The organism is Fructobacillus sp. ChS1-6f1-1-27, assembly GCF_059579415.1.
Window position 1 is genome coordinate 1 of record NZ_JCAOER010000009.1, and the last position, 57,085, is coordinate 57,085.

Here is a 57,085-nt window from a genome sequence, read left to right on the forward strand (position 1 = left end):
CACCGATTGAATATCGGCAACCAGCCGCTTAGCGAACTAGTAAATATTTACTTTAGTTTTTGGGGTATACGTCATCATCATGGATTGGTCTTTTTTGTTGGTCAATTTCACTTAAGCGTGCTTGGCCTTTTCCCGTAAGTCACGGGCATTTTCCAAAGCAGCTTCGGTCACTTGGTTACCTGATAACATCATCGCCACCGCCTCATCACGGCTTTCTTCTGGCAAATCAGTTACCTGGGTCAAGGTCCGGTCATTTTCATTGTACTTCTCAATTAAGAAGTGGTGGGTTGCGGCAGCTGCGACCTGTGGCAAGTGGGTAATCGCCAAAACCTGGGTCTTGTCGCTGATTGTTTGCATCTTGCTGGCAATGGCAAACCCAACCCGGCCAGAAACCCCCGTGTCAATTTCATCAAAGACAACTGTGGGCAATCCTTGTTGGGCAATAAAAATGGTTTTTAAGGCCAACATTAACCGGGAAGCTTCACCACCAGAGGCCGCCTTTTCAAGTGGCTTAGCCCCTTCGCCTTGGTTGGTTTGAACGAAGAAAGAAACGGCATCTGCGCCAGATGGCAAGTAGCCCTTGATTGGTTCGAAGTGAACTTCGAAGTAAGCCTGGGCCATTAGCAAGTCGGCCAATTCCTGGTTAACCGCCTTTTCCAAGCCCTTGGCGACTGCTTGTCGGCTCTCAGTTAAGGTTGTAGCCGCTGCTTGTATTTGACCGCGTAGGGTCTCTTTTTGCTTGGTCAAGCTTTCAAGGTCAAAGGACCCGCCGTCTAAGTCGGCCAATTCCTGGTCGACTTTTTGCTGGAAGGCTAAGATTTCATCGACAGTTTCGCCGTACTTCCGCTTCAACCCGTGAATCACCTGGAGGCGGTCGTCAATCTCAACTAAGGCCCCTTCATCAAAGGTCAAAGAAGAAACCGATTCATCTAAGTCTCGGCCAGCATCTTGGGCGGCGTAATAGGCTTCTGACAATGACTTAGCCAAGTTCTCATAGTCTTTGTCATAACTAGCCGCTTGTTCAATCGCTTGGTGGGCAGCAGCGAGCAAATCAATCGCACCACCATCCATGCCAGGGTTCAAGGCTTGTTGGGCCTCGTCCAAAGAATCGGCAATTTTTTTATGGTTAGCCAACTTAGCCCGGTTGTCCAGCAATTCATCTTCTTCACCTGGCTGCAAGTTGGCCGTCTTCAGCTCTTCTTGCTGGAAGGTCAGCAAGTCTAGTCGTTGGTTGGTGTCTTGTTGCTGGTTTTGCAACCGGTCAATTTTCTTAGTAACATCCCGGTACTGGTCAAAGACTTCCTGGTATTTCGCCTTGGCCTGCTTTAGGTCTTTTCCACCAAAATCGTCTAAGAGGCTCAGGTGGTGGTCCGGATTGAGAAGCAAGGACGTATCGTGTTGTCCCTGGATTTCAACTAATTGAGAGCCCAGGTTCGCCAAGACCTTAAGTGGCACAATCAGCCCATTAATTCGCACAACCGACCGGCCCTTTTGGTTAAATTCACGGTAAATCACGACCTGGTCGTCGTCTAAGTCCACGCCAGCATCAGCTAACTGGGCTTTTAAAGATTCAGCCTTATCACCAGTCACTGAAAAGACCGCCTGCAAGACAGCCTTGTCGGCGCCACGGCGGATCATTTCAGTACTAGCCCGACCACCAGTTACCATCGCCAAAGCATCGATAATAATCGACTTTCCAGCCCCAGTTTCACCGGTCAACACCGTTAACTCATCGTCAAAGGACAAGTCGACTTGGTCAATAATCGCAAAGTTTTTAATCGTTAATTGTTCAAGCATTGGCAAATCCTTTCTGCCAGAATAACTCTTACTCGGTCCCAGTCTGGTCTAACTGGTGGTGGGCCGCCAAAACGGTTTCATCAATTGAAACGCTTTCAGCCACCTGAGCACTATCGCTCTTTTCTAACCAGGCTAAGAATTCAATATTCCCTTGCCCACCCTTAATTGGTGAGAAGGTCAAACCCTTCACAGTAAAGCCGTTTTCTACCATCATTGGTAAAACTTGGTCTAAGACCTGGTGGTGGACCTTAGGGTCTTTAATAATCCCGTGCTTACCAACTGACTCTCGGCCGGCTTCAAATTGCGGCTTGATCAAGGCAGCCACCTGGCCACCATCCGTGATAATCTCAGCCAAAGTTGGCAAAATCAAGGACAACGAGATAAAGGAGACATCAATCGTTGCCCGGTCAGGTTGGCCATCTTCAAAATCAGCTAATTTGGCATAGCGAAAGTTGGTATTTTCCATGACCGTCACCCGGTCATCAATCCGTAGCTTCCAAGCCAACTGGTTGGTCCCAACGTCCAAAGCATAAACGTGCTTAGCACCATTTTGCAAAGAAACATCTGTAAAGCCACCGGTCGAAGAACCAATGTCTAAGACGGTTTTGCCGTCCATTTCTAGGCCAAAAGTTTCAATCGCCTTGACCAGCTTGTAGCCCCCGCGCGAAACAAAGGGCAGTGGCTCACCCTTAAAGTGTAATTCAGTTGTGACCGGAATTTTCTGCCCAGCCTTATCGAGCCGTTCTTCGTTAGTACCAAGAATTTGCCCAGCCATAATTGCCCGCTTGGCTTGTTCTCGGGACTGAAAAAGGCCCTGTTGGACGAGTAAGACGTCCACCCGTTCTTTTGCTACTGCTGCCACTTGCTATGCTCCAATTTGCCCTAAAAGGCTTTCTAATAGTGTCTTATCAAAGTCAAATTCGCGGTCAACCAAGTCCTTTAAGGCCTGGTCAGCCTGCTGTTTTAGCTGGCGAATTAAGTCCTTGGTTTGGTGAATCCCAACTAGGTGGACCAAAGACATCACGCCCTCTTCTTCATCTTGGTCAAAGTCATCCAAGTCGTCTTGGATTTGGAATAAGAGACCAAAGGCGCCCGCAAAGTCAGCTAAGTTTTTGAGACTTTCTGCCGACAAATCCAAGTAGTGCCCGCCCAGTAAGGCGGCCGCTTGCAACAAGTCGGCCGTCTTCTTTTGGTAAACCTGGTCCAAAACGGCGGCCAAGGGCACCTGGTCTTTTTGGTCGGTGTGGTTTTGCATATCCAAAACTTGGCCCAAAACCATGCCATTGACACCAGCTTTGCCTGCTAAAACCTGGACCATCTTGACTTTCTGGTCAGCAGAAATTGCCGTTGCACCAGCCAAAATCGAAAAAGCCCCGGATTGGAGGGCATCCCCCACCAAGACCGCACTAGCAGCCCCGTACTTGGCATGCAGGCTTAACTGACCGCGCCGGTAAGTATCATTATCCATCTCAGGCAAGTCATCGTGGACTAGTGAGTAGGAGTGAATCCACTCTAAGGCCGTAGCCGTTTTAATCGCATCGGCCGTCAGGTCCTTACCAAAAGATTGAACGACTGCCAAAAAAAGCAAGGGCCTGAGGCGCTTTCCTGGTGTTAGCAAGGCGTCCTTTAACATTTGTGGCCAAACCGCTGGAGCCTGGTCGCCAACCTGGCGGTCAACCTCTGCCGCTAAAGCCTGGTTGACCTTGGGCTGGTTTTCTTGTAAAAATGCTTTAAAATCAGTCATTATTAGTTAATTCCAAGTTCGTTAAACCACCGTCATCGTCCATCACCTTGGCCAAGGTCTTTTCAGCCTCTTGCAAAGTCTTTTGCAAGTCCTTAGCTAAGGTCACCCCGGTCTGGAAGTCCGTTAGGGCCGTTTCCAATGGGCGGTCACCCTTTTCCAGTGCTTGGACAATCGTTTCTAATTGCTGTAATTTTTCTTCAAAGGATTGCTTTTCAGTCATTTTCTTCTCCCGTGATTTGCGCTTTGACTTGGCCGTCAACGAAGGTCAAATCAACTTGGTCACCCGTCTTCAAATCCGTACTTTTTTTAATTACCTGCTGGTTGGGCCCGTGAACAATCGTGTAGCCTGAGGCTAAAATCTTTAATGGCGAGACCAAATCCAACTTGGTCGAGGTCAATGATAAGGCCTCTTGGTAAGGTCGCAAAACCTGTTTTTGCTGGGTTTTCAAACTCGCCACCGCCTGATCAAAACGGTACTGGCGCTGGTCTTTTTGCTGCTTAAAAGCTGAACTTAACCGCATGGCTAAGTTATCAACTTCTTGCTGGTAAGCTGCATACAACCGGTCTGGCTGTTGCATCATCGGCCGGTTGATCACTTGGTCAACCCGGTCCTTTTTGGACTGGACTGTCCGCCTTGCTGCCTGCACTAAGCGGGTGCTTAAATCATAGACTGTTGCAACCATATTTTCTTTGGTAACCGGCGTAGCTAATTCAGCTGCAGCCGTTGGCGTCGCCGCCCGGCGGTCGGCCACAAAGTCAACCAAAGTATTATCAGTTTCATGACCAACTGAAGAAATAATCGGGGTCTTTAAAGAAGCGACCTTGCGAACTAAGTCTTCGCTGTTAAAGGCCCAGAGGTCTTCAATCGAACCACCACCTCGGCCAATAATGGCCACATCAAAGTCCATTTGATCAACGCGGTCAAGCTGTTTCAACAAGGATGGGACGGCCCCCTCACCTTGGACTACGGCCGGTAACAAAATCACCTGGGCCTGTGGCAACCGCCGTTCAACAGTCTTGGCCACATCTTCAACCACCGCTCCTGTGGGCGAAGTGATTACTGCAATCTTCTTTGGTACCCAAGGCAAGTCTTTTTTGGCCTGGGTAAAGAGTCCTTCTTTGGCCAACTTTTCCTTTAACTGGGTCAAAGCCAGGTAGAGGTCACCGACACCGTCAGGGGTCATTTGGTCGAGGATAATCGAATAGGAACCAGATGGTTCATAGACTTGGACCCGACCGGTCGCAAAGACCTTCATCCCCTCTTCTGGTTGGAACTTCAACCGCGAAGCATAGGAAAACATGGTGGCTCGGATGACGGCCTTGCCATCAGGGTCTTTAATTGAAAAATATAGGTGACGACCCCGACGGTTTCCTAAATTGGAAATTTCGCCCGTCAAATAAACCTTACTGAGGTAAGGGTCATAGTCAAATTTCGCCTTCAAATAGCTGGTTAAAGCACCAACTGTCAAGTACTCCGTTTTTTCAACCATGGACGTCTCCTGGAATTGATTACTACTTTTTATTATACCAGAGAAAATGGCCAATAAAAAAGCAGCTAACTTTCGTTAGCTGCTTAGTTTGGCATGCCAGATTCGCTCTGACGGGCGTCCTAAGTAAAACTTAGGAAAGTCTACGTCACCTCAGTCAAAAACCGATAGTCATGGTGAGGTTAAGGCCTTCCACAAAGCCAAAACCACCTACGCCAAATCCGTGGCTGGAAACCTAATTCCGGTAGGCCGTATCAGCGCTTTAAAAAGCGCGTTCGACTCATCGCATACCTCTATTATGCCAGGTTTCGATGGCAATTGCAACTAGAGTTGCTTTGGGCAGGTTGGCAAGCCAAGCACAGTTCAGCCACTTTTCAGGCCAACAATTCTTTACACATGACCTCAAAACTTCTATAATACCCCTATGCTTTCACTCACGAAAATCACAACTAAAACGTTAGTTAACTTTGGACCAGCAGAAACCAAAGACTGGGAAGACTTAGCCCTGCCAGACACCGGTCAAAGTAAAAAAGACCTCTTAACAGAACTAGTCGAAGCCTACGACCTTGGCGAAATCACTGCCCAAGCCCACACTTCGAATCCCAAAGTCTTAAAGGCAACGGTGGAAAAAGATCAAACGGCCTACCACTTATCCGCCATGATTACTGTTGAATAAAAAAGACCAGACGAAATACTTCCGTCGGGTCTTAGTCATTGGAGCTGGCCAACTTGGCTAAGCTCTTTTTTATTTGTCAGAAGATTTGTTGTCTTCTGCGTCATCCCCCTGATCGCCAGCTTTTTGGTTTTCTTGGATAGCTTCTAGCTGGTCGTTAAACCAGGCGGCCGCCTTGGCAAAGACCGTATCAGCGTCATCCAGCAAGGCTTCTAAAGAAGCCAACTTAGCAATCTTCAATTGCGACTTCGATACATAGGGGTTGTCGACCACCATGTAAACATTCAAGTCATAGTCTTGGTCGGTGTAAACCAGCTTTTTTTCCTGGTTAGCATAGCGGAGGGGTAAGTTCACAACGTTTGCTTCAAGCGACATCGCTGTTCCGCCTGCTTCAATCCCACCGCCAACAGTGACATCCGCCAAGGCCAAGTCCTCTTTTTTGGCCAAAGCTAAGAAAGCTTCAAACAAGGCGTCCAAGTCGACGGTCGCCCCATCCTTTGCCTCTAAGTGGGTCTGACTAAAAGTTTGTTCTTCAATTTGAGCGACAACGGCTTGGCCATTAATTTGCATGGATGTCTTACTTCCTTTATTTCTAATAAAAAGAGTATAGCATAAGCTATACTCACAAAAAAGTCTTTTAAACTAATGGCAACCGGCGTTGCAGGGTATATTCGATTGATGGGAAGACGTAAATCAAGTCGTTTAATTGTTCCTTGGTCATCTTCATCGCGATATAAGGGACAATCGTGTTAATCGTATTATCCGCGTTGTTTGACTTTTCAGCCGCACCAACCAATTGGCCCGATTGCTTGTCAAAGATTAAAGACAAACCAGCACCCTGTTCGTTTTCAACCTGGCGGAACCAGTCGCCGTCATATGATGCTTGACTAACTTCGTACTGATTAGGCTTAGCCAAAGCTTCGTCCAAATGAAGGCCGACCTGAGCAATCCGTGGTGAAGTAAAGACTACTTCTGAAATGGCTGGGTACTCAATTGGCTGGTCGTTTTTACCCATAAACTTAGCCGCCAAGTACCGAGATTCAAATGCTGCCGTTGGGGTCAAGTTTGGTACCCCGTTATCAGCCGCATCCCCCGCCGCATAGATGTTCTCGACGTTAGTCTGCAAGTACTCGTTGACTTCAATCCCGTGGTTATTAGCCTTGACGCCAGCAGCTGCCAAATTCAACTGGTCGTGGTTTGGCACCCGACCGGTGGCGTCCAAAACATAGTCAGTCGTGACGGCGAATTGATTGTCACCGGTCAAAGTAATCTGACCATTTGCCTCTTCCTTGGCTTCCTTGATGTTCATATTTGGAATAAAGCGGACACCCTTGTCCTTTAAGTCCGCCTTAACTTCATCAACGTACTGGCTTGGGAACTGGCGCAAAATCCTATTTGACCGGGTGATCACATCGACCTTGGCACCAACAGCGTTGGCAATCGTGGCAAATTCAATGGCGACAAAGCCACCACCCAAAATTGTCACGTGTTCTGGCATATGGGGCAGTGACAAGAAGTCGGTTGAGTTAGCAAACAAGTCCTTGCCTGGTACGTCCAATTGGTGTGGGCGCAAACCAGTAGCAATCACAATTTTATCGGCCGTGTAGTTCTTGCCGTCGACCGTAACCGTGTGGGCATCGACAAATTCCGCATGACCAGTAATCGTCGTAATGCCAGCGTTATCCAACCGTTCCTTACCATGAGAATCTTGGGGCACAATCAATTCATGCTTGTGGGCCATCAAGTCTTCCCAGTTAACACTTGGAACGCCATCAAGGCCACGGCCTTGGAGGTCCTTAGCCCGTTCGATAATTTCCAAGGGCTTATCCAAGATGATCTTGGCATTGCAACCTTTATTGGAACAAACACCACCGTACTGACTTTCTTCGATTACGCCAATTTTGACCCCAGTTTTGGCAAGCGGAACTGCCCCGTTCCAAGTTGCCTGGCCACTACCGATGTAAAGTACTGAAAAATCCATTGCTAACCATCCTCTCTCAACTAATTCTCAAGCAGGCCAAACCCGCCTCGCGTCACTATTTGCATCACCATCATGGTAACACTTCACCAACACTTATGATTGGTATAGTTTATATTTATAAGTACATTATAAGCAAAATAAAAAGGATAGGCAAACCTATCCTTTTTAAATTTATTACTTTTTATGGGGCATCTTATCCCAAAAATTTTCTTTATTGGTCTGGCGACTACGGGCGATTCCCATTTGGTGGAAGTCGACATCGTCAGTAATTGTTGACCCAGCGGCCGTGATGGTTTCATCAGCTAACGTGACTGGGGCAATAATTTTGGTATTGGACCCGATAAAGGCCCGGTCACCGACCGTAGTATTGAACTTATGAACCCCGTCATAGTTAACAAAGATCGTCCCGGCACCAATATTAACATCGGCTCCAAGCGTCGCATTGCCAACATAAGACAGATGGCCAACCTTGGTTCCAAGACCAACTGTGGCCTTTTTGACTTCAACAAAGTTCCCCAAGTGGGCCTGATCCTTAATTTCAGCTTCTGGACGGAGGTGGGCATAAGGGCCAATGGTGGTCTGGTTAGCCACCGTAGCATGGTTTAAGTGGGAACTGGTAATCACGTTCCCATCACCGAGTTGGCTGGCAACAATCCGAGTCCCGCTGGTCAGGTAGTTATCTCGACCAATTACGGACTTACCCTTAATCGTGACGTTGCCTTCAATAACCGTATCTTGACCAATTTGGACATCGGCATCGATATAAGTCTGGTCAGGGGCTAAGAGTTCGACCCCATTTTGCATGTGAAAACGGTTAATCCGGTCACGCATGACCTTGTTGGCAGCTGCTAAGGCGACCCGGTCGTTAACCCCTAGTGATTCAGTAAAGTCCAACGTCTGGTAGGCCCCAATCTGCTGACCCATTCCCCGCAAAATGTCCAAAGTATCTGGCAAGTAGTACTCTTGCTGGGCATTAGAATTGCCGACCTGGGACAAGGCCTGAAAGAGCAACTGGTTGTCAAAGACATAGACCCCAGTGTTAATCTCTTCAATCCGCCGTTCAGTAACGGAGGCGTCTTTTTCTTCAACAATCTTCAAAACATTGCCGTCGTCGCCACGAACGATTCGTCCATAACCGGTTGGATTGTCTGCCTTAGCGGTCAAAACCGTCACAGCAACCTTGGTCCGCTCGTGTTCAGCAATCAAGGCCTGCAGGGTTTCGGTCGTAAAGAGTGGCGTATCCCCTGACAGAATTAAGGTTGACCCCTGGCTATCTTGTAAGGCAGCCTTGGTCTGTAAGACCGCATGGCCCGTCCCCAATTGTTTTTCTTGAATAACGAAGTCAGACCGGCCCGTCAAGTGTTCTTGGACCCGTTTTGCCCCAACACCAGTAACCGTCAAAACCTTTTCTGGCTGCAATGGCAAAACGGAGTCCAAAACCCAGTCCACCATCGCCTTTCCTGCGACTTCGTGCAAGACTTTTGGCAGGTCAGACTTCATTCGCGACCCGTTACCGGCCGCCAAAATCACAACATTTGTCTTTTGCATGACCGCTTCCTAATCCTTTTCTTGGAAAATTTCTTGGTAGTAGTTTCCTGGTTGAACCTTAATTGCTTGGCCAGAGTCCAAGTTGGTTTCAACGTGCAAAAGGGAAGTATAGTCTTCAAGCAAACGGACATTTGACCGGCCTTCAGCAAAGACGGCAGTTCCAACAACGGTCCCACCAAATTCACGGACCAAGGTCTGCATTCCCTGAACAGTACCGCCGGCCTTCATAAAGTCATCGACAATCAAGACCCGTGCACCAGCCTTCAAAGACCGCTTTGACAAAGCCATTTTTTCGACCCGCTTCGATGACCCGGTCAAATAGTTAACGGAAATCATTGACCCTTCTGTCACCCGAGCATCATCACGGACGATCACGAAAGGCACGTTTAATTGGTCAGCAACAGCTTGAGCCAAAGGAATTCCCTTAGTGGCAGCAGTCATCACGGCATCGATTTCTTCATCAACGTACTGGGTCGTAATCAACCGACCAGTTTGACGCAACACATTTGGTTGTCCTAGTAAGTCAGACAAGTAGACATAGCCACCAGGCAAAACCCGGGATTCATCGTTGACTGTTTCGCAAACACCATCAACAAATTCCTTTGCTTCATCTTCGCCCATCATTGGCGTGTAGTAAACGCCTCCGGCAGCCCCGGGATAAGTCTTAACTTCCCCAGTGCCACGGCTCTTGTAGGTCCGACGGATAATTGATAGGTCTTCAGAAATTGAAGATTTAGCTGCTTCATAGCGGTCAGCAAAGAAGTTTAAAGAAATTAGTTGGCGTGGGTGGTCCAACAAGTAATGAGACATATCGACCAAACGGTCAGCACGGCGTGTTTTCATAGTATTTTTTTATCAGGCAAATGGGCCTGTTTCCTCCTTGGAAAGATTAAATTTCAGATAATATCAGTATAGCATAAAACCAGTCCCAAAAACGAACATTCGCTTTTAAGACTGGTTCTCTTTTAATAATTCTTAACGTTCAGGGTTTAAACCAGGATTAATCCTTAGCGGTCCAAACCGAAAGCAAGTAAATTCCGACCTCAATTGTGGCAATAAAGGCCGAAGTTGGCAGGTTGGTCCAATAGGCCAAGGCTAACCCCAACCAAGTCCCAAACAGGGCAAAGAAGACTGATAAGGCCATTAGGGATGAAACCTTGCCCTGGTAGTACCGGGCCGAAGCGGCTGGTAAGGTCACCAAAACAAAAATCAAAAGCGACCCAACTAACTGCGATGAAATTGCGACTGACAAGGCCATCACCACCAAAAACAGGATTTTCAAAGCAGTTTTACGACCATTGTTAACAAGTAGCCCAGCTTCATCAAAGGCCAAGAGTTTCAAAGGTTTGTAAAAAAGGAAAATTGCTGCTAAGACTAAGACCGCCATTGCGACCAAAATCAAAATATCGGTGTGAGAAATTCCCAAAACCGACCCAAATAAGATGCCAGTCGCAGACGAGGTGGCCGTGTGTCCTAGGGCCAAGAACAAAATTCCTAAACCGATTGCAAAGGCAGAAACCGCTGAAGTAACGTTATCCTGCCGGGCTTGAGCGTTTTCCAACCCTCCGATTGAAAGTGCCGCTAAGATGGTAAACAAGACCATCCCCACCAAAGGTGACCAGCCGGCAAAGAAGCCAAAGGCCGCTCCTGCAAAGGCAATTTCAGATAAGGAATGTGATAAAAAGTTATAAGACCGGGCGACCACAAAGGTCCCGACTACTCCTGCAACCACTGAAATCAAAGTCCCGGCAATAAAGGCGTTTTGCATAAAGGCTTGTTCAAACATGGTTCACCTCCTCTTGGTGGTGCGAGGAAGCTTCCTCTGGCAGGTCCTTGGCATCCCCTAACTGGGCTTGACCCTGGTGGAGCCAAAGGTAAAAATCAGCGTAATCTTGTACCCAGGAAGTATCGTGAGAAATCCACAAGACTGAAATCTTTCGTTCCTGTTGCAAGGACCGGACCGCTTTGACTAATTCCAATGAATGGCCGGCGTCTAAGGCCGCCGTTGGTTCGTCTAAAATTAACAGGTCTGGGTTTTGGACTAAGGCCTGGGCGATATAAGCCCGCTGCTTTTGCCCACCTGAAGCATCTGCCAAGCGGTGGTCGGCTAAGTCAGCCAAGTCGACTTGGGCCAAGGCGGCCTGCACCCGGTTCTTTTCTTGCTTTGACAGCCAAGGGCGTAGCCCAGTCTTTAGCCCCAGGGAAACAAAAGAAGCAATCGTTAATGGGTAGTCGTCCCCTAAGTCGCGAAACTGCGGCACATAGGCTAAGTGCTTGCTTTGTACTTGGATAACACCAGTGCTGGCCGTCTTTTCGCCAACCACCGACTTAATCAAGTCATTAATTAATGTGGTTTTTCCCGCCCCGTTTTCACCAACAATGACGGTGAAAACTTGGTCTGGAATCTCAAAAGAAATTGAATTTAAAATTGTCTTACCGGCAAAGGCGGCCGTGTAATTTTGAACTGAAATTTGCGAGGGCATCGTGCTCTCCTTTTTTATGATATAAATAAAAAAACCCTTACGGGTTCTTTTATGTATCTTACTCTGCAAATGTTACATCAACATTTTTAGTTAAAATATCTGTGTAACTATATGATGCATGTTCGAAGTCGGCTTCATCATCAAGCTCAACTACGAACAGTGATGGGAAAGTGGACCGCAAGATTCCTGATCGTTCCAGGCTTTTCTTGCGTCCCGCTTGAGAAACTACTGTGATTGTTTCGCCTAAATGCTCATCCAATCGCGACTTAATATCTTCTAAAGTTGACATCTTCGACCGCCTTTCTCATTAAACATAAAAAATTATAACACAAAAGTCACAAAAATTCAATTTTAGAAAAGAAAAGTCAACGCGCTCTAGCGTCTTATTTAGAATAGAACCCCTGTTCCTGAAGTGCCAAATACAGGTCCGTCAGTTGGTTCAAATCCAGCCGTTCCGCCCGGATACCAGCATCAATTTCTGCTTTTGCCAAGGCTTGACGGAGTTTTTCCTTCGTTTCTTCTTCCTTGCCATACCGTTGCTGCAAGTTATTCCAGAGCGACTTCCGGCGGTGGGCAAAGGCAGCTTTGACGACATTAAAGAGGTCATTTGGCTTTTCAACCGGCTGGTCTGGTATCTTGGGTGTCAAAGAGACTACGGCCGAATCAACATTTGGCGAAGGGTTAAAGGCTGACCTTGCTACCTTCAACGCCTGAGATACTTCCGCATAGTAGGCCAAAGTAATCGACAAGACGCCGTACTCCTTGGTACCAGGCTTGGCAGTCAACCGGTCGGCGACTTCCTTTTGCATCATCACGACCAATTGGTCCCAAGCGATTCCTGCTTGCACCAGTCCTAATAGGATTGGCGTCGTGATGTAATAAGGCAAGTTTGCAACAACTTTCACTGCCTCTCCCTGACCAAAATGGTCAGCCAAAACCGTTTTCAAATCAACTTTCAAGACGTCTTCTTGGACGACTTCAACATTGTCATATGGTAGCAAGGTCTCCGACAAGATATTAACCATATCCGTATCAATTTCGAAGGCCAAAACCTGGCCAGCAGCTTCTGCCAAGTACTCAGTTAAACCGCCAATTCCAGGGCCAATTTCAACGACGCGGTCGTCTTTGCCTAATTCAGCGGCATCGACAATCCCGGTCAAAATACTTTGATCGGTCAAAAAGTTTTGGCCAAATTTTTTCTTAGCCCGCAGGCCATACTGGTTTAAGATTGCCTGGGTCCGAGCTGGACTGGCAATGCGAATTTGTTTTTCCATCTTATTTTCTATTTCCTTCAAGGGCGGCCACCACCTCGGCCTGGCGGATTCCATAGGCCAGTAAGCGGTGGTAGAGCTGTTTGCCATTAGCATAGCCAATCTGTAGGGTATTTCCAAGGGCTTCACGTTTAGCCTTCGAAGCTGGCCCCCCTAACAGTCCCTGGTCAACCAAAAATTCTCGGGTAACATCCGATTCTGGTCGGTCTAAGCCAGCTCTTTGGTCGGCTTGGACAAGGGCTTCTTGCAAAACAATTAAAGGAGCGTGTTCAACGCCCAACGACTTATGAGGATTATCCTTGGCTGCCCGCCCCTGGTCTTGGCTAATCGTCGCCTGGGTAACGCCAGGAACTGCTTCCTCAATCAAGCGACGAAGACGGTTGCCATTAAAATCTGGGTCTGTCAAAACAATGGCGCCCCGACTTTCAACTGCCAAACGGATTCGGTCCAAAACTTCTGAGCCTAAAGCAGACCCCCGAGTTTCAATCGTGTCACAAATGACCGCCTGGGCTAACCGTTTCGTGTCTGACCAACCTTCGACCACCACCATCGCCTTAATCTTTGGCAAATCAGTCATGATTTAAAAAGATCCGGTGGGCATTTTGAACGGTTTGACCAGCTAAGTCATCTGCGGACATCTCAAGTGTCTTCGCCAAGTCATCAATCACATACTTGGTCCAACCGGGTTCGTTAGTCTTGCCGCGGTTTGGCGTTGGTGCTAAGTAAGGCGCGTCAGTTTCGACCAAAATCCGGTCAAGTGGGACAACCTTAGCAGCTTCCCGAACTTCTTCTGCTTTCTTAAAGGTCACCACCCCTGAAAACGAAATGTAAAAGCCGAGGTCAACGAAGGCTTTTGCTTGAGCGGGTGTGCCAGAAAACGAATGGATGACCGCTTTTTTCACGCCTTCAGCCTTGAGAATTTCGTAAACATCGTCAAAGGCATCGCGGTTGTGGATGACAACTGGGAGGTCGTTATCTTTTGCCAGTTTGATTTGGTACAAAAAGGCATCTTTTTGGACTAGTCGGTCCGTATCCCAGTGATAGTCCAAGCCGGTTTCACCAACCGCAACAACTTCTGGGTCCTTCACTTGTTCTTGCAGGCTAGCCTTCGCTGTCTCATCGAACTTTGGCGTATCCTCCGGCTGGAAACCAACGATGGCATGTACGCCCTCATTTTCCCGGGCAATCTGTAAGGCCCGGTCGTTGCCCTCCTGGTCATAGCCAACAATGTTCATTTCCAACACCTGGAATTCGTGGGCCCGGCCTAAATAAGCTGGCACATCAAAGAACAACTGGTCGTCATTTAAGTGGGTATGACTATCATATGATGGGGCTGGTTGTTCGTTGGGGTGGTAAATTGCCATAGTAATCTCCTTTTTTCTACTACTATTTTAGCATAGCTGACTACAGTTAAGGGTTCGACCGGCAAATAAAAAAGCCGCTTTCGCGGCTTTTATTTACTTTGACATAAACTGAATGAAACGTTGTCTATCCTCTTTTGATAAATAACTTAAAAATCCAATGACCACAAACTTTCTTTCAATTGTTCGCAGACGAGTTATATCTATCCAGGATGGTTTTCTCAAACCAGCATCAGACCAATCAATAATCTCAAAATACTTACTTCGAAGATAAGTTGATTTATTATGGTATTGGCTCGTTATCTTATAACAAGCAACCCACTTATCCGTATGCTTCATTACAAGAGCTGGACGAACTTTAGAACCGGCCTGTCGCCCTTCATCAAACGCGATATCTGCAACCATAATGCTGGTATCAAAGATGTCCACCCTAGTCATCGAAAAACTTCTTTCGATCTTCTTCCTTGCTTAAGTCCAGGTGTTCAATTGGTGACTTTTGAAACGCAAGCTCTTGAATTTTTTTTCGATCAGCAATATCTTCATCAGATAGAAAATCAACCGGAAATGGCTTATTTGCTCTCGAATGAAGCGTCAATGGGATTTCTTGCTCATAAGCAGTTTTAGTAACAAACATCTTAATCGCTGTTGCTAAGTCCAACCCTTGTCGCTCAAACACTTTTTGAGCGGTCTCTTTAATATCTTGGTCAATTCGTGCTGAAACTTGAATAGTTGTCATGAATAATCCTCCCATTGTTTTTTCTTAATCATAACACGAATTAACATTATTTGATAACAGATAACGACATATAATAACAATCATATTTATTTTATCTTGTTTTAAACATAAAAAAAGCCGCTTTCGCGACTTTTCCCTTTTAAACATTTTCTGGGGCGTAGTTTTTCAAAACACCATTGACGAACTGGGCGTCTTCAGCACTAGCAAATTCCTTGGCTAGTTCGACGGCTTCATCAACAACCACCTTATAAGGGGTTGGTTCTGGCAATTGCAACTCATAAATTGCAATTCGCAAAACAACTAAGTCCAACCGGGCAATCCGGTCAACCTTCCACCCTAAGGCTAAGTGCTGGCTAATATCAGCATCCAAGTCAGCCTTCTTCGCCAACACACCGTTGACTAACTGAGGCAAAAAGGCTTGGAACTCTTGGTCTTCTAAGACCAAGTCATAAAGCAGGTCCATCTCGGCTTCAGCTGGTGCTTGCTTGACACAAGCAAATAAAATTTGTAGAGCAGCCCGGCGCTCTTCATGTCGTGATAATTGGGTCATTTGCTGGGCTCCTTTGTAAAGTCCTGGTCAAATAAGTGGTTCGGGTCCAAGACATCGCTATCTTTTTCAGCAACCAAGCCGGAAATTGTAACGTTGACTGCCCCAACCATTAAGCCAGTTAGGTTCGTCACGTTTTGTTTGATGGATTGTTGGATGGCAAAGGCCACCTTTGGCACCACCACACCATAAGTCAAAATCACAGAGACGTCAAAGTTCAAAACTTTGCCATCCTGATGCATCACCACTCCCCTAGTCTTTGGTGACAAAGACTTGGGAAAGTGTTCGTAAACTTTCGTATGCATGGCTTTTACGCCTTTAACTTCTTTGGTAGCGGCCTGGGCGATTAATTCGACGGCATCCTTTGCCACCATGGTTTGGCCTTTTTCTTCTTGGTTAGCTTCATCGGCTGCCAGTAAGAAATTTGCCTGTGCAAGCGTTGCTTGTTTTGTCATGGTTTACCTCCAAAAAAATCCCAAACTTGGTACTAAAAACGCAAAAGACTGCTTTTATCAAATGAAAGCAGCCTCGTAAAGCTTAGGCCCGACCTTTGTATGACCCATCTTCAGTATTAACAATAATTGTTTCGCCTTCGTTAACGAAATCAGGGACCGTAATGGTTGCCCCAGTTTCAACAGTCGCAGGCTTACCAGAACCAGTAGCAGTTGCGCCCTTGATTCCTGGTTGCGTTTCGATAACCTTCAATGAAACAGAAGAAGGCAATTCAGCACCCAAGACTTCTGAGCCATACATGGTAATCTTAACTTCCATACCTTCAAGCATGTACTTCAAGGCTTCTTGCAAGTTGTCATCTGAAATGTTGATTTGTTCGTAGGTTTCAGTATCCATGAACACCCGACCATCATTTTCAGCATATAAGTAAGACATTGGGCGAGTTGAAATCTCAGCCTGTTCAAACTTATCTCCAGGACGGAAAGTTACTTCGTTAACGGCACCAGTCCGCAAGTTCTTCAACTTAGAACGGACAAAGGCCGCTCCCTTACCAGGCTTTACGTGTTGGAATTCAATAACACGCCAAATTGAGTTTGAGTATTCAATCGTCAAACCTGTTTTCAAATCATTCATGCCAATTGCCATGAGTATATCCCTCGTTCATTTAGTAATTACTTGTTAGTATACCAAAATTTCCGCCTACTTTCACGCCTGCTTTTTAAAAAGCGGTAAAATCGGTTAATTCCGCTAAGAAAACCAGGCAAGTCCACCCTAGCTGTGCTAAAATAGAAGATAAGGTTTTCGTTCATGATTAATAAAAATTAAATTTGGAGGCAAAAATCATGGTTTACAAGGTTTACTATCAAACCACTAAGAACCGCAATCCAAAGCGGGAAACAACTCAGGCCCTTTACTTAGAGGCCGACTCAAAGGCAGCTGCATTGGCAGTTGTCCAAGAAAAGACAACTTTTAACATCGAAGATGTTGCTGAATTATCCGATGCTGCCCTGGTGTACGAACAGGCTAACCCGGACTTTGAATTAACCACTTTCTAATATGTCAAAAGTTGATATTAAGCCAAACGAAGTCGGCGTTTACGCGCTTGGTGGACTTGGTGAAATTGGAAAGAATACTTATGGAATCGAATACCAAGACGAAATCATTGTCGTGGATGCTGGAATTAAGTTTCCAGAAGATTCCCTATTAGGGATTGACTACGTCATCCCCGACTACTCGTACTTAGTCGAAAACGCTGACCGCATCAAGGCGCTTGTAATCACCCACGGACACGAAGACCACATTGGGGCGATCGCATACTTCTTGCAGGCAGTCAACGTTCCAGTTTACGCCGGCCCACTTGCAATGGCTTTGATCCGCAATAAGTTGGAAGAAAAGCAGCTCTTAAACCGGGCTGAATTGCATGAAATTACGGATGGTTCCACCATTCAATTTGACCAAATGTCAGTTGAATTCGTTCGAACTACCCACTCAATCCCCGATGTCTTTGCCGTTGCTGTGAAAACACCAGTCGGTACCATCGTGGAAACTGGGGACTTCAAGTTTGACTTGACCCCGACAACCAAGCAAAAGCCAAACCTTTGGTCAATGGCCCGCTTGGGACACGAAGGTGTCTTACTCTTAATGTCTGATTCAACCAACGCTGAACGGCCCGAATGGACCAAGTCAGAAGCTTGGGTGGAAAAGACCGTTAATAAGCTCTTCAACCAGTTGAAGCATGGTCGGATTATCTTTGCCACCTTCGCCTCGAACATGAACCGAATCAAGATGGCAACGGATGCCGCTATCAAACACGGTCGTAAGATTGTTGTCTTCGGTCGGTCAATGGAGTCTGCCATGGAAAATGGCCGGGCCCTTGGTTACTTGGACATCCCAGACGACGCTTTGATTGAGCAATCACAAATCAAAAACATCCCCGATGACGAATTGTTGATTCTTTCAACTGGTTCTCAAGGGGAATCAATGGCCGCCCTTGCTCGGATTGCCAATGGCACTCACAAGCAAGTTAAGTTGAAGCCAAACGATAATGTCATTTTCTCTTCTTCGCCAATTCCTGGTAACACGGGTTCTGTGAACGCCGTGATTAACAAGTTGGAAGAAGGCGGTGCCAACGTCATCCACGGTAAGCTAAACAACATTCACACTTCTGGTCACGGTGGCCAAGAAGAACAAAAGTTGATGATTTCACTGATGAAGCCGGAATACTTTATGCCGGTCCACGGTGAATACCGGATGTTAAAGGTTCACGCTGGTTTGGCTGAAGAATTAGACGTGCCAAAGGACCACACCTTTATCCTAGAAAACGGTGACGTCTTAGCCCTTGATGGGGTGAACCCACCTCGGGCTGCTGGTCACTTCCCTGCCGAAGATACTTACATCGACGGTTCTGGAATTGGTGACATTGGTTCAGTCGTCTTGCACGACCGCTTGAAGCTTTCACAAGACGGCTTAGTAATTGTGACTGCTACCATCGACTTGAAGAAGAAAGAAATTCTTTCAGGCCCTGATATCTTATCTCGTGGATTCGTTTATATGCGTGAATCCGGAGATTTGATTAACGATGGCCGTCACGTTATCTTCAACACCATCCGCAAGGCAATGGCCCAAAAGGGTGCTTCAGAGTCCGATATCCGTCAAGCGATTATCGATGACTTATCGAAGTACTTGCATAAGGAAACTGCCCGCAAGCCAATGATCTTGCCAATGTTGATTATGATTTAAAATAAATACTGAAAACGTTCCTAAAAAATTGCTTTTGGGGGCGTTTTTTTCAGCTTAAATTTGTTATTATAGTATTAACGTTAATGTTTTGTTTAATTTGATTTAGAAATTCAATAAAATATCCGTTATTAGCCAGGATAAGGAGTACTACCGATGACAGACCGCAAGATTCCCGCCATTATGGGAACGCAACACCCAGATAACGCCAACGCCCCTTTCTGGGACAAAAACCAACAACCATTTATTTCAGCTTACCGGGAAACCGATGAAGCCTACCATAACTATAAGGTTTTGGATGTTGACGAATACATGTGGGACTGGGAAGGTAAACACGCCGACGCAGCCGTCATCGACCGGCTCTTTTCGACCCGCTATGACTACTTTAAAGACCACCAACTTGGTCGTGACAAATTCTTGACCTTCCGTTTTCCAAATATTTGGGAAGAAAAAGGTTATAACTTGATGCAGGCCATGACTGCCTTTTTGAGTTCTGAAGATTTTGCTAATGACTTAGGCTTTGACCAACGGCCCCTATTTGAAGCCATCTTACCAATGGCCCAACGGGCCGACCAAATCTTAGAGATGCAGCTCTTGTTTGAAAAGCTAGCCCAATTCAAGGATGCTACTTTTACGCCTGAAGAAGACAACAAAGCCTACATCGAAATGATTCCCCTCTTTGAGGAGTTTGAAACCCAATACCACGCTCCTGAAATTTTGAAGGAGTACTTGGACTTGCACGAAAAGCACTTTGGCTTTCGTCCAAAGCACCTCCGGGTCTTCTTGGCTGGTTCTGATTCTGCTTTGTCAGCCGGCTTCTTATCATCCATCATCGGTAACAAATTAGCCCTAGCCCGCTTACATGAATTCGCCGAAGAAGAAGAAATTAAAATTTACCCAATTTCTGGAACAGGGTCAGCTATTTTCCGTGGTGGCCTTTCTCCTAAACGAGTGAAGCGTTACGTGAAGGAATTCCCTGGAATCCGGACTGCTACCATCCAATCAGCTTTCCGCTATGACTTCCCAATTGAAGAAAGCAAACAAGCAATTGCCTTCTTGAAGGAAGAGCTGCCAAAGGCCAAGCCAATTTCGATTGCGGCTGCGGATGAAGAAGTCCTATCAACAATTGCCCAGCGGGCAGCCAAGTTCTACCAAGACACCCTGGAGCAAATCGTTCCAGACGTCCAACCAATCTTTAAGGCCTTTCCAAAGCGCCGTGACCGTCGCCAACACGTTGGTGTCCTCGGTTACTCACGGTCAGTCGATAATGTCGAACTTCCCCGGGCAATTAACTTTACCGGTGCCTTTTATTCAATCGGTGTCCCACCAGAATTAATTGGCTTTGGTCGGGCTTTGAACAGCTTATCTGACCATGAACGGGCTGTTTTGGACCAATACTACCCAAGTATGCAGGCCGACTTTGAAGAAATCTTCCACTATATTAACCTCGACGCCTTGGCCATCTTAAAGACTGAAAGTCCTGCCTGGGCCGAAATCGAAGAAGATATTAACTTACTCAAGGACGCCTTTAATTTGAAGGTTGGTCCAACTACTTTGGCCGAAGAACAGCACGCCGAAATCGCCCTGCAGGTTGTTGAATTCAAGTCTGGAGCCCCAGTTGCCATCACCGCCTTGATTAACAACATGGCCCAATTGCGGCACTTCTTGGGTTAATTTACCAAGCAAAAACCAGTCAAATGGCCGGTTTTCTGCTATAATGGATTATTAAGTAAGTTCTTACTGATTGTCCAACCATCAGCATGCTTCCTAGCATGCTTTTTTTATCCACTAAAGTAGAAAATTATGATTCAAGCACACTATATTATTGATACAACCGTTGTAAGAGACAAAGATCGCAAGCTTTTAGACCAGCTTGAGGGTCAATTAAACCACTCAGACTCGGCCCTATCCTTTCAAAAAAATAATGGTCATAACTCGATTACTGCATTAGCCAAGCGAGTTGCCCGGTCAATGGACCTTGAAAACCCTCAACCGATCGTAATTGTTGGTAACAAGTCTTCTTTGAACGAAGCTGTTGCTGGTTTTTTGAACCTAAATGAAGACTACCGCTGGCCAATCCTATTAGCTAACTGGCCAGAAAAAGGCGTTGATTTAAACGCTTTAACCAACCAAATCAACCGGTCTTTGGCGGTCAATGAAGTTGCTAACCACCAACTGGGCGTCATCGAGGGGCAGGTCCCTCAAACTGGTCGCCAATACTTCTTTGACACCGTTCAAGTCGGTCCTGACTTTTCAGCCATCATGCCAGATGACAAGCGGGTTCGCTTGCGCCATGCCTACCACCAACTTCGCGACTTTTTGTCACTATCATCGGCTAATACCAATGGTTTGACTTACTCTTGGACGCTCCGCTTTGGTTCAACTTACCAACGCTATGCTCAAACAATGGCCTTGCAATTAACTTTGAACCAAGAAGACGACGGCACAACCTTACGGATTTTAAACCAGTTGCCTGTCTTTCGTCTCTGGAAGTCCTATAAAAACAACAAAAAGGGCATTGAAAATCCCGGGCGCCAAGGCTTTACCACGATTGAATTGCCCGATTCAGCCAACTTTCACATTGCTGACATTCAAACCGTCAAGACAGATGGCCGGCAATTGAAAAACGGGGCTTACTCTTTTACTTTAAAGAGGACAACTTACCCGTTAATTGAAAATCAGGATTAAAAAAGACTAGGACTCACTGCTTTTGCAGTTTGTCCTAGTCTTTTTAATTAATTTGTTTTAAAGGGCAGCCTTAATCTTTTTCACCTGGTCCAACTTTTCCCAAGGAAGGTCTAAGTCTGGACGACCAAAGTGACCGTAGGCAGCTGTTTGCTGGTAGATTGGCCGGCGAAGGTTTAGGTTGTTAATAATTGACAAGGGGCGGAAGTCGAATAAGTCGGCAACGATTGCTTCAATCTTGCTTTCATCCACCTTAGCAGTGCCAAAGGTATCAATTGTCAGTGAGACCGGCTTGGCAACGCCAATGGCGTAAGCCACTTGGAGTTCAACTTTGTCAGCAACACCAGCCGCTACTAAGTTCTTAGCGACGTAACGGGCGTAGTAAGCAGCAGACCGGTCGACCTTAGTAGCATCCTTACCAGAGAAGGCCCCACCACCGTGGTGGGCAGCCCCACCGTAGGTATCGACAATAATCTTGCGACCAGTCAAACCAGAGTCAGCTTGAGGGCCACCCAAGACAAAGCGACCAGATGGGTTGATATAGTAGTGGGTTTCTTCGTCCACTAGGTTGGCTGGCAAAACCTGGTCAATGACTAACTTTTTAATGTCAGCCCGCAAAGTTTCCAAACTAACGTCTTCATTGTGCTGAGTCGATAAAACCACGGCTGAAATCCGGTTGACCGTCCCATCATCGGCTAATTCCAAAGTCACTTCACCCTTAGCATCTGGCCGGAGGTAGTCGACTTCTTTGGCCTCACGAATGTCCTTGATCTTACGCATCAATTGATGAGAAAGATCCAAGGCTAGTGGTAAGTAGTCAGCCGTTTCGTTAGTGGCATAGCCAAAGACCATTCCCTGGTCCCCTGCCCCTAGTTGGTCAGGGTCATCATCGGCGGCATCAACGGCCTGGGCGATATCTGGTGACTGTTCAACAATTTTGTTCGAAACATTAATGGAATCAGCCGAGAACCCGTATTCCGGTTGGTCGTAACCAATTTCTTTAATCGTATCAACGGCGATTTGGCGGACATTCACATAAGCCGTGGTTGATAGTTCACCAAAGATGGAAACATCCCCCGTTGAGGTCGTGACTTCAATGGCAGCGCGAGCATTGGGGTCTTCTGCCAAAACGGCATCCAAGATGGCATCAGCAATCTGGTCGGCAACCTTGTCGGGGTGGCCATTGGCAACGGATTCAGCGGTAAAGTACTTTGTCATTTCTTTTCTCCTTTTGATCTTCAACTAACAATCTAGGGGCAAAAGAAAAGCGCTTTCGACAACCAAAAGCGCTTTGCAAGTTGCCTATCTTACAGAATTACCACCGTGCTAATGCCGGTTGGTGCAGGTTCACCGTGCTGTATCACTTCCCTGCTCTTGATAGTTATGTAATTTATATTTTATATTCTACATGCTAAAATAAAAAATAGCAATTAACTTTTTTTTGAGGTGCCTAATGACAAGAGAAAATAATAACCAAGAAGATGACTGGCAACAAAACTCGCCCAACTTCGACCACCTAAACGGTGAAACAAAACAAAAAACCGCCGAATTCTTTTCGAGGTCGGCTAGGCGGAAAGAAGAAGCTGGCCAGGGTGACTCCGTTGCTAGCTTTGAAAGAAGGCGGTCTGAAAGAGCCGTCCACCAGGCTAGCACCTTACCAGCGCCCCACCCCTACACAGCACCATTCTTTACGATTGGCCTACTGATTACCTGGTGGCAGCAACCAATCTTCTACGCTTCTGTCTTAGACAGTCTCTTAACTTGGCAATTCTGGGCCCTAGTGATTTATTCAGTCATTACTGCCTACGTCATTGGGCAGCTGGTCAAAAACCGGTTCAAGCAAGCTGGTCCGAAAACAACGCTCTTTCTGGTCTTGTCAGTCGTGGTCGTCTTAACCTCACAATTACGGACCCGGTTTGAAATCATTGCACTATTGGCCCTACTAACCTTTTTCCTCTTCGCCCTACCAATTCGAGCCTTTCAACTGGAAAATGGCTTTGGGATTGCAGGAATCGGTATCCTAGTCCCATTGACGGTCCCAGTTGCAATTAACTTTTTAACAAGTAATTACGTACCAACCTCCTTCTTAGCCCAGTCAGCAACCTTAATCTGTGGAACAGCCTTTTACTTTACCCCACTCTTCTTACCAACGGCCAAGGGCCGACAGCTTAGCTTACTGACGAGCTTATTATTCCTAATCGCCCTTGTGATTGGCCATGGTTTTGGCCTGTTGACCTTAATTGCCATCGCTTTCGCCCTCCTGTCATTTTTCCTAACCTTTATCCGGCCAATGACTTACACTTGGCAACCAATTATCGCCATCATTGGTATTATGGTGACAACCTTGATGTTCTACCATTAAGATTAACTAATCATTTCAAATCAAAAATCCCGGTTGAAATAAATTCAACCGGGATTTTTATTTGCCAGTAATAATTTACTGAAGCATGGTGATTGTATAAGACTTTTCACCAGACTTCCGGGTCAAGATTGCTTGGACGTCACTAGCCGTTTTAACCGTGATAGTAACCGGTGCAGACGATGGTAGGTACTTTACCGCAGAAGTGGAAATATAGTCTGTAAAGGCCTCTAATTCAGTTTCAGAGTAAAACTGAGTGGTGACCGTCACGTTTTCAGAAGACAACTTACTGTTGTCATACTTTGCAGTGGCAGTTGCACCAGCAATATTAGGGAAAAAGCCAGAAATATCGTTCTTAAAGTTGTTAAAGCCAGTATTTTCATCACTAGCAACGGCAACCGTTGACCCACTTTGTTCAGGCAAGACAACCGATTGTTCGCTAATTGATGACCATGAGCCGATGTTGGTCCCAGACTTTGACGTTGCTTGTGAATAAAAGGAACCTGGTGCCAAAGAATCCTGCTTGGCCGTGGCATACATGGCCAAGACAATTGGGATGTTTTTGCCAACACCCGTTTGTTCACGGATTGTCTTAATCAACTTTGGTGCAATCTTTTGACCATAGGCAATCCGGTCAGCGTCAGAAATTGACTGGTAGAAGGTCGTTCCATACTGTTCCTTCTGGTAGGCATCCTGGGTATTCATCGCTACCCCGACAACCATACCGGACAACTTCAAGTTGTTGCCGTCTTTGGTCATGAAGTCTTGTTCAGTCAAAGTTTGAACATAGATTGGGTTACGACTACTGTCCGTCTTCCCGTTATCCTTGGGGTTCAAACCAGTCGTATCAGAGTCTGTCTGCCGGGCCAACAACGCGTTAACCGTATCGGCACTCAAATACTGACCCTCTTGGAAGATATACCGACCAGTCTTAAAGTGAGTCTTAGAAAGTGACAGCAAAGATGATTCAAAATCCTTGGTATCCAGAGCGTTGTTCAAAGACGTGGCCGTAATTCCGCGAGCAGCTGAAACCAAGTACTGCCCGTTTTTAATAACCGTTTGGTAGTTGCCAGATGAGTTTTGGGTCAACTGGATACCCTTTGACTTGGAGACCGTTGTGGTCGACTGCGTAATATTAATAAAGAAAAAGGCCAGGCCTAAAATCAAAACCACAGCCACTCCAATTAGGAGGTAGCCTCTTTTTGTAATCCGTTTTAACATCATTTATCCTCTTTGATTCCAGTAGGAAGTCCCACTAAAATGACGGCCTTCGGTCGCCCTTATTCCGCTTCATTTGCCTGTGCGGATAAGAATTCTTGCTCGTTCCAGACAGTCACACCAAGGTCTTCAGCCTTCTGTAGCTTCGACCCGGCATCAGCTCCGGCAATCACCAGGTCAGTCTTTTTTGAAACCGAACCAGCAACGTTGGCGCCGTGTGCTTCTAGCCAATTGGCAACTTCACTGCGAGCACTCATCTCTAGTTTACCAGTCAAAACAACCTTTTTGCCATAGAAAAATGAATTTTCATCAACTGGGCCATTCTCAGACCGGTATTCCAAATTAACCCCCGCATTGGCCAACTCAGCAAGCAAGGCCTGTGATTGGGGTTCATCAAAGTATTTTACCACAGAATCGGCAATTGCTTGGCCAATGCCCTCAATTGCCGCAATTTTGTCAGTCTCGGCAACTGCCAAAGCATTCAGCGTCTTAAATTCTGACAAGATTGACTTGGCTGCTTTCGCACCGACTAGGCGGATTCCCAGACCAAAGAGCAAGCGGTCAGCTGAGTTCTCTTTCGAGGTCTGGATTGCTTGAACGAGGTTTTGTGCCGACTTTTCCTTGAACTTATCCAAGCCTAAGAGTTTGTCTTCAGTCAATGAATAGATGGAAGCGACATCAGTAATCATCTTCTTATCTAAGAGTTGGGTCACAATCTTAGGGCCCAAGCCGATAATGTTCATGGCATTTCGTGAGGCAAAGTGCGTTAAGCCTTCTTGAATTTGAGCAGGACAGGCTGGGTTAATGCAGCGAAGAGCTGCTTCACCTTCAACTCGGACCAAGTCAGACCCACAGTCCGGACAAGTTGTCGGAACCGAGTACTTTTCCGCCCCAGCTGGGCGTTTGGCCAAAATCACCTGACCAACTTCTGGAATAATATCACCAGCCTTGTGCAAAGTGACGGTATCACCCAAACGAATGTCTTTATCTTCCAGGTAGTCTTGGTTATGAAGCGACGCCTTTTGAACAGTAGTCCCAGCCAATTGGACAGGGTCCATCACGGCCGTTGGCGTTACTACCCCAGTCCGACCAACCGTCCAGGTAATGTCACGGACGACCGTTTCTTCTTCTTCCGGTGGGAACTTGTAGGCAATCGACCAACGAGGGACCTTCACCGTATTACCAAGGTCGATTTGCGAATCAACGTCATCAACCTTAACAACCACCCCATCAATTCCGTAAGGTAAGCCATCGCGGACCTCGGTGTACTTTTGGATGTAGCCATCAATTTCGGCCATCTTGCCAATTACCAAATTATCCTTGTTGGTTGGCAAGCCAAGTTCGGCAAAGCGGGTCAAGATATCAGACTGCTTGGTTACCCCAAGACGGTCGGATTCAGCCGTGTAGTAGATGAAGGCTGACAACTGCCGCTTCTCGGTTTCTTCCGCATCGAGTTGTCGAAGGGACCCCGCAGCAGCATTTCGAGGGTTAGCAAAGGGGTCCAGCCCCTCTAATTCACGGTCTTCGTTTAATTTGGCAAAGGAGGCCTTTGGCATATAAATTTCACCGCGGACTTCAATTGTTAGCGGCTCATTTAACTGCTGGGGCACGTCTTTAATCGTCAAGACGTTATTAGTCACGTCTTCACCGATTGACCCGTTTCCCCGAGTTGAAGCCTGGACCAGCTTTCCTTCTTCGTACTTCAAGGAAACTGCCAAACCATCAATCTTTAATTCCAAGTTATACGAAGGCTGGGCTCCCAAGTCTTTGACAACCCGGTTTTCCCAATCTTGCAACTCTTCTAAGGAAAAAACATCCCCCAAAGAAAGCATTGGCACTGGGTGTTGGACCTTTGGCAAATCAGACTTGGTCTGTGCCCCACCAACATTTTGGGTTGGCGAATCCGGTGTGACAAACTGAGGGAAGGCAGCTTCTAAAGCGACCAGCTGAGCATACTTGGCATCGTAGACGTGGTCTTCAACCTTGGGTGCATCGTTTTCGTAGTAGGCAATCCCATAATCGGTCAGCTCCTCTTGGAGGTTTTTAATGGTGACCCGTGCTTGACTCGTTGGAATATTGGTATTAATTTCGTCAGCCATAAAAATCCTTTCTACTCGTACACTGCATCTAAAACTTATGTAATGAAGGAGCAGACGGTCATCCGCCCGCTCCCCGACTTCTTCTTATTAATCAACTTTTTGAATTGGAGCAAAGGCCGCCAAAAGCTGCTTAATCCCGTCTTCTGGGAAGGCAACCTTCAATTCCTGGTCAGCCTGGTCACCGGTCACAGCAACAACCGTTCCGATCCCCCACTTCTTGTGAGAAACCTTGTCACCGGCCTGCCACAAGACACCTTCAGCGCCAGTCGTTTGGGCCGTCTTCTTGGTAACAGGGGTCGCTGTCTTCGGTGCACCGTTATAAGTGCCACTCGTTGCCCGCAAGAACTTCGATGACAGGCCAGCTTGGACGGATGAACCAGCTGGGTATGCCTGGTCCAACAAGTCTGCTGAAATTTCATCGATAAAGCGGGATGGCTGGTTAGCCTGGGTCTTCCCGTATAACAGCCGTGAAAAGGCGTTGGTCAAATACAGCTTCTTTTCGGCCCGGGTGATCCCAACATAGGCCAACCGCCGTTCTTCTTCCAGTAAGTCTTCATCTTGGGCAGACCGGCCCAGTGGGAAAAGGCCTTCTTCCAAACCAATCAAGAAGACTACCGGGAATTCCAGTCCCTTGGCAGCGTGGAGGGTCATCAAGGTCACCTGACCACTGTCTTCTTCGACATTGTCCAAGTCGGCCATCAAGGCCGTTGAACCCAGGAAGTCGGTCAATGGGTTGGTTGAATCTTCTGCCTGTGGGTCGTATTTATCATCAAATTCCTTAGTAACTGACAGGAATTCGTCCAGGTTTTCCAACCGAGATTGGGACTCAGGGTCCGACTTATCTTGCAATTCTTTCCGGTAACCCGACTGGTCTAAGACTAAGTCAGTCAATTCTGAAACGTTTAAGAACTCGGCTTGCTGGGTAAAGTTATGCATCATTTCAGCAAAGGCTAACAACTTGGTTGCAGCGGCCGGACGGATATCGGTGGCTAGTTCGACCTGGTCGATGGCTGCTAACATTGGCATATCCATCCGAGTTGCAAAGGCAAAGAGCCGGTCGACCGTTGATTGGCCAATCGCCCGCTTAGGCGTGTTAATAATCCGTTCCAAAGCAGCGTTATCAGCCGGGTTAGCGACCAATGACAAGTAAGCCATCACGTCCAAGATTTCCTTGCGGTCGTAGAACTTGTGGCCACCAACAATCGTATAAGGAATATTGGCCTTCACCAAGGATTCTTCCATCGCCCGGGATTGGGCGTTGGTCCGGTACAAGATGGCAAAGTCTGACAAGGACTGTTTCTTTTCCCGCTGGCCTTTTTGGATTTGGCCTAAGACATAGTAAGCTTCGTCTTGGGCTGATTGAGCCCGGTAATAGGTAATCTTATCGCCGGCCCCGTTTTCGGTCCACAACTTCTTGGGCACCCGTTCGTTGTTGTGGTTAATCACATCGTTGGCGGCATCCAAGATTGACTGGGTTGACCGGTAGTTTTGTTCCAAGAAGACGGACTTGGCTTCAGGCCAATCATTTTCAAAGTTCAAAATATTTTGCATGTTGGCACCCCGCCAGCCATAAATCGACTGGTCAGCATCCCCAACAACGGCTAAGTTCTTCGAACCTTGAGCCAACATGTTGACAATCTTGTACTGGGCATCGTTGGTATCCTGGTACTCATCAACGTGGAGGTAGCGGAACTGAGTCTGGTACCGCTCCAAAACATCTGGCGCCTTTTCAAAGAGTTCAATCGTCAACATGATCAAGTCATCGAAGTCAACTGACTGGGCCTGGCGCAAAGCCTTTTGGTAAGAAAAGTAAACTTCCCCAACCCGTTCTTCGTAAAAGTTGGCAGCCTTTTCCTGGTAGTCTTTAGCCGTGACCAGGTCATTTTTCGCATTTGAAATCGTACCAAGGATGGTCCGAGGGTCATACTGGTTCGAATCCAAGTTCAAATCATTAATCACCCGCTTGACCAAGGTCTTCTGGGCAGAACTATCTAAAATCGTAAAGTTTTTCCCCAGGCCAATTTGCTCGCCGTCCCGGCGTAAAATCCGGACAGCCAAGGCGTGAAAGGTTGATACCCAGATTGACTGAGCAACTGATTCATCAACTAAGGCCCCAATTCGTTCCCGCATTTCGCGGGCAGCCTTGTTCGTAAAAGTAATCGCCAAAATTCGCCAAGGAGCGACATCTAAATCTTGGATCAAGTGCGCCACCCGGTGAGTCAAAACCCGGGTCTTCCCTGACCCGGCCCCAGCCATAATTAAAAGCGGTCCCTCCGTAGTGGCAACCGCTTCGGCCTGCTTGCTATTCATCCCTTTAGTTAGTGCTTCAAGAGTCATTTTGCCATCCTAAATCGTTTTTTCTAGTACTTCTATTTTACCATATCTTCTGCTGATTTCCGGTGGTGAAAACCGGTAAAATTCATGTTTACTTTTTCACCCTTTAAGGGTATCTTGGCAGTATAGAAAGGTACTTTTATGACTGCTAGCAAGGCTCTTCCAATCACCCTCGGGACCAAGGCTCTTTGGCCTGGCAAATACAAAATCGACACCAACCAGCTCTTTTCCCCACACCTTTTAATTGTTGGGCAAACCGGGACTGGTAAGTCGACCACCATCCGACAAATTAGCCGGGAATTACTTTCAAACAAATTAGGACAAATTGTCTTTGACCCCACTGGTGAGTTCTTCAAAAAAGAAGGGGCCAAAGTTGAATACATCTTGGGTAAAAACGTCTTCTTTGACTTAACCAAGTTAGACGCTAACAGTCTGCTAACCGCTTTAAACCTAACCTGGTCAGAAACACTGGTCAAACGGTTAATCAAAGCTCAAACTGCCTTACGGATTAGTTTCTATGTCAAAAAAGCTCCTCACCAAGTCTTACTGGAAGAAAACTTAACCGGCCAAGAATTCCAAACATTAAAGGCCAAGTTGTTCCCTGGCCAAACCGACTACGACCTCGACCTGTTAGTCGACCAATTAAAGCTGGTCATTCAAACCCACCAGGCCCAGCTCGATGAAGAAGAACAAGCTGAAGTCCAAGAAGCCATCCAAGACCTAGCTGATGCTCTATCAGCTCCTCAGCTGCGGGCCTTATTGCCAAATACCGGCTCGGCTGTTGCTAGCAGGCTTGGCCAACCACAGACCAAGTATGACTTGACCTATCTATTGCACCTAGCTGCAGCAAAGGCTAAATTTGGTAACCGGATCAGTATTAATTTGGCTAAACTAAAGGACCTTGGTCACCTGCAAGCTGCCATCATGTCGGCTGCCTGGCAAGACCTGCTAACCTTCCAAACAAAACAAGAACAGAAAGTTCCGGTCTATCTCTTAATTGATGAGGGCCACCGGTTCGTCTTAGGTGATGATGACCGGCAAAACGGCTTAGCCCAGGTCTTGCGAGAAGGTCGAAAGGAAGGCTTGTTAGTTGCCTTTGCTAGTCAGTCCCCACTCGACCTACCAGAATCCCTGACCGGCCAATTTTCCGCCATCATCACCCACCGCTTAGTTAATCCAACCGAGTGGCGGCACCTGCCTTTGATTTGGCCAACCAGTCGAATCCGCCACCAATTGGGTCAGTTGCCGGCTGGTCAAGCCCTGGTCAAAACCATTCAAACCAAGGTTAAACGAGTCAAGGTTCATGACCAATAATGAATACACCAAGTAAGATAGTCACCCAATTTGAAGGTGGCTTTTTTAGACTAATCAGCGATGTTATATTCGTTAATAAAAATTAATGACGGTGTTATCGCAAAAAGCCTTTGGCCATGATAACCTCTTTCTAGAACTTTTTAAAAGATAGAAAAGAGGAGTATGAAATGAAGGAAAAAACAAAATTTATCTGGATGGTTATGATTACAGTTGGCTTTTTGACAGCCATTCAAAACCTATCAAACGCTTACCTTCCAAATCATTCTGACCTGATTGTCTTGTGCACAGGTCTGATTGTTGCACTTATAACGACCATCTATACCCGTCAAAAAGGCAAAGCGACAATTATTAATCGATATATCATCGGTTTTAGTCTATACTATTCACTATTCGCCCTTATCAACCTGCTGTCACAGAAGTTTGTTCCTAGTCACTCCTCCTTAGTGACGTTTATCGTAGAAACTATTATCTTTTTAGTTGCATTGGTCTATGCTTTCTGGTGGATGAAAAATCAGAAGAATTAGCCGTTTAAAATGAATATTTGATATAAAGCAAAACGGCCTATCGTCAGATAGGTCGTTTTTATCTTTAATCCGTGCCCGCCAAATCAAAGCGTTGCAAGTACCACTTTTCAATCACGGTAATAATCTTAGTAGCGTAATCAGGATCAGTTGCATAGCCATCTTTGACTAAGGCCTGAGCGGCCTGTTTGTAGTTCTTGGCTGCGAGCACGTCTTGGTATTGGTTGGCATTCCACTGAGTTCCGTTCGCCAATAACTGGGAATGAGCCTTCATGGATTGCTGCCAAGTTGAATAGCTGGCAAACTTCTGGTTAACCGTCATCCAAGACCCGTTTTCATATTCCTTGGTTGGCACGATTACCCCAGCCTCCGTGCTGCTAGCCTTGATCCCATATAAGTTATGCTGGTCTTTGGCCAATGAGGACTGGTTCCAGTCTGATTCCAGAATCGCCTGAGCCACTGAAATCGAGGCCAAAACACGGTATTGGCTCTGCATCTTTTGAGCATAAGTTGCCCAAACACGGATTTGCTCTTCCTTAGCCGTCTTCTCTCGCTTGACTTCTTCGTGGTGAACAACTGTTTTAGTCCCAGCCACCGCTGCGGTAATCAGAATGGCTAAAAACACCACCACCGTCAAATAATAAACCCGGCGTTCATGTTTATTTTTCGGCAAAGAAAACCATTTTTTCCGCCGTCTTGTCCGTCTCTTCTTTTTCTTGGCCATCTTACTTCCTATAACGTTAAATATTCTATTTTAGTATACAGTTTGGTTGATAAGAATGCCAAATAAAAAGAGTTATGCCCAATGCATAACTCTAAAATTTATTCTTACAATTCCTTCAACTTGCCACGGAAGCCTTCGATGCTGATATAGCCCTTGTCAGCCATGATGTCAGCTAATTCCTGGGCCAGGCGGTCATAGATTCCAAGGCCTTCTTTCATCACCTGAGTTCCAACTGAAACCAGGTCAGCCCCACACAGCAAGTGGGCAAAGACATCGGCCCCGGTCGTCACCCCACCGGTTCCAATGATCTTAATCGAAGCATTCAAGCGTTGGCGCAAAGCTCGGACGTTGGCCAAGGCAGTTGGTAAAACCATTGCGCCCCCAACACCACCAAAGCCACCCTTGGCCTTGGTCACGACTTGTTCCTTGTCGATATCGACCCAGAGACCGTTTCCAACTGAGTTGATTGTGTTGACGTGGGTCAAGGGGTACTTGTTCAAGACATTTGCAATTTGGTCAAAGTGAACCAAGTCAAAGTATGGTGGCAACTTCACGCCCAAAGGCTTCTTAAAGAAAGTGAAGATTTCTGCCAAAACCTTATCGGTAGCGGCAAAGTCATAGGCCAACTGTGGTTCGCCGACAATATTTGGACAAGACAGGTTTAATTCCGTTGGTCCTTGGTAATCAGATTCTTGAACTTCCTTTAACAACTTAATCGCATCAGCGGCTGACAAAGCAGCAACTGACAGAATCACTGGCTTGGACTGGTCTTGTTGGACGTAGTCCAAGTAGAAGTCATAGCCCAAATTTGGCAAGCCCATCGAATTAATCGAACCGTTGGGCAAGTCATAGTAGCGCGGATTTTCATTTCCAGGCCGGGGCAACAGGGTCGCCGACTTGGTCACAATCCCACCTAAGTTTGAAGTTTGGTCCAAGTCCGCCAGTTCCTCTTTGGTTTGGCAGTGAATGCCAGAGGCGTTTAATAGCGGTGTCTTAAAAGTCTGGTTAGCAAAGGTTGCTTGTAAGTTAACAGTCATCATTATTCTCCCAATGGTGTAACGGTGTGGTCGTTATTATGGTCAGCTAAAACAGTCAAGTAGGCCGCTAGAGTATCCAAGGCGGTCAAAACCGGCACTTCGTTTTCAATCGCTGCCGCCCGGACTGGACTTTCTGCTGACAAAGCCTGGTCGGCCTGGTCAATAGTATTAACCATCAACTGCAGGTCGCCATCAAACATTGCCTTTTTCAAGTCGGCTGGGGTGGTTGTGACCGTCAGGCCATTTTCTTGGTAAAAGTCTGCTTGACCGGCTGGAATAGCTAAGGTAAAGCCAAGGTCAGCCAACTTTTTAGCCATTGGCAAGCCTTCTTCTTGGTCCGCTGCTGCCAAATCAAACAAGGCTCTTCCTTCTGACAGCTTCGGCACCCCGGCCCCGGCCATTGCCCGGGTCAAAGCATCTGCATAGGTCTTAGCAGAACCCATTACTTCACCCGTTGACTTCATTTCTGGGCCAACCGTTGAGTTCAAGCCGGCCAGCTTGTTGAAGGAGAAGACTGGGGCCTTGACATGAACCGTCTCTGGTTCTGGGACCAGACCAGCTGGCAACCCTTGGTCGGCCAAAGTTTGCCCAAGCATAACCTTGGTAGCAACCTGGGCCATTGGCACATCGGTTACCTTTGACAAAAACGGCACCGTTCGTGACGCCCGTGGGTTGACTTCAATTACATAGGCGACTTCGTCATGGATGACAAATTGGATGTTCATTAGGCCAATCACATGCAATTCCTTAGCCAAGGCCATCGCTGCGGCCACAATTTGGTCTTTCACCTTTTGTGACATCTTTTGGGTTGGATAAACCGCATAAGAGTCACCTGAGTGGACCCCGGACCGTTCGATGTGTTCCATTACACCAGGGATAACCACGTCTTGGCCATCTGAAATAATATCGACTTCGGCTTCTTGGCCGGTCAAGTAATCATCAATCAAAACCGGGTGGTCATTTGAAACCTTGACCGCCTTTTGCATGTAGGCCTCCATGTCGGCGTCAGAGTCAATAATTGCCATGGCCCGACCACCGATAACATAAGATGGGCGGATCAAAACTGGGTAACCAAGGTCATTAGCAGCCTTCAAGGCCCCTTCCTTGGTCGTGGCTGTTTCACCCTTTGGCTTTGGCAAGGCGAGTTTTTCAATCACCTTGGCAAATTCATCCCGGTCCTCACCACGGTCCAAGTCGGCTACGGTCGTTCCCAGAATCTTCACGCCAGCCTGTTCCAAGTCGGCTGCTAGGTTAATGGCTGTTTGGCCGCCAAACTGGACAACAACGCCAACCGGTTGTTCCAATTCGACGACGTTCAAGACGTCTTCTAAAGTCAATGGTTCAAAGTACAACTTGTCAGAGATGGCAAAGTCAGTTGAGACCGTTTCAGGGTTCGAATTTTGGATAATGGCTTCATAGCCAGCGGCCTGGATCGCCTTAACAGCATGGACCGTGGCATAGTCGAATTCGACTCCTTGGCCAATCCGGATTGGCCCTGAACCAAGGACCAAAACAGAAGGCTGCTTGGTCACGATTGACTCGTTTTCATCTTCATAAGTGCCGTAATAATATGGGGTCTTTGATTCAAATTCCCCGGCAACTGTGTCAACCATCTTAAAGGTTGGCTTAAGGTCATTTTCCAGGCGGAAGGCCCGGAAGTCGCTGGCCGATTCACCCTTGTTGCGCAAGGCTGCTAACCAGTCGTCTGAGAAGCCAAGTTGCTTTGCTTGGTGTAAAGTTTCAAGGTCATCTGGCTGAGCTGAAACGGTCTGTTCAACTTCCACAATGTGCAAAATCTTATCCAAGAAGAACAAGTCCATCTTGGTAATGTCATGGATTTGTTCAATAGTGACGCCACGGTGCAAGAGTTCGGCAATTACAAAGATCCGGTCGTCTTTAGCGGGCATCAACTGGTCGAGGAGGTCTTTTGTTGCAACCCCGTCATAGTGGCCAGCCCGCAAGTCCTTCAAGTCGACTTCTAGTGACCGAACGGCTTTGAGCAAAGATTCTTCCAAGGTCCGACCGATGGCCATCACTTCGCCGGTGGCCTTCATTTGCGTGCCTAAGACCCGGTCGGCAGCGGTAAACTTGTCGAATGGGAAGCGTGGGATTTTCGTCACCACATAGTCCAAGGCTGGTTCAAAGGCCGCCCAAGTGGTCTGCGTCACTGGGTTTTTAATTTCGTTCAAATTCAAGCCAACCGCAATCTTAGCGGCCATCTTGGCAATTGGGTAACCCGTTGCCTTGGAAGCTAAGGCTGATGACCGGGAAACCCGGGGGTTAACTTCAATGATGTAGTACTGGAAGGACTTAGGGTCCAAGGCCATTTGGATGTTAACGCCGCCCTCAATCTTCAAAGCCCGGATAATCTTCAAGGCCGAGTCCCGCATCATTTGGTAGTCGCGGTCAGACAAAGTTTGCGTTGGGGAAACAACGATTGAATCCCCAGTGTGAATGCCAACCGGGTCGATGTTTTCCATTCCCGCCACAATCAAGGCGTTGTCGGCGGCATCCCGCATGACTTCAAACTCGATTTCCTTGTAGCCGGCAATTGATTTTTCAATCAAAACTTGGGTAACTGGCGACAGTTCCAAACCGTGGTCGGCAATCAATTCGAGTTCTTCTTCGTTGTTGGCAAAGCCCCCACCGGTTCCACCTAGAGTATAAGCTGGGCGGACAACCACTGGGTAGCCGATTTCTGTGGCAAAGTCCTTGGCTTCTTGGACTGTTGTGGCAATGTCAGACTCAGGAACTGGCTCGTTTAATTCGGCCATTAAGTCCTTAAACAATTCCCGGTCTTCGGCCTGTTCGATCGCCTGGAGCTTGGTTCCCAGCAATTCGATGCCGAGTTCTTGCAAAATTCCGTGGTCAGCCAAGTCCTTGGCCATGTTCAACCCAGTTTGCCCACCCAAAGTTGGTAAAATGGCATCAGGCTTTTCTTGGTACAAAACCTCTTTGACAAAGTCTAAGGTGATTGGTTCCACATAGACCTTATCAGCGATTTCCTGGTCAGTCATAATCGTGGCCGGGTTAGAATTAATCAAGACAACCTGGTAGCCTTCTTCTTTCAAAGACAGGCAGGCCTGTGACCCGGAGTAGTCAAATTCAGCAGCCTGGCCAATTACAATTGGGCCAGATCCGATAACCAAGATTTTTTTGATGTCATTGCGCTTTGGCATGTTAGGCTCCCTTTTTTTGCGTTTTTTGAAGCTGGTTTAAGAAGTTATCAAAGATATATTCAGCATCGTGCGGTCCAGGCGAAGCATCCGGGTGGAACTGGACGGAGCAAGCCTGCTTATCCTTCAAGCGGATTCCTTCAACTGTTTCAGCGTTAATTTCTTCGTGGGTGACTTCCAGACCAGTACCGGCTAGTGAGTCCCGATCAACGGCATAACCATGGTTTTGCGAAGTAAAGTACTTGCGTTCGTGGTCAACATCGGTCACCGCGTGGTTAAAGCCACGGTAGCCAAACTTCATCTTGTAAGTCTTGGCACCGTTAGCAATTGCAAAGAGCTGGTGACCCAGGCAAATTCCTAGGATTGGGTACTTTTCTTGCAAGGCCAAAATGGTCTTAGAAGCATAGCCATACTGCATTGGGTCGCCAGGGCCATTTGACAGCAAGATACCATCAGGGTTAGCAGCCTCAATCACTTCCACTGGGGTCGTTCCGGGGAAGACTGTCACCGTTGCACCGCGCTTTTGCAAGGCTTGGACGATTGAGCCCTTCAAGCCAAAGTCGAGCAAGGCAACCTTAGGTCCACCAGGTTGACCTTCAAAGGTTTCAATTTGACGTTCGTGCTTCGCCCGCTTTAACAACAAGCTTGGGTAATCTTGGGCAAATAAAGCATCAATTTTATCTTGGTCAAGGCTCGAAACAATCACAGCGGGCATCGAACCAGCATCACGGATTTCCTTGGCCAACTTACGGGTATCAACCCCAGACAAAATTGGCAAGTCCTCTTGCTTAGCATATTCTTCAACTGTCATCGCTGAGCGGAAGTTAGCTGGGCGACGGGCCAAGTCCTTAACGATAATCCCGTCAACGGCTGGCTTCGACCCAATTCCTTCGTTATCATCCAAGTTAATCCCGTAGTTACCAATCAATGGGTAAGTAAAGACCATCGTTTGACCGAAGTAAGAAGGGTCAGTCATCGTTTCTTGGTAACCTGTCATCCCCGTTGAGAAGACAACTTCTGTTAAAACTTCTTTCGTTGAACCAAAGCGTTGGCCGGCGTAAACCGAACCGTTTTTCAATACTAAGTACCCTTGCATTGTCTTACTCCTTTGTCACTTGATAGGCCAACTGGCCATTTACGAATGTTTTTAAGATTTTGCCGTAGACCTCTTGGCCGGCAAATGGTGTGTTTTGTCCCATCGACTCAAAGTCCTTCGGGTCAATTTGATAAGGGTGGACAAGGTCAACCAGGGCAAAGTCAGCCGCTGAGCCAACCGTTAAGTCACCGGCATTTTCCAGGCCAAAGCGGTCTTTAGGTGCTTGGACCATCCACTTGATCAGCGTTTCTAAGTCAACCAAGCCACTCTTAACAAAGCGGGTGTAAACCAGTGGAAAGGCTGTTTCAAGACCCACAATCCCAAAGGAGCAGTCTCGGAAAGAGCCGATCTTTTCATCCTCGCTATGAGGGGCGTGGTCCGTAGCGACCATGTCAATCGTGCCATCGAGCAAACCGGCAATCAAGGCCTCCCGGTCGGACCGTGACCGGAGTGGCGGGTTCATTTTGAACATGGCATCGTCGGCTGGAATCATCCCGTCGTCTAAGAACAGGTGGTGGGGCGAAACTTCAGCGGTCACGTTCACACCAACCTTCTTCGCCAAGCGGACCTGGTCAACTGATTCCTTGGTTGAAATGTGTGCGACGTGGTACTTGGCACCAGTTTGTTGGACCATCACCAAGTCCCGGGCCAACTGAGTTGATTCGGCTAAGCCGGTCATCCCTGGCAAGTTGAATTTGTCAGCTGCCTGGCCGTCATTAATGATACCGCCATCTGCTAAGGATTCATCTTCCAAGTGAGCTGACAAGACCTTTCCAGTCGACTTCAAGGCCTTTAAAGCTTCCAACATTGTCTTCGCCGATTGAACGCCGTGACCATCGTTTGAAAAGGCAATGGCACCGTTTGCGGCCATCTGGTGAATATCAACCGGTGTCTTAGCCGTCAAATCAGGAGAAATTGCTGAGTATTGCAAGACCTTAACCTGACCGTTTTTTCGGTTTAATTCCTGTTGGGCCTGCATTTTTTCAACCGTATCCACGACCGGCTTGACGTTTGGCATTGCTAGAACCGTGGTAAAGCCACCTCGAGCAGCCGCCTTTGAACCAGTTTCAATCGTTTCTTTGTAAGTTAGTCCTGGTTCGCGGAAGTGGACATGGACATCAATCAAACCTGGGATAGCCGTGGCCCCCTTGGCGTTGATCACTTCATCAGCCGCCACGTCCAAGCCAGCTTGAATTTTAGCAATTTGACCATCAACAACTAAGATGTCTTGGCAGTGGCCATCAATCACTGCATGTTTGACTAAGAGCTTCATTAATTCTCCTCCATCAGGTTCCGACTCTGCAAAACCTTGGTTAGCATCGCCATTCGGGCGTAGACGCCGTTTTTCATTTGGGTAAAGATCCGTGACTTGGGACCGTCAACTAAGACTGATGCAATTTCCACATCGCGGTTAACTGGGGCCGGGTGCATGATAATCGCGTGGTCTTTCATCGCCTGGGCCTTTTCTTTTGTCAAACCATAAGTCTTAAAGTAATCAACGGCGGTGAAGGCATCGCGGTTGGCTTCATCAAACCGTTCCAACTGGACCCGAAGAAGCATGACAACGTCTAACTTCGGCAAAATATCTTCTAAAGTACCAAAGTGGCCGTACTGGTCAAAGTCTTCGTTATACCAGGATTTTGGTCCGGCAAAGTACAGGTCACAGCCAAGTTCTTTTAAGATTTTGGCATCTGACCGCGCTACCCGGGAATGGTCCAAGTCACCGATAATACCGACTTTCAAGCCGTCGAAGCGGGCAAATTCACTTTGAATTGTTAGTAGGTCAAGCAGGGTTTGGGAAGGATGAACACCCGCCCCATCACCAGCGTTCACCAAGCCAAGCTTGACAAAGGGGTTTTCCACCAGGTCCTTGTACCAGCCAGTCTGACTATGACGAATAACCGTGAAGTCAACGCCAATGGCCTGGAGGGTTCGCAAAGTATCGGCTAAGGTCTCGCCTTTTTGCACTGATGAGGTTTGCGGGTTAATTTCAATTAGGTCAACGCCCAACTTCTTTTCAGCCATTTGGAAGGATGACTTGGTCCGGGTTGAGTTTTCAAAGAATAAGTTAGCAGCATAGACCGGCCGCTTTAAAGCTGGTGCTGGTAGACCAGCTTGGTAGCTGGTTGCTAGTGCTAGCAAGTCCCCGAGCTGGTCAATGGATAAGTCCGCTAAGTCCAAGCAGTTTTCCCAATTTGTCATAGAAGTCTCCTTTTTGGCTTTTTCGACTTCGCTGCATTTGTCCAATAAAAAACGCCCTGATCGTATGATCAGAGCGTCAGTGGGTGGTCTTTTGTCTAATGTTGTACTTCGACCTTTGACAAGGCTAACCAGGGTCTCGCCCAGGGGTTGGACTTTTTCCAACCATCGCCTTGTTGCGTGTTCCACCTTAGCGACTCTCTGGTCGGCTTTAAAGGATTGCAACTTTTATTTCGTTGCTATTATCTTAGCACCCGGACTTAGAATTGGCAAGCCTTTTTCAAATTCAACACACAAATCCAAGCAATAAAAAACGACCACCAAAACTGGTAGTCGTCATCACGTTATTCGAAGTTACTATCGTCATCCAAGAAGGTATTCAAAACTTCTTCGACCATGTCCCATTCGGCATCATCTTCGATTGGAACTAAGTCTTCTTCCGTTGCATTTTCATCATCCGTTGGATTGAAAATGTAGGCTTGAACGTCAACTTGTTCGTCTTCTTCAGCACCATCTGGAACCAACAAGATGTATGACTTGTCGTATTCTTCTGAGTGGAAAGTGAACAAAACTTCGTACAAAGTTTCATCACCGTTTTCATCCACTAGGGTAATCTTATCAATTTCGGGGTTTTGTTGAGCCATGTAAAATCTAAAATCCTTTGTTTATTTGGTTAATTTACCATTGGCATCCAGGTAGTTTTGTAAGATAAACTCCGCAGCAATCTTATCAATTACCTTTTTGCGCTTTTTTCTGGAAACGTCCGCTTCTTCAATTAACATCCGTTCCGCTTGAACAGTTGTTAGCCGTTCATCTTGAAAGTCAGTTGGCAGACCAAACTTGTCTTCAACCATCTGAGCATAGGCCCGTGAGGCCTCGGCCCGGGGGCCTTCGGTGTTATTCATGTTCTTAGGCAACCCTAAGCACACACCCTTAGCACCGGTTTCTTGGATAATTTCACCTAGCCGGTCTAAGCCAAATTCTTTCTCGTCTTCGTTAATTCGGATGATTTCAACACCCTGGGCGGTCCAGCCCATTGGGTCGGAAACTGCGACGCCAACGGTCTTTGATCCCACATCAAGTCCAAGTATCCGCATTACTTCTTCAAATAAGCGTGTACAAGTTCTTCAATGATTTCATCACGTTCATGACGCTTAATCAAGTTTCTGGCATCATGCAAACGTGGAATATAGGCCGGGTCACCTGACATCAAGTAACCAACGATTTGGTTAAAGGGGTTGTAGCCCTTTTCTTCCAAGGCCGCATAGACCAAAACCATGGTCTCATGGATATCTCTTGGCTTTTGGTTGCCAAAGTCAAATACAGCTGTTTCATCACTTACACTCATCGTACACGCTCCTTTCTTAAATAAATCTTAAAGTTTTTACGTGTCTCTAGTTTAACACGTTTTTGAAACAAAAACCGACTAATTTGCAATCCTGTTGCTTAGTCGGTTTTTATAATTTTAGCTTAGTTTTTCAGTCAAAACCTTGGCCCCGTGCTGCAAGGCTTCTTCAATCTTCGACTGGTCTTTTCCACCGGCTTGGGCCAAATCAGGCCGGCCACCGCCACCGCCACCAACAATTGGCGCGATTTCCTTCACTAAGTCGCCAGCCTTGATGCCGGCGTCGTTGGCCGCCTGGTCAGCACCAACCAAGAGGTTCACTTTCTCGCCAACCGCTGCCGCCAAAACCAAAATGTTTGACGTCTTCTTATCGCGCCAAACGTCGGCCATCTGCCGCAGGCCTTGCGCGTTTTCCACACTGACCTTGGCAATCACAGCCTTCAAGTTTCCATAGTTTTGGGCATTGACTAAGATGTCGCCGGCCTGCAAGGCAGCCATCCGTGACTGGATTTCTGCCATTTGCTGCTTAGCCTGCTTCAATTCGGCTTGCAAGTCATTAACCTTGTCACGAGCATCCAACAAGTTTGGTGCCTTGACCGTTTCAGCAATCTGCATCAAAGTCTGTTGCTCAGCCTGGTAATCCGTCAAAGCTGGAATGGAAGTTTTGGCTTCAATCCGGCGAATTCCTGCCCCAGTCCCTGACTCACTGGTTATCTTGAACAAGCCTAGTTCAGCAGTGGAAGCCGCATGAGTTCCCCCATCGAATTCCTGGTTGTAGTCACCAATTGAGACAATCCGAACCAAGTCGCCGTACTTATCATCAAAGACTGCCACAGCACCAATCTTCTTAGCTTCTTCCAGTGACATTTCTTGCCAGGTAATTGGCAAGTTCTTAGCAATCACCGCATTCACCTGGTCTTGGACCTGGTTCAAAGTGGCCTGGTCAACCGGACCTTCGTGGTTAAAGTCAAAGCGCAAGTATTCTGGTTCAACCAGTGAACCTTGTTGGTGGACGTCGCCACCGATAATGTTCCGCAAGGCTTGATCCAGCAAATGGGTCGCCGTGTGGTTCAAAGAAACAGCATGGTTGCGTTCCAAGTCAATGGCTAGGTTAACCACCTGGTCTTGGTGCAAGTCGGCCAAAACATTAATCGAGTGGATGTGTTGGCCGTTTGGTCCGGCTTGAACATCGGTGACTTCGGCCAAGACCTGGTCGTTTTCATCCTTGATTGTTCCAAAGTCGGCCACCTGACCACCCATTTCAGCGTAGAACGGTGTTTGGTCAAAGACAACAGCCGCTTGATCACCTGGGTGAGCAACCTGACTTAGCTGTGAAACCCCAGTTTCATCTTGAGTCATTAAGGCGACCACCTTGGCCCCTTCAACATGGTTGGTTGTCCAACCAACGTACTTGGATTCAACCGTCAAATCCGTCAAAACGGCATTTTGAACACTCATGGCGGTATCCTTTGATCGAGCAGCCCGGGCACGGTCTCGTTGGGCCTGCAAGGCCTTCTTGTAGCCAGCCAAATCAACCGTTAATTTGGCATCACTAGCCTGTTCTTCGGTCAATTCGACTGGGAACCCGTAAGTATCAGACAACTTGAAGGCGGCCTCGCCATCAATCTGACCAGACTTGTCCGCCTTGGCTTGTTCAATCACATCAGCCAAGAGTGACAAACCGGCCTTCAAGGTCTTGTTAAAACGCTTTTCCTCGGCCAAGATAACCTTTTCAATTTCAGCCTGGTTGGCCTTTAATTCTGGGTAGAAGGCGTCCAAGGTGGCAACAACAGTTGGCACCAACTTTTCCAAGAATTCGCCTTGGATCCCAAGCTTATGTCCGTGCAAAACGGCCCGACGGAGCAACCGCCGGATAACGTAACCGCGGCCTTCGTTACTTGGCTTAGCCCCATCTGAAATAGCAAATGAAACGGCCCGGATGTGGTCGGCAATCACCTTAAAGGAAACGTTTTCGTCGGTATCCTTTTCTTCATCGTACTTTGGACCATTGGCCAGTTCTTCGGCTTCATGGATAATTGGCAAGAACAAGTCCGTATCAAAGTTGGTCCGGCCGTTTTGAAAGACCGAAACTAACCGTTCAAGGCCCATCCCCGTATCAATGTTTTTGTGGGGCAATTCTGGGTAGGTACTATTATCAGTCAAACCAGGCAAGTGGTTGAACTGTGAAAAGACGATGTTCCAGATTTCCAGGTACCGTTCGTTTTCACCACCCGGATACATTTCAGGGTCATCGGCTGGCAAGTCCGCAAAGGCCTCACCCCGGTCATAGAAAATTTCAGAATCGGGTCCAGAAGGCCCTTCCCCAATATCCCAGAAGTTATCTTCAACTTGGTAGATATGACCGGCTGGTAGGTCGGTCTTTTCTTCCCAAATTTTCCGTGATTCTTCATCCTTGGGGTAAACCGTCACGTACAACTTTTCCTTGTCCAAACCATACCATTCTGGTGAGGTCAACAATTCCCAGGCCCATGGGATTACTTCTTCTTTAAAGTAATCGCCAATTGAGAAGTTCCCCATCATTTCAAATAAAGTATGGTGGCGGGCTGTCCGACCAACGTTTTCGATGTCATTAGTCCGGATGGCCTTTTGAGCGTTAGTCAAACGTGGCTTTGGTGGCACAACGGAACCATCAAAGTACTTTTTCAACGTGGCAACCCCCGAGTTAATCCAAAGCAATGAGGGGTCGTTTTCTGGCACTAATGACTTGGCCGGGACAACCAAGTGGCCCTTGCTTTCAAAAAAGTCCAAGAACATCTGCCGAATTTCAACTGACGATAGGTCTTTCATTTAAATTCTCCTTCAAAATAAAAAGACCAAAACAAAGTGCGGACGAAAAACCGTGGTACCACCGCAATTTGTAATGATCTAAAATCTTTACCTTTAAGGCCAGATAACGCTTGGCATGCGGCTATTACTAGCATCATAACTGGGAGCATCCACTGACTCTCCTAGTGCTTTCCATCAACCAGCACCTTGCTATCAGAAGTCATCAGTAAACATATCCAATTCCTAAGGATAATTATAGCACAGGCGCGGGCAAATTCAGCCCCCAGTCAAGGATTTTTACCAACCAATTGACCGACCAGCCGGCACAGCAGGAATGGTCCCATCAGTCGCTTCTGAAAAGACCTGGTCGAACAGAGCAAAGACCTGGTCTAATTCGTCATCAGTCATCACTAGTGGTGGCTGGAACCGTAAGATATTACCCCGCAAAGAAATCATCACAGCCCCCAGGTCAAAGAGCCGGAAGATAATTTGGTTGGTCAAGGCCTGGTCGGGCTGGCCCTTTTCATCAACAATATCAATCCCCCCATTAAAGCCGTAAATCCGGGCATCACCGATACAAGGATACTTGCCTTTAGCTTTTTCAAAGTAGACCTTAACCCGGTCGCCCAAACGTTTGGACCGGACCACTAGCTCTTCATCTTGTAAGACCTCCAACCCGGCCAAGGCCGCTGCAGCAGAAACCGGGTTGCCACCAGTCGTATACAAGTTACCAGGGGCTTGCAAAGCATCGATAATTTCTGCCTTACCGACCGTAGCAGAGAGTGGCAGTCCAGAGGCAATTGACTTTCCAATTGATAAGATGTCCGGGGCAATTCCAAAGTGGTCAATTGACCACAGCGTCCCCGACCGTCCCAAGCCCTGGTTGACTTCATCAACCCCAAAGACGATGCCGTGGTCTCGGGTGAACTGGTAGAGCTTGTCCATGTACCGTTGTGGGGCCTTGACAATCCCACCATCCCCTTGGATTGGCTCAATCAAAACTAGGGCTGTTTCATCAGCCGGTACATAAGTCTCAAAGATTTGCAAAAACTGGTCAAAGACCCGGTCTGAAAAATCGTCTTCCGACTCCCCCTTTAAGCGGTCATGGGGGTCTGGAAAAGGAGCCTTATAGAAGCCGGGCAAAAGCGGTCCAATTTTCTTAACTTGGCCAAGAGAAATGGCAGAGGCCGTTGAAGCCGCATAGGTTGACCCATGCATCGCCCCTGTAAAGGTTACAACGTTTGTTCGACCAGTATAAGCCCGAGCAAACTTAATCATCGCTTCATTAGCATCGGAACCAGAATTACCAAGAGCAACCTTTTTGGCAAAGTCTCCAGGCGTTAATTTGGCTAATTTTTCGTATAACGTAGCGGTTGTGTTATTGGCGAAGTAAGCGGGGGTGTAAAGAACTAGCTTTTCCGCCTGGTTCTTAATGGCTTGAACGACCTTCGGATGACAATGGCCATAGTTAATAGCAGAGGCCGACGATAGCAAGTCTAGGTAAGACTTCCCATTCACATCGGTTACCGTAGCGCCTTTGGCATGGTCAACAACCAGGTCAAAGTAAGAAATCCGACCAGAAGGGTTCCGGTAATTCCCCTCTTCTTCCAATATATCTAAGTTTTTAGCCATAAAACTACAACCTTTCTCTCACTTATTTTTAATCATTATACAACAAAAGACCGATGAAAACCGGTCTTTCAATAAATTTATTTAAAATGAAACAAAGTTAGCTTATTTGTGCAATTTAGAGTGCCTAGCCCCATAGAAGATATAGACCAACAGTCCAAGGACAAACCAAGCCCCTGCATAAATCTGAGCCATCGAATCCAATGAAACGAAGATGTACAAGGCCCCAAGGAAACCAAGGGCGGGCAAAACTGGGTACCATGGCATCTTAAAGCCTGGCTTAGGTAAGTCCTTGCCTTCACGGGGACGCAAGGCGTAAACACCCAAGCAGACCATCATAAAGGCAATCAAAGTTCCGGCTGAAATCAAGCCGGCCAATTCATTGAAGGAGAAGACAGAACCAACCAAGATAGCAATTACTGTCAAAGTGGCCAAGGCAGCATTTGGCAAGCCCTTCCCATCAACATTTCCCAAGAACTTTGGCAACAAGCCATCACGGCCAAAGGCATAAAGCAAACGAGAACCGGCTAACATCATGCCAATGATGGCGGTAAACATTCCAGCCAAGGCTACCACTGACAGCAGGTTTGAAACCCATGGGTGACCAGCTTCAAGCAAGGCCCAGGCAGCCGGAGCGGCCTGGTTAGCATACTTGGTATAGTGGAACATTCCAACCATGACCAAGGCCACCGTCACAAACAAAACCGTTGCAACCACCAAGGAGCCAATAATTCCACGCGGCATTGTCTTTTGCGGATCCTTTGCTTCCGCAGAGTTAGCAGCAATTGAGTCAAAGCCAATGTAAGCTAGGAAAATTTGAGCAGCACCAGCAGAAATCCCTTGCCAGCCACCAAATTGAGTCCCAGCCTTGTGGGCCGGAATAAAGTGAGCATAGTTTTCAGGATGGATGGCAGTTGCACCAACCACGATAAAGATCAAGATTACCAAGACCTTCAAAACCACCAAGGTATTTTCCACCTTAGCAGTCGTATGGGTGCCCCGCCAAAGAAGAGCAGCCACAATCAAAACGGCTAGTAATGAGAAGAGGTCAATCACCCCACCATTCCCGGAAGCATAAGAACCAGCCAAGGCATCTGGCAAAGCCAAATGATAAGAAGACAAGAACAACTTAAAGTTAGCTGACCAACCAGAAGCAACGAAGGCTACGGCAATAAAGTATTCAGCTAGCAAAGCCCAACCGGCAATCCAACCAAAGACTTCACCGAAGACAACGTTGGCCCAGGAGTAAACAGAGCCAGCAAAGGGCAAAACAGAAGCAAATTCCGCATAAGCGAAAGCCGTCAAACCAGAGACAATCGCAGCCACAATAAAGGACAAAGTCACCGCTGCCCCGGCGTGGTTAGCCGCCACAATCCCAGGCAAGGTGAAAATAGCTGTCGAAACAATCGTTCCAACTCCCAAGGCTAACATTTCTTTGACACCCAAGGTCTTTTTAAGGTGGGCATCACTTTGTTCAAATGCGGTTGGGTCAGCTTTTTTAAACCAGCCGCTCGCTGCGCTTTTCTCTGTCATAGGCAACTTCCTTTTTGATACTTTTAACGATATAAAAATATTAGCATTTTCTCATTTAATTGTCAATAAACTTTGTAATATAAGTTTTCTATAGAATGATTTTTTCTAATGAAAAGAAAAAAGAACTGCCAAATAGCAGCTCTTCAAAAACATTAATTAAACTTCTTTGATTTCTTCTTCAGCTGGGTCTTCAACAGTATCGTTGATTTTCTTAGCTCGGCGGAAGTGCTTGGTAATCAAGTGAGATGACGTTCCCCAGAAGTAGAAGGCCAACGCCACAATCGCAATCATGACAAAGTCAAACGGATACTTGATTAAGCCAATTCCGTGGAACTGGGTTGAACCAATGTATGATTCAATTGACAAGGCTAACAAGTACCAAAGTAACCATGAGGCTCCCTTGATTTGCTTACCAACGCGTTCCCATGACCAGCCCATCTTATATTCGTAGAAGAAGTAGAATGGCAAGCCCAAGACGATGATGATAATCACTTCAATCGTCGTTGGCCACATTGCCCAATAAGTAGCCAGTGAGGCCAAAACAAAGGCCAATGGTGCCATGTACTTCATACTCTTTGACTTAAATGGTCGGGTGAATTCCGGTGCCATTTGCCGCAAAGACATCACAGTAACTGGACCAGTCAAATAAGCAATCAAGGTTGCGGTTGAAATCACCGCTGCCAAAGTTCCCCATGACCGGAAGACCGAAACCATGATCATTGACAAGATGGCATCTGTTACCATTGCCATCCGTGGAATACCGTACTTCTTGTTAATCTTACCCAAGTACTTTGGAATGTGGTTATCAGAAGCCATCGCTGCCAAAACTCGACCGGTTGAAGCGGCAAATGAAACCCCCGTTCCAAATGGTGAAATAAAGGCATCTGTATAAAGCAAGATTGACAACCAGTTTAAGCCAAGCAAAATGGCCAAATCAGCAAATGGTGACTGGAAGTCGATTCCATGCCAACCAAACTTAGCAATTTCAGATGGTTCAATCGCCGTAATAAAGGTTGATTGAATTAAGATGTACAAAATAGCGGCAATTCCAAGTGAAATCACGATTCCTCGTGAGATATCCTTGGTTGGGTCCTTCACTTCAGAACCGAAGTTAATAATTGTTTGGAAAGCGTTAAACGAGAAGATAATTCCTGAAACAGTCGTTGCCGCAAAGATTGGTGCCGTTCCATATGGCATAAACTGGTGAACAGTTGAACCATAGTTTCCAGGGTGGAAGCTTGAAATCGTCAACATCAAAATCGTCAACAACGGCACCCCAATTTTCAAGAATGAGATTGCTGAAGTAAACCGAGTCAGCAAAGTCACTGACCAGTAGTTTAGCAAGGTAAAGACCGTGATAAAGAAGAAGACCACCAGCAAACCAGGCGTACTAATTGTCCCGTTTGACAAGAAGTGGTGGGTCCAGTTGGCCCATGACCAAGGCCAAGTTGACATGTATTGAACAGCGGCCACGGCTTCGATTGGAATCAAGGTAATCAACGATACCCAGTTCGCCCATGAGGCAATAAAGCCAAGCAAAGAACCGTGTGAATACTGCGCGAACTTTGACATTCCTCCTGATTGAGGGAACATTGTTCCAAGTTCAATATAGGTATAAGCGATCACCCCGATAACCGCTGCCCCAATCACCCACGAAATAATGGCTGCAGGACCCGCTACCCGAGTGGCCTCCCAAGAACCAAAGAGCCAGCCGGAGCCAATCAATGATCCTAGTCCTAGGAGAACTAGTTGTAGTAAACCGATTTTATTAGATTTCATAATATCCTTCCGTCTCAAATAAGTGACCACTTATCAGTGGACTACCAATGGTCACTATTGTACCAGAACCATTTCAAAATGCAATTCTAAAAAAGAAGAAATTAATACAAACAACTAACTGAACTTATAAGAATCGCTCTTTTGGTCGTAATAATTATTAATCAACCGCTCTTCAACCTGGTCATTTAAGGAAAAACCATTGCTTTGGTATTCACCAATGCAAATTCCGACATCAATCAAATGGTTCATGTCATCGCCATGCCATCCCTTTTCAATACTCAGTACCATGTCACAAGGATTGTGTTCAATCAAAATCCCACCTGAATTAACGCTTTGGTGCATCTTTTCTAATAACTGGTCCCTATCTTGGTTAGACAGGCCAAAGTCGGTTGGAGCGATATTGCCAGCCTGAACAACCGCCGGTCGGTGTTTGGGATACTGCTGCTCGATTTTCAAGATTAGTTCTTTAGTTTTCGAACTAACAGAAGCACTCAAAGGATTATTCGTAAACAGGATTAAGACATCGTTAGTCTTGGCTATTCTGGTCACATCGTCAATCTTTTTTAAGCGAAATTGCTGGTACGGATCAGTCTGTTTATCAACATGTTGGTGAAGCTTGCGATAGTTTATTTTGGCAATTTTTGCCACTAAAAAGGTACTAAGCAAGGCACCTGCGATAAATAAATTAATGGTAACCAAATACCAAATCAATTCATTATTTGACATTTTTCTTCCCCAATAAATCCGACAACTTTTCAGACAGCACCGAGCTGCAAATTAGCTTAAATCCCCAAGACGTTCTTACTTTGCCAGCGCGGTTCCATCGACTCGTCTTTCCAATATAATAAATATAACACAAACGAAACGTTATATGTCTTATATTTCAAGTTTTGTAATAAAACTTTTAAAACCGGCTTTCAAAGTGTAACAAAAAAGACCATTCGTCTTCCGACGAATAGTCTTTTATCAGTCTTAATTAAACGAAAATAGTCGTCAAAATCAAGATTACAATTAATCCGGTCACTGAGATAACCGTTTCCAAAACCGTCCAAATCTGGAAGGTTTGCTTAACGGTTAAGTCAAAGAATTCTTTAAAGATCCAGAAACCAGCATCGTTCACGTGTGATGCAATCAATGAACCGGCACCAATAGCCAAGGCCACCATCACAAGCAACATATCACCGTGAGGGTTAGCAGCCAAGATTCCATTGACAACCCCTGCAGCCGTAATACCGGCAACAGTGGCTGAACCAACGGCGATTCGAAGCAATGAGGCAACCGCCCAGGCGAAGAAGACAATCATGACTGGTGACATTGAACCAGATGACTGGAACAAGTCGGCAATCTTAGCTGACATTCCTGAGGTAACCAAGACACCACGAAGGGCACCACCACCACCAACAATCAACAAGATACCGGCCACGGCGTTCATTCCTTCGTTCAATGAAGAACCAACCGTCTTCATTGTCCGCTTTTGGAAGATACCCATGGTAAAGATGGCCAAGACCAAAGAAATGGTCATGGCAACCGTTGGGTTAGCCAAGAAATCAATAATCTTGTAAGTCATGTCAGGGTTAGCTGGCGTCTTACCGCCAGTAACCGTCAACTTATAAACCGTCGCAACAATCATGAAGAGCAATGGGAAGACAGAAGTCAAAACTGACAAGCCAAAGCTTGGGACTTCCTTCAAGTCATATTCCTTCACATCACCAACGGCTTCGATGTGTTCCTTAAATTGGAAGGCATCGGGGGCGTACTTCTTTGCCAACAAGGTAAAGACAGGTCCACCAACGACCGCCGTAATGATTGCCACGAACAAACCAACAATCAACATCAAACCGATGTTAGCACCAAGCTGTGAAGCCACAGCAGTTGGCGCTGGTTGTGGTGGCAAGAAGCCTTGGGCTGATGACAAAGCAGCCGTCATTGAAAGACCCAAGTAAAGCAATGGCACACCGGCTTCAACGGCAACCGCGAAGACGATTGGAATCAAAAGCACCATTCCAACTCCAAAGATCATTGAAATTCCAATGATAAATGAAGCCAACAAAACTGCCCATTGCAAACGTTTCAAACCAAACCAGTTAATCAGCGTCTTAGCAATCCGGTAAGAACCACCGGCATCGGCGACCAAACGACCAATCATTCCACCAAAGATGAAAATCACGGCGTTAGAACCAAGGATATTTCCCATTCCTTGGTTACCCAAAACAGCGTCTGGGATTTTTGCGGGATCCATGCCAAGCAAAATGGCAAGGGCGAAGGCCGTAATGACCAACGAAACAAACGTGTTCAACTTGAACTTAGTAATCAATACCAAGAGTAACAAGATGGACAGTAATAACATTACGAATTCCATAATTTATTTGAAGGCCAAACTGGCCCCCTTCTCCTCTTAATCTCTGACCTACTTCGCTTTGACGTGCTTACGTTGGAAGTCGGCGATGTTATCATATTCAGTTTGCAACTGACGTGACAAACGAATAAAGATTGGTGCTAATTCACGGTAAGCTTCGAAGTTTTCTGGGTCTGGTTGGTAGGTATCTGACTTTCCAACGTACTTAGAAATTTCGTACAAGTCGTCAATTTGACCAAGGGCCTTTTGAGCGACTACGACAGCTGCCAAAGCACCTGATTCGAAGGCTTGTGGAACCGTTACTGGTTGTTCGAAAATGTCAGCAAACATTTGCCGCCACAATGGTGACCGAGCGAACCCACCCGTTGCTTGGATTGACTTCAATGAGCCAACCACTTCTTCAAGGGCAAGGGAAACCATGTAGACGTTAAAAGTAATTCCTTCTAGGACGGCTCGGAGCATGTTAGCTCGTGTGTGGGTGTGGCTCAAACCAAAGAATGAACCGCGAGCGTTCGCATCCCAGATTGGTGCCCGTTCCCCACCCAAGTATGGGTGGAAAATCAAACCATCAGAGCCAGCTGGAATTTTTGATGCGACTTCTGTCATCAAGTCATAGGCATCTTGACCAAGCAAGGCCGCCGTTGACTTTTCGGCATCAAACAAGTTGTCCTTGGCCCAGCGGAAGACATCGCCCCCACTGTTAACCGGTCCACCAACAACCCAGTGGTCCTTATCCAAAGCGTAAGTAAAGGTCCGACCCTTAGGGTCGATCACTGGCTTGTCTGAAACAACTCGGATGGCACCAGAAGTACCAATTGTAATAGCAGCAACACCCGGTTGAACCGCATCAACACCCAAGTTTGACAATGGACCATCACCGGCACCATAGACAAATGGGACATCAGCTGGCAAACCAAGGATGGTTGCATACTTGTCAGCCATGCCTGTTTCATATTCGTATGGTGAAACAGTTGCTGGCAACTGGTCCTTTGAGACACCCGTCACTTCTAAGGCCTGGTCATCCCAGCCCAAGTTAAAGATGTTAAACAAACCAGTTCCAGAAGCAATTGAGATATCCATCTTGTTGGCACCAAACAAACGGTGGAACAAGTATTCCTTGATACCCAAGTAGTGGGCAGCATTGTTATAAACTTCTGGGCGATCGTTTTTCAACCACAAAAGCTTTGACAATGGTGCCATTGGGTGAATTGGGGTTCCAGTCTTTTGGTAGATTTCCATCCCCTGACCAGATTCCTTCAACTTATCAGTGTAGCCAACGGCACGGGTATCAGCCCAAGTAATTACTCGGGTCAATGGGTTCCAATCCTTATCAAAAGCAATCAATGAGTGCATTGCTGATGAGAATGAAACCGCCTTAATCGTGTTACCGGCGTCCAAGTTTGCTTTGCGGACAACGGCACCCAAGGCATTTGTAAAGGCAACGAAAATTTCTTCCAAATCTTCTTCAGCCATGTCGGTTTGGTCCCGGTAAAGTGGGTAACCAACGTTCGACTGGGCGACAACTTGGTTTTGGTCATCAAACAAAACTGCCTTTGTCGATGTCGTTCCCAAGTCGATTCCAACCATATAATCCATGATTATTTCTCCATCAAATCACCGCTTTTACTTCAAGCGGGTATTTTATGCCGTCATGTGGCATATTTGGCTGCAATAATTGAAACATCGAATTCTAAAGAAAAAGCTCCCGCTTGGGGGAGCCAGTTCAAATCGACGTTTAATTACTTGGCAGAATCCATAGCGTGTCCACCAAAGCCGTTACGCAATGCTGAAACGACCTTTCCAGTAAACGTGTCTTCTTGCAATGAACGGTAACGCATTGCAAGTGACAAGTAGATAACTGGTGCTGGAACTTCCAAGTCAAGTGATTCTTCGATTGTCCACTTTCCTTCACCAGATGAGTGCATCCGGCCAGAAATCTTTGACAACTTTGGATCCTTGGCGAATTGTTCTTCGATCAATTCCATCAACCATGAACGAACAACTGAACCGTTGTTCCACAACTTAGCAACGGCTTCGTAGTCGTAGTCAAATTGTGATGCTTCCAAAACTTCGAATCCTTCGGCGATGGCTTGCATCATACCGTATTCGATTCCGTTGTGGACCATCTTCAAGTAGTGACCTGAACCAAGGCGGCCAGTGTACAAGTAACCGTTTTCTTGAGCGATTGACTTGAACAATGGTTCGATAACCTTCCATGCTTCGGCGTCATCGCCACCAATCATGAAGTTACCACCGTTACGGGCACCTGACATTCCACCAGAAGTACCGGCATCGAACAACTTCAAACCAGCGTCAGTAGTCCGCTTGTTTTGTTCCAAGTTGTCCTTGTAGTTTGAGTTTCCACCATCGATGATGATGTCGCCTGTTGACATCTTTTCGATCAAAGTGTCAATCGTTGAGTTCGTTGGAACACCTGCTGGAACCATAACCCAAGCAACCTTAGGTGATGGCAACTTAGCCAACATGTCATCAATAGTTAAAACACCTTCAACCTTGTCTGAGTAAGCATCTGCTTCTGCAACAAAGTCCTTGTTCAAATCGAACGCAACAACTTCGTGACCATTGTCAACGGCGTTCTTAACCAAGTTAAGACCCATCTTACCAAGGCCGATCATGGCAAACTTCATGTGTATTACCTCTTTTAAAATTTTCTGTTTATTAACTACAGCCCCTATTATATGAAAAAGATTTACAGCTTGCAAGTGATATTTGAAAACAATTTTCAAATTCTGTATAGTTAAAGGCAAATCATCCTTATTAATATTCATTCGAGGGCTTATGACGAATTCTATCTTTGCAAAATTAGGGCAAAATAAAAGTCAGTACAACCATACTGAAACCAGACTGATCCACTATATTAAAGAAGCACCCGACCAAGCAGCAGCCGGAACCATCAAAGAAATGGCCGAAAAAACCGACGTTTCGACTGCTTCTGTTTCCCGCTTCGTCAAAAAAATTGGCTTTGCTTCTTACCGGGACTTTTCCATGGCCCTTTCTTCCTATAACCAGAGCAAACCTCCAGTTGACCTCTTTGGTGAAATTGAAGACGCTGATAACACGACCGAAATTACCCAAAAGGTTTTTGTGGGAGCTCAAAACGCCCTTTCGATGACCTTAGATGCTCTGAACGAACGAAGCTTAGACAAGGCCGTTTCCTCAATCACTTCTTCCAAGCGAGTTGGCTTTTTTGGTATCGGTGGATCGTCAATTGTGGCCTTTAACGCCTACCACAAGTTTTTACGGACCCCAATTGATGTCATCTCCCACCCGGACTATGATATTCAGCTAATGCAGGCCGTTAAACTAACCCCACAAGATACTGCTGTCGTAATTTCCCACTCTGGCCGGAACAAAGACACCCTCTTTATTGCCGAAAAGCTAAAGGAAAATAAGGTACCCTTTATCGCGGTCACATCATTTTCTGATTCGCCCTTGGCCCAGTTAGCCGACATCGTCTTGCTGTCTTTGGCTGAAGAAGTCAACTTCCGGTCCGAGTCGATGTCGTCTTTGATTGCCCAACTAACAATCATCGACACCCTCTTTACCCTGGCCGGTTCCAAAATCCCAACCCAGACCCAACACGTCGTCGATACGATGCGAGATGTCATCGAAGATACCCGAGAACATTAATTATATAGTAGAAAAGAACCCCTTAACCGTCACTTACAATCGGTTAAGGGGTTTTATTTTCAGCAAATAAAAAAACTCCCAGCAAACCTGGGAGGGCCTTAGATTAAAGTTCTTCTTCTTTTTCAACCATGGCAATTGCCTGGTTCATCAGCATATCAATAGCGACAAAGTTTTCGCCACCTTCCGGCACGATGATATCGGCATAGCGCTTAGTTGGTTCAACGAACTGGTTGTGCATTGGTTTAACGGTCGCCAAGTACTGTTCAATGACCCCTTCAACCGTCCGGCCACGTTCATGGATATCACGTTGAAGGCGACGGATAAAGCGGATATCGTCATCGGTATCAACGTAGACCTTCAAGTCCAACAAGTCACGGACACGGGCATCGTTAAAGAGCAAGACCCCATCTACGATGATGACATCGGCTGGTTCAACATGGACCGTTTCCTTTGACCGGGTATGTTCGGCGTAATCATAAACCGGAATATCGATTGGTTCATATTCCAACAACTTCTTCAAGTCAGCAACAAAGCGGTCAGTTTCGATTGAATCCGGGTGATCATAGTTAGTCTTCACTCGTTCTGACATCGGTTTGTCAGACTGGTCCTTATAATAAACATCTTGTTGCAGCAAAACCGGTTGGTTTTTGCTGAGTCGGGTAATCAAGGCCTTTGAAACAGTGGTCTTACCAGAACCAGACCCACCAGTAATCCCAATTAACAATGGTTTCTTTGCCAAAATAACCTCCAACGGGCTCAAAGGCCCAGTTCAACATTTTTCTTTCCTAACTATTTTACGTGAAATACCGAATAAAAGCTAGCAATTTTTTAATCCCTGGTTGGTAGAACTGTATTTGTCAAAAAAAGCCCGCGCATCTGCACCGACTTTTAGCTGAACTATTTTTTCTGAGTCTTAATCCGGCTGGCAAGAATATAACCAGTTAAAGGAATCAAGATGAACCAAGCAGCCGTTTCATTGAGGGCCTGGCCATATGCAACTTTTTCATGGAAGAAACCAATTAAAATTCCAGCAACCAAGATTGAGCTGGCACCAATGACCTGACGCATGGTTGTAATAATTGCCGTTCCATGTGATACCAGGTGTTCTGGTAGTGCATTGTTAGCAGCCGTTACGGCCGGCATCATGATAAAGGCGTTCCCACCTTCAAGCAACATTGCTCCGATAATTCCCATGACAATAAATTTAGTTCCAAAAACAGCCAGATCCAAGTAACCTAGGACCATCATCGTCGAACCAATCAAAACCAAGGGGCGCAAACCAATTTTTTCAAGCAAGCGACCAGCTCGAGGGTTCAAGGATGATAAGAAGACTGCCGCTGGAATCATTAACAATCCTGAAATAACAGGTACTAAGCCAAAAACCTTTTGGTAGTACAAAGGCATTAAGACCGTGGCAGTAATCAGGCCGGAATATGACATTCCCGTCAATAGCATGGCTGGTAGGTATCCCTGGAACTTAAAGACTCGCAGGTCCAAGAAGGGTTCTTTTTGCCGGAGCTGGCGAATAACGAAGAAAACCAAGAGCAAGACGGAAATAAACAGAATTAGCTCCAAGGGCCAATTCCACCCCGTTGCCGGCAAAACAGAAATCGTATACAAAATTCCGGCAAAGCCAACCAGCATGAAGGATGAAATAAAGTCAAAGCGACGTGGCTTTAATTCGTGGGTATTTTTGATCAACCGTTGCATCAAAACCATCAAAGCGAGTAGGACCACGAAGAAGAAGGCAAAAAGCAGCCGCCATGACCCCCACTGCAAAACAATCCCTGAAACAATTGGGCCAACGGCCAGGGCCGAACCCATCACCAAACCAACCGTTCCCATGGCCACCCCACGGGCGTCTTTATCAGTATTTTCCAAGATGACCGCCTGATAGGTGGGGAACAAGGCGCCAACTGCAATCCCTTCCAGTAACCGACCAACCACAACTCCGATAAAGTTGGGAGTTACCATCGCGTACAAAGTTCCCAACAAAAAGATAGTCACAATCAGGTTCAATAATCTCTTTAATGGCAGGTTATCTAAGAGCCAGGGTGAAAGCGGCATCACTAAAGTCATTGCGACCATGAAGCCGGAGGTCACCCACTGGACATTGGCAGCGTCAATGCCAAACTGCTTCATCAAAATCGGATAAGCCGTTGTCATCGTTGACTGTGAAATTGACATCGTAAAGGATGTGAATAAGAGCATCAGTGAAAACGGCGTTAAAACTCGAAGATTTTTCATCAAAATCTCCTCCTTTTCCTAATCATTTCTCTTAGTTATTTTAGTCAAAATTTTCAAAAAACACAAGTAAATTATAATAATTCTAAATAAAAAGCACCGTTTATGATATGAACCCCAAAATTAGGACATGTCATTGAGCGGCCTTGAGGACTGACACCCGATATTCAATCGGTGTCAGT

At 46.6% G+C, this 57,085-nt stretch carries 52 protein-coding genes and 1 riboswitch; of the genes, 9 read left to right on the forward strand and 43 right to left on the reverse strand.

Annotated features, from left to right (window positions below):
- Positions 1-111: 111 nt before the first annotated feature.
- From recN to xseA, 5 genes are read right to left on the reverse strand one after another with little or no spacing between them, the layout of a single operon-like run.
- A complete protein-coding gene (gene recN / locus AC5162_RS04995; RefSeq protein WP_496534158.1) occupies positions 112-1,797 on the reverse strand; it encodes a DNA repair protein RecN in 1,686 nt (561 codons plus the stop codon).
- Between the two features lie 28 nt (positions 1,798-1,825).
- Entirely contained in the window at positions 1,826-2,659 is an 834-nt protein-coding gene (locus AC5162_RS05000; RefSeq protein ID WP_496534159.1) for a TlyA family RNA methyltransferase, read from the reverse strand.
- A gap of 3 nt (positions 2,660-2,662) precedes the next feature.
- Complete coding sequence (locus tag AC5162_RS05005; protein WP_496534160.1) at positions 2,663-3,541, reverse strand: polyprenyl synthetase family protein; 879 nt, start codon at positions 3,539-3,541, stop codon at positions 2,663-2,665.
- Positions 3,534-3,761 carry an exodeoxyribonuclease VII small subunit gene (locus AC5162_RS05010; RefSeq protein ID WP_496534161.1) on the reverse strand — a complete coding sequence of 76 codons (228 nt, stop codon included), beginning with the start codon at positions 3,759-3,761 and terminating at the stop codon, positions 3,534-3,536. Before AC5162_RS05010 ends, AC5162_RS05005 begins: the two co-directional genes overlap by 8 nt.
- Positions 3,754-5,031, reverse strand: a complete 1,278-nt coding sequence (gene xseA, locus AC5162_RS05015) for an exodeoxyribonuclease VII large subunit (RefSeq protein WP_496534162.1) — start codon at positions 5,029-5,031, stop codon at positions 3,754-3,756. The genes AC5162_RS05010 and xseA overlap by 8 nt, the downstream gene beginning before the upstream one ends.
- Before the next feature lie 421 nt (positions 5,032-5,452).
- Here xseA and AC5162_RS05020 point away from each other — a divergent pair, with 421 nt between their 5' ends.
- Positions 5,453-5,704 (forward strand): hypothetical protein, encoded by a 252-nt coding sequence (locus AC5162_RS05020; protein ID WP_496534163.1) that lies wholly within the window; start codon positions 5,453-5,455, stop codon positions 5,702-5,704.
- Positions 5,705-5,773: 69 nt separating this feature from the next.
- Here AC5162_RS05020 and AC5162_RS05025 read toward each other — a convergent pair whose 3' ends face one another.
- The 15 genes from AC5162_RS05025 to efp form a co-directional block, all read right to left on the reverse strand.
- Positions 5,774-6,271 (reverse strand): hypothetical protein, encoded by a 498-nt coding sequence (locus AC5162_RS05025; protein WP_496534164.1) that lies wholly within the window; start codon positions 6,269-6,271, stop codon positions 5,774-5,776.
- Between the two features lie 67 nt (positions 6,272-6,338).
- Positions 6,339-7,682 carry a dihydrolipoyl dehydrogenase family protein gene (locus tag AC5162_RS05030; RefSeq protein WP_496534165.1) on the reverse strand — a complete coding sequence of 448 codons (1,344 nt, stop codon included), beginning with the start codon at positions 7,680-7,682 and terminating at the stop codon, positions 6,339-6,341.
- A 174-nt stretch (positions 7,683-7,856) separates the two neighbouring features.
- The gene (glmU, locus tag AC5162_RS05035) at positions 7,857-9,230 is read right to left on the reverse strand and encodes a bifunctional UDP-N-acetylglucosamine diphosphorylase/glucosamine-1-phosphate N-acetyltransferase GlmU (protein ID WP_496534166.1); all 1,374 of its coding nucleotides are present in this window, start codon (positions 9,228-9,230) and stop codon (positions 7,857-7,859) included.
- A 9-nt stretch (positions 9,231-9,239) separates the two neighbouring features.
- A complete protein-coding gene (purR, locus tag AC5162_RS05040; protein WP_496534167.1) occupies positions 9,240-10,073 on the reverse strand; it encodes a pur operon repressor in 834 nt (277 codons plus the stop codon).
- A gap of 157 nt (positions 10,074-10,230) precedes the next feature.
- Entirely contained in the window at positions 10,231-11,016 is a 786-nt protein-coding gene (locus AC5162_RS05045) for a metal ABC transporter permease (protein WP_496534168.1), read from the reverse strand.
- The gene (locus AC5162_RS05050; protein WP_496534169.1) at positions 11,009-11,713 is read right to left on the reverse strand and encodes a metal ABC transporter ATP-binding protein; all 705 of its coding nucleotides are present in this window, start codon (positions 11,711-11,713) and stop codon (positions 11,009-11,011) included. Before AC5162_RS05050 ends, AC5162_RS05045 begins: the two co-directional genes overlap by 8 nt.
- Before the next feature lie 58 nt (positions 11,714-11,771).
- On the reverse strand, positions 11,772-12,002 hold the full coding sequence (locus AC5162_RS05055) for a Veg family protein (protein ID WP_496534170.1): 231 nt from the start codon (positions 12,000-12,002) through the stop codon (positions 11,772-11,774).
- 94 nt (positions 12,003-12,096) lie between these two features.
- On the reverse strand, positions 12,097-12,987 hold the full coding sequence (gene rsmA / locus AC5162_RS05060; protein ID WP_496534171.1) for a 16S rRNA (adenine(1518)-N(6)/adenine(1519)-N(6))-dimethyltransferase RsmA: 891 nt from the start codon (positions 12,985-12,987) through the stop codon (positions 12,097-12,099).
- 1 nt (position 12,988) lies between these two features.
- Positions 12,989-13,561: a ribonuclease M5 gene (gene rnmV, locus AC5162_RS05065; protein ID WP_496534172.1), complete on the reverse strand. Its 573-nt coding sequence runs from the start codon at positions 13,559-13,561 to the stop codon at positions 12,989-12,991.
- Positions 13,554-14,348: a TatD family hydrolase gene (locus tag AC5162_RS05070; protein WP_496534173.1), complete on the reverse strand. Its 795-nt coding sequence runs from the start codon at positions 14,346-14,348 to the stop codon at positions 13,554-13,556. Before AC5162_RS05070 ends, rnmV begins: the two co-directional genes overlap by 8 nt.
- 93 nt (positions 14,349-14,441) lie before the next feature.
- Positions 14,442-14,750: a hypothetical protein gene (locus AC5162_RS05075; RefSeq protein WP_496534174.1), complete on the reverse strand. Its 309-nt coding sequence runs from the start codon at positions 14,748-14,750 to the stop codon at positions 14,442-14,444.
- A gap of 25 nt (positions 14,751-14,775) precedes the next feature.
- Positions 14,776-15,081, reverse strand: coding sequence for a type II toxin-antitoxin system RelB/DinJ family antitoxin (locus AC5162_RS05080; protein WP_496534175.1), 306 nt, complete (start codon positions 15,079-15,081; stop codon positions 14,776-14,778).
- Between the two features lie 139 nt (positions 15,082-15,220).
- The gene (gene nusB, locus AC5162_RS05085) at positions 15,221-15,631 is read right to left on the reverse strand and encodes a transcription antitermination factor NusB (protein ID WP_496534176.1); all 411 of its coding nucleotides are present in this window, start codon (positions 15,629-15,631) and stop codon (positions 15,221-15,223) included.
- Positions 15,628-16,083, reverse strand: a complete 456-nt coding sequence (locus AC5162_RS05090; RefSeq protein WP_496534177.1) for an Asp23/Gls24 family envelope stress response protein — start codon at positions 16,081-16,083, stop codon at positions 15,628-15,630. The genes nusB and AC5162_RS05090 overlap by 4 nt, the downstream gene beginning before the upstream one ends.
- 82 nt (positions 16,084-16,165) lie before the next feature.
- The gene (gene efp / locus AC5162_RS05095) at positions 16,166-16,726 is read right to left on the reverse strand and encodes an elongation factor P (RefSeq protein ID WP_496534178.1); all 561 of its coding nucleotides are present in this window, start codon (positions 16,724-16,726) and stop codon (positions 16,166-16,168) included.
- A 197-nt stretch (positions 16,727-16,923) separates the two neighbouring features.
- On the opposite strand from efp, the gene AC5162_RS05100 reads away from it, so the two are divergent.
- From AC5162_RS05100 to AC5162_RS05115, 4 genes are all read left to right on the forward strand, one after another.
- Complete coding sequence (locus tag AC5162_RS05100) at positions 16,924-17,136, forward strand: DNA-dependent RNA polymerase subunit epsilon (RefSeq protein WP_496534179.1); 213 nt, start codon at positions 16,924-16,926, stop codon at positions 17,134-17,136.
- Between the two features lies 1 nt (position 17,137).
- The gene (gene rnjA / locus AC5162_RS05105) at positions 17,138-18,820 is read left to right on the forward strand and encodes a ribonuclease J1 (protein WP_496534180.1); all 1,683 of its coding nucleotides are present in this window, start codon (positions 17,138-17,140) and stop codon (positions 18,818-18,820) included.
- 153 nt (positions 18,821-18,973) lie between these two features.
- A complete protein-coding gene (gene ppcA / locus AC5162_RS05110) occupies positions 18,974-20,491 on the forward strand; it encodes a phosphoenolpyruvate carboxylase (protein ID WP_496534181.1) in 1,518 nt (505 codons plus the stop codon).
- A 129-nt stretch (positions 20,492-20,620) separates the two neighbouring features.
- Positions 20,621-21,505 (forward strand): hypothetical protein, encoded by an 885-nt coding sequence (locus AC5162_RS05115; RefSeq protein WP_496534182.1) that lies wholly within the window; start codon positions 20,621-20,623, stop codon positions 21,503-21,505.
- Between the two features lie 57 nt (positions 21,506-21,562).
- Here the strand turns inward: AC5162_RS05115 and metK are convergent, their stop codons facing one another.
- Positions 21,563-22,720, reverse strand: a complete 1,158-nt coding sequence (metK, locus tag AC5162_RS05120) for a methionine adenosyltransferase (protein WP_496534183.1) — start codon at positions 22,718-22,720, stop codon at positions 21,563-21,565.
- Between the two features lie 81 nt (positions 22,721-22,801).
- Positions 22,802-22,886: riboswitch (SAM riboswitch) on the reverse strand.
- A gap of 69 nt (positions 22,887-22,955) precedes the next feature.
- On the opposite strand from metK, the gene AC5162_RS05125 reads away from it, so the two are divergent.
- Positions 22,956-23,864, forward strand: a complete 909-nt coding sequence (locus AC5162_RS05125; protein ID WP_496534184.1) for a hypothetical protein — start codon at positions 22,956-22,958, stop codon at positions 23,862-23,864.
- Positions 23,865-23,939: 75 nt separating this feature from the next.
- Here the strand turns inward: AC5162_RS05125 and AC5162_RS05130 are convergent, their stop codons facing one another.
- The 3 genes from AC5162_RS05130 to pcrA all read right to left on the reverse strand — a co-directional run bounded on the left by AC5162_RS05130 (position 23,940) and on the right by pcrA (position 29,515).
- The gene (locus tag AC5162_RS05130) at positions 23,940-25,082 is read right to left on the reverse strand and encodes a CamS family sex pheromone protein (protein WP_496534209.1); all 1,143 of its coding nucleotides are present in this window, start codon (positions 25,080-25,082) and stop codon (positions 23,940-23,942) included.
- A 59-nt stretch (positions 25,083-25,141) separates the two neighbouring features.
- Positions 25,142-27,178, reverse strand: a complete 2,037-nt coding sequence (gene ligA / locus AC5162_RS05135; protein WP_496534185.1) for an NAD-dependent DNA ligase LigA — start codon at positions 27,176-27,178, stop codon at positions 25,142-25,144.
- An 87-nt stretch (positions 27,179-27,265) separates the two neighbouring features.
- Entirely contained in the window at positions 27,266-29,515 is a 2,250-nt protein-coding gene (gene pcrA, locus AC5162_RS05140) for a DNA helicase PcrA (protein ID WP_496534186.1), read from the reverse strand.
- Positions 29,516-29,653: 138 nt separating this feature from the next.
- On the opposite strand from pcrA, the gene AC5162_RS05145 reads away from it, so the two are divergent.
- Together AC5162_RS05145 and AC5162_RS05150 are read left to right on the forward strand one after the other, a co-directional pair.
- Positions 29,654-30,826: an ATP-binding protein gene (locus AC5162_RS05145; protein ID WP_496534187.1), complete on the forward strand. Its 1,173-nt coding sequence runs from the start codon at positions 29,654-29,656 to the stop codon at positions 30,824-30,826.
- 167 nt (positions 30,827-30,993) lie between these two features.
- On the forward strand, positions 30,994-31,350 hold the full coding sequence (locus AC5162_RS05150; protein ID WP_496534188.1) for a hypothetical protein: 357 nt from the start codon (positions 30,994-30,996) through the stop codon (positions 31,348-31,350).
- A gap of 64 nt (positions 31,351-31,414) precedes the next feature.
- On the opposite strand, the gene AC5162_RS05155 is transcribed toward AC5162_RS05150, so the two are convergent.
- The 17 genes from AC5162_RS05155 to gnd all read right to left on the reverse strand — a co-directional run bounded on the left by AC5162_RS05155 (position 31,415) and on the right by gnd (position 53,656).
- Positions 31,415-32,071 carry a glycoside hydrolase family 73 protein gene (locus AC5162_RS05155; protein WP_496534189.1) on the reverse strand — a complete coding sequence of 219 codons (657 nt, stop codon included), beginning with the start codon at positions 32,069-32,071 and terminating at the stop codon, positions 31,415-31,417.
- A gap of 104 nt (positions 32,072-32,175) precedes the next feature.
- Positions 32,176-33,111: a dihydroorotate oxidase gene (locus tag AC5162_RS05160; protein ID WP_496534190.1), complete on the reverse strand. Its 936-nt coding sequence runs from the start codon at positions 33,109-33,111 to the stop codon at positions 32,176-32,178.
- On the reverse strand, positions 33,111-36,287 hold the full coding sequence (gene carB, locus AC5162_RS05165) for a carbamoyl-phosphate synthase large subunit (RefSeq protein WP_496534191.1): 3,177 nt from the start codon (positions 36,285-36,287) through the stop codon (positions 33,111-33,113). The genes AC5162_RS05160 and carB overlap by 1 nt, the downstream gene beginning before the upstream one ends.
- A gap of 1 nt (position 36,288) precedes the next feature.
- On the reverse strand, positions 36,289-37,380 hold the full coding sequence (locus AC5162_RS05170; protein WP_496534192.1) for a carbamoyl phosphate synthase small subunit: 1,092 nt from the start codon (positions 37,378-37,380) through the stop codon (positions 36,289-36,291).
- A gap of 4 nt (positions 37,381-37,384) precedes the next feature.
- Positions 37,385-38,653, reverse strand: coding sequence for a dihydroorotase (locus tag AC5162_RS05175; RefSeq protein ID WP_496534193.1), 1,269 nt, complete (start codon positions 38,651-38,653; stop codon positions 37,385-37,387).
- Entirely contained in the window at positions 38,653-39,582 is a 930-nt protein-coding gene (locus AC5162_RS05180; RefSeq protein ID WP_496534194.1) for an aspartate carbamoyltransferase catalytic subunit, read from the reverse strand. Before AC5162_RS05180 ends, AC5162_RS05175 begins: the two co-directional genes overlap by 1 nt.
- A gap of 341 nt (positions 39,583-39,923) precedes the next feature.
- Positions 39,924-40,223: a DUF1292 domain-containing protein gene (locus AC5162_RS05185; protein WP_496534195.1), complete on the reverse strand. Its 300-nt coding sequence runs from the start codon at positions 40,221-40,223 to the stop codon at positions 39,924-39,926.
- Positions 40,224-40,244: 21 nt separating this feature from the next.
- Positions 40,245-40,676: a Holliday junction resolvase RuvX gene (ruvX, locus tag AC5162_RS05190; RefSeq protein WP_496534196.1), complete on the reverse strand. Its 432-nt coding sequence runs from the start codon at positions 40,674-40,676 to the stop codon at positions 40,245-40,247.
- Positions 40,676-40,927 (reverse strand): IreB family regulatory phosphoprotein, encoded by a 252-nt coding sequence (locus AC5162_RS05195; protein WP_496534197.1) that lies wholly within the window; start codon positions 40,925-40,927, stop codon positions 40,676-40,678. The genes ruvX and AC5162_RS05195 overlap by 1 nt, the downstream gene beginning before the upstream one ends.
- Before the next feature lie 117 nt (positions 40,928-41,044).
- Positions 41,045-43,732, reverse strand: coding sequence for an alanine--tRNA ligase (gene alaS / locus AC5162_RS05200; protein ID WP_496534198.1), 2,688 nt, complete (start codon positions 43,730-43,732; stop codon positions 41,045-41,047).
- 276 nt (positions 43,733-44,008) lie between these two features.
- On the reverse strand, positions 44,009-45,343 hold the full coding sequence (locus AC5162_RS05205) for an aspartate aminotransferase family protein (protein WP_496534199.1): 1,335 nt from the start codon (positions 45,341-45,343) through the stop codon (positions 44,009-44,011).
- Between the two features lie 102 nt (positions 45,344-45,445).
- Positions 45,446-46,873, reverse strand: coding sequence for an APC family permease (locus AC5162_RS05210; protein ID WP_496534200.1), 1,428 nt, complete (start codon positions 46,871-46,873; stop codon positions 45,446-45,448).
- Positions 46,874-47,029: 156 nt separating this feature from the next.
- Positions 47,030-48,652, reverse strand: a complete 1,623-nt coding sequence (locus AC5162_RS05215) for an APC family permease (RefSeq protein WP_496534201.1) — start codon at positions 48,650-48,652, stop codon at positions 47,030-47,032.
- Between the two features lie 114 nt (positions 48,653-48,766).
- Positions 48,767-49,378 (reverse strand): hypothetical protein, encoded by a 612-nt coding sequence (locus AC5162_RS05220; RefSeq protein WP_496534202.1) that lies wholly within the window; start codon positions 49,376-49,378, stop codon positions 48,767-48,769.
- 250 nt (positions 49,379-49,628) lie between these two features.
- Positions 49,629-51,011: a gluconate:H+ symporter gene (locus AC5162_RS05225; RefSeq protein ID WP_496534203.1), complete on the reverse strand. Its 1,383-nt coding sequence runs from the start codon at positions 51,009-51,011 to the stop codon at positions 49,629-49,631.
- A 48-nt stretch (positions 51,012-51,059) separates the two neighbouring features.
- Positions 51,060-52,604, reverse strand: coding sequence for a gluconokinase (gntK, locus tag AC5162_RS05230; protein WP_496534204.1), 1,545 nt, complete (start codon positions 52,602-52,604; stop codon positions 51,060-51,062).
- Positions 52,605-52,747: 143 nt separating this feature from the next.
- Positions 52,748-53,656, reverse strand: a complete 909-nt coding sequence (gene gnd, locus AC5162_RS05235) for a phosphogluconate dehydrogenase (NAD(+)-dependent, decarboxylating) (RefSeq protein ID WP_496534205.1) — start codon at positions 53,654-53,656, stop codon at positions 52,748-52,750.
- Between the two features lie 151 nt (positions 53,657-53,807).
- Here gnd and AC5162_RS05240 point away from each other — a divergent pair, with 151 nt between their 5' ends.
- Positions 53,808-54,659, forward strand: a complete 852-nt coding sequence (locus tag AC5162_RS05240; RefSeq protein ID WP_496534206.1) for a MurR/RpiR family transcriptional regulator — start codon at positions 53,808-53,810, stop codon at positions 54,657-54,659.
- A 103-nt stretch (positions 54,660-54,762) separates the two neighbouring features.
- Here the strand turns inward: AC5162_RS05240 and udk are convergent, their stop codons facing one another.
- Entirely contained in the window at positions 54,763-55,398 is a 636-nt protein-coding gene (udk, locus tag AC5162_RS05245) for a uridine kinase (RefSeq protein ID WP_496534207.1), read from the reverse strand.
- 158 nt (positions 55,399-55,556) lie between these two features.
- On the reverse strand, positions 55,557-56,909 hold the full coding sequence (locus AC5162_RS05250; protein WP_496534208.1) for an MFS transporter: 1,353 nt from the start codon (positions 56,907-56,909) through the stop codon (positions 55,557-55,559).
- Between the last annotated feature and the right edge of the window lie 176 nt (positions 56,910-57,085).

Bases quoted from the DNA above. Each gene is read 5' to 3' on its own strand.
- recN (WP_496534158.1), bottom strand. From the start codon at position 1,797: ATGCTTGAACAATTAACGATTAAAAACTTTGCGATTATTGACCAAGTC.
- AC5162_RS05005 (WP_496534160.1), bottom strand. From the start codon at position 3,541: ATGACTGATTTTAAAGCATTTTTACAAGAAAACCAGCCCAAGGTCAAC.
- AC5162_RS05010 (WP_496534161.1), bottom strand. From the start codon at position 3,761: ATGACTGAAAAGCAATCCTTTGAAGAAAAATTACAGCAATTAGAAACG.
- xseA (WP_496534162.1), bottom strand. From the start codon at position 5,031: ATGGTTGAAAAAACGGAGTACTTGACAGTTGGTGCTTTAACCAGCTAT.
- AC5162_RS05020 (WP_496534163.1), top strand. From the start codon at position 5,453: ATGCTTTCACTCACGAAAATCACAACTAAAACGTTAGTTAACTTTGGA.
- AC5162_RS05025 (WP_496534164.1), bottom strand. From the start codon at position 6,271: ATGCAAATTAATGGCCAAGCCGTTGTCGCTCAAATTGAAGAACAAACT.
- AC5162_RS05030 (WP_496534165.1), bottom strand. From the start codon at position 7,682: ATGGATTTTTCAGTACTTTACATCGGTAGTGGCCAGGCAACTTGGAAC.
- glmU (WP_496534166.1), bottom strand. From the start codon at position 9,230: ATGCAAAAGACAAATGTTGTGATTTTGGCGGCCGGTAACGGGTCGCGA.
- purR (WP_496534167.1), bottom strand. From the start codon at position 10,073: ATGAAAACACGCCGTGCTGACCGTTTGGTCGATATGTCTCATTACTTG.
- AC5162_RS05045 (WP_496534168.1), bottom strand. From the start codon at position 11,016: ATGTTTGAACAAGCCTTTATGCAAAACGCCTTTATTGCCGGGACTTTG.
- AC5162_RS05050 (WP_496534169.1), bottom strand. From the start codon at position 11,713: ATGCCCTCGCAAATTTCAGTTCAAAATTACACGGCCGCCTTTGCCGGT.
- AC5162_RS05055 (WP_496534170.1), bottom strand. From the start codon at position 12,002: ATGTCAACTTTAGAAGATATTAAGTCGCGATTGGATGAGCATTTAGGC.
- rsmA (WP_496534171.1), bottom strand. From the start codon at position 12,987: ATGGAAAAACAAATTCGCATTGCCAGTCCAGCTCGGACCCAGGCAATC.
- rnmV (WP_496534172.1), bottom strand. From the start codon at position 13,561: ATGACTGATTTGCCAAAGATTAAGGCGATGGTGGTGGTCGAAGGTTGG.
- AC5162_RS05070 (WP_496534173.1), bottom strand. From the start codon at position 14,348: ATGGCAATTTACCACCCCAACGAACAACCAGCCCCATCATATGATAGT.
- AC5162_RS05075 (WP_496534174.1), bottom strand. From the start codon at position 14,750: ATGGTTGCAGATATCGCGTTTGATGAAGGGCGACAGGCCGGTTCTAAA.
- AC5162_RS05080 (WP_496534175.1), bottom strand. From the start codon at position 15,081: ATGACAACTATTCAAGTTTCAGCACGAATTGACCAAGATATTAAAGAG.
- nusB (WP_496534176.1), bottom strand. From the start codon at position 15,631: ATGACCCAATTATCACGACATGAAGAGCGCCGGGCTGCTCTACAAATT.
- AC5162_RS05090 (WP_496534177.1), bottom strand. From the start codon at position 16,083: ATGACAAAACAAGCAACGCTTGCACAGGCAAATTTCTTACTGGCAGCC.
- efp (WP_496534178.1), bottom strand. From the start codon at position 16,726: ATGGCAATTGGCATGAATGATTTGAAAACAGGTTTGACGATTGAATAC.
- AC5162_RS05100 (WP_496534179.1), top strand. From the start codon at position 16,924: ATGGTTTACAAGGTTTACTATCAAACCACTAAGAACCGCAATCCAAAG.
- rnjA (WP_496534180.1), top strand. From the start codon at position 17,138: ATGTCAAAAGTTGATATTAAGCCAAACGAAGTCGGCGTTTACGCGCTT.
- ppcA (WP_496534181.1), top strand. From the start codon at position 18,974: ATGACAGACCGCAAGATTCCCGCCATTATGGGAACGCAACACCCAGAT.
- AC5162_RS05115 (WP_496534182.1), top strand. From the start codon at position 20,621: ATGATTCAAGCACACTATATTATTGATACAACCGTTGTAAGAGACAAA.
- metK (WP_496534183.1), bottom strand. From the start codon at position 22,720: ATGACAAAGTACTTTACCGCTGAATCCGTTGCCAATGGCCACCCCGAC.
- AC5162_RS05125 (WP_496534184.1), top strand. From the start codon at position 22,956: ATGACAAGAGAAAATAATAACCAAGAAGATGACTGGCAACAAAACTCG.
- AC5162_RS05130 (WP_496534209.1), bottom strand. From the start codon at position 25,082: ATGTTAAAACGGATTACAAAAAGAGGCTACCTCCTAATTGGAGTGGCT.
- ligA (WP_496534185.1), bottom strand. From the start codon at position 27,178: ATGGCTGACGAAATTAATACCAATATTCCAACGAGTCAAGCACGGGTC.
- pcrA (WP_496534186.1), bottom strand. From the start codon at position 29,515: ATGACTCTTGAAGCACTAACTAAAGGGATGAATAGCAAGCAGGCCGAA.
- AC5162_RS05145 (WP_496534187.1), top strand. From the start codon at position 29,654: ATGACTGCTAGCAAGGCTCTTCCAATCACCCTCGGGACCAAGGCTCTT.
- AC5162_RS05150 (WP_496534188.1), top strand. From the start codon at position 30,994: ATGAAGGAAAAAACAAAATTTATCTGGATGGTTATGATTACAGTTGGC.
- AC5162_RS05155 (WP_496534189.1), bottom strand. From the start codon at position 32,071: ATGGCCAAGAAAAAGAAGAGACGGACAAGACGGCGGAAAAAATGGTTT.
- AC5162_RS05160 (WP_496534190.1), bottom strand. From the start codon at position 33,111: ATGATGACTGTTAACTTACAAGCAACCTTTGCTAACCAGACTTTTAAG.
- carB (WP_496534191.1), bottom strand. From the start codon at position 36,287: ATGCCAAAGCGCAATGACATCAAAAAAATCTTGGTTATCGGATCTGGC.
- AC5162_RS05170 (WP_496534192.1), bottom strand. From the start codon at position 37,380: ATGCAAGGGTACTTAGTATTGAAAAACGGTTCGGTTTACGCCGGCCAA.
- AC5162_RS05175 (WP_496534193.1), bottom strand. From the start codon at position 38,653: ATGAAGCTCTTAGTCAAACATGCAGTGATTGATGGCCACTGCCAAGAC.
- AC5162_RS05180 (WP_496534194.1), bottom strand. From the start codon at position 39,582: ATGACAAATTGGGAAAACTGCTTGGACTTAGCGGACTTATCCATTGAC.
- AC5162_RS05185 (WP_496534195.1), bottom strand. From the start codon at position 40,223: ATGGCTCAACAAAACCCCGAAATTGATAAGATTACCCTAGTGGATGAA.
- ruvX (WP_496534196.1), bottom strand. From the start codon at position 40,676: ATGCGGATACTTGGACTTGATGTGGGATCAAAGACCGTTGGCGTCGCA.
- AC5162_RS05195 (WP_496534197.1), bottom strand. From the start codon at position 40,927: ATGAGTGTAAGTGATGAAACAGCTGTATTTGACTTTGGCAACCAAAAG.
- alaS (WP_496534198.1), bottom strand. From the start codon at position 43,732: ATGAAAGACCTATCGTCAGTTGAAATTCGGCAGATGTTCTTGGACTTT.
- AC5162_RS05205 (WP_496534199.1), bottom strand. From the start codon at position 45,343: ATGGCTAAAAACTTAGATATATTGGAAGAAGAGGGGAATTACCGGAAC.
- AC5162_RS05210 (WP_496534200.1), bottom strand. From the start codon at position 46,873: ATGACAGAGAAAAGCGCAGCGAGCGGCTGGTTTAAAAAAGCTGACCCA.
- AC5162_RS05215 (WP_496534201.1), bottom strand. From the start codon at position 48,652: ATGAAATCTAATAAAATCGGTTTACTACAACTAGTTCTCCTAGGACTA.
- AC5162_RS05220 (WP_496534202.1), bottom strand. From the start codon at position 49,378: ATGTCAAATAATGAATTGATTTGGTATTTGGTTACCATTAATTTATTT.
- AC5162_RS05225 (WP_496534203.1), bottom strand. From the start codon at position 51,011: ATGGAATTCGTAATGTTATTACTGTCCATCTTGTTACTCTTGGTATTG.
- gntK (WP_496534204.1), bottom strand. From the start codon at position 52,604: ATGGATTATATGGTTGGAATCGACTTGGGAACGACATCGACAAAGGCA.
- gnd (WP_496534205.1), bottom strand. From the start codon at position 53,656: ATGAAGTTTGCCATGATCGGCCTTGGTAAGATGGGTCTTAACTTGGTT.
- AC5162_RS05240 (WP_496534206.1), top strand. From the start codon at position 53,808: ATGACGAATTCTATCTTTGCAAAATTAGGGCAAAATAAAAGTCAGTAC.